The organism is Citrobacter sp. wls711, assembly GCF_005281055.1.
Lineage (GTDB): Bacteria > Pseudomonadota > Gammaproteobacteria > Enterobacterales > Enterobacteriaceae > Citrobacter > Citrobacter gillenii.
Genome location: NZ_SZXC01000060.1, coordinates 115,343 through 173,013, shown reverse-complemented (window position 1 = coordinate 173,013; position 57,671 = coordinate 115,343). Strand labels below are relative to the sequence as shown.

Annotated in this window: 61 protein-coding genes, 1 tRNA gene and 1 pseudogene (2 of these 63 running past the window's edge); 18 read left to right on the top strand and 45 right to left on the bottom strand. The window is 52.0% G+C overall.

All coding sequences use genetic code 11. The features are described from left to right. From FDW98_RS18840 to FDW98_RS18780, 13 genes are all read right to left on the bottom strand, one after another. On the bottom strand, positions 1-66 hold the start of the coding sequence (locus FDW98_RS18840; protein ID WP_137398919.1) for a phage baseplate assembly protein V. It extends 576 nt beyond the left edge of the window; the window shows 66 of its 642 coding nt (coding positions 1-66); its start codon is at positions 64-66; its stop codon lies off the left edge, out of view. A 68-nt stretch (positions 67-134) separates the two neighbouring features. Beyond that, positions 135-584: a phage virion morphogenesis protein gene (locus FDW98_RS18835; RefSeq protein WP_137398918.1), complete on the bottom strand. Its 450-nt coding sequence runs from the start codon at positions 582-584 to the stop codon at positions 135-137. Beyond that, entirely contained in the window at positions 577-1,044 is a 468-nt protein-coding gene (locus FDW98_RS18830) for a phage tail protein (RefSeq protein WP_100194872.1), read from the bottom strand. Before FDW98_RS18830 ends, FDW98_RS18835 begins: the two co-directional genes overlap by 8 nt. Beyond that, the gene (gene lysC / locus FDW98_RS23530) at positions 1,007-1,252 is read right to left on the bottom strand and encodes an Rz1-like lysis system protein LysC (RefSeq protein ID WP_100194873.1); all 246 of its coding nucleotides are present in this window, start codon (positions 1,250-1,252) and stop codon (positions 1,007-1,009) included. The genes FDW98_RS18830 and lysC overlap by 38 nt, the downstream gene beginning before the upstream one ends. Then, positions 1,152-1,574, bottom strand: coding sequence for an Rz-like lysis system protein LysB (gene lysB / locus FDW98_RS23700; protein WP_249935706.1), 423 nt, complete (start codon positions 1,572-1,574; stop codon positions 1,152-1,154). The genes lysC and lysB overlap by 101 nt, the downstream gene beginning before the upstream one ends. Then, positions 1,571-1,987 (bottom strand): DNZ54_00345 family protein, encoded by a 417-nt coding sequence (locus FDW98_RS18815; protein ID WP_137398917.1) that lies wholly within the window; start codon positions 1,985-1,987, stop codon positions 1,571-1,573. The genes lysB and FDW98_RS18815 overlap by 4 nt, the downstream gene beginning before the upstream one ends. Then, positions 1,984-2,496, bottom strand: a complete 513-nt coding sequence (locus tag FDW98_RS18810; RefSeq protein WP_137398923.1) for a lysozyme — start codon at positions 2,494-2,496, stop codon at positions 1,984-1,986. Before FDW98_RS18810 ends, FDW98_RS18815 begins: the two co-directional genes overlap by 4 nt. After that, positions 2,480-2,701 (bottom strand): hypothetical protein, encoded by a 222-nt coding sequence (locus FDW98_RS18805; RefSeq protein WP_000524754.1) that lies wholly within the window; start codon positions 2,699-2,701, stop codon positions 2,480-2,482. Before FDW98_RS18805 ends, FDW98_RS18810 begins: the two co-directional genes overlap by 17 nt. Beyond that, the gene (locus tag FDW98_RS18800) at positions 2,692-2,895 is read right to left on the bottom strand and encodes a tail protein X (protein WP_108629724.1); all 204 of its coding nucleotides are present in this window, start codon (positions 2,893-2,895) and stop codon (positions 2,692-2,694) included. The genes FDW98_RS18805 and FDW98_RS18800 overlap by 10 nt, the downstream gene beginning before the upstream one ends. Further along, entirely contained in the window at positions 2,895-3,395 is a 501-nt protein-coding gene (locus tag FDW98_RS18795) for a head completion/stabilization protein (protein ID WP_137398916.1), read from the bottom strand. The genes FDW98_RS18800 and FDW98_RS18795 overlap by 1 nt, the downstream gene beginning before the upstream one ends. 97 nt (positions 3,396-3,492) lie before the next feature. Next, the gene (locus FDW98_RS18790; RefSeq protein ID WP_137398915.1) at positions 3,493-4,251 is read right to left on the bottom strand and encodes a terminase endonuclease subunit; all 759 of its coding nucleotides are present in this window, start codon (positions 4,249-4,251) and stop codon (positions 3,493-3,495) included. Positions 4,252-4,254: 3 nt separating this feature from the next. Continuing rightward, positions 4,255-5,415 (bottom strand): phage major capsid protein, P2 family, encoded by a 1,161-nt coding sequence (locus FDW98_RS18785; RefSeq protein ID WP_137398914.1) that lies wholly within the window; start codon positions 5,413-5,415, stop codon positions 4,255-4,257. Positions 5,416-5,446: 31 nt separating this feature from the next. Next, on the bottom strand, positions 5,447-6,313 hold the full coding sequence (locus FDW98_RS18780; RefSeq protein WP_137398913.1) for a GPO family capsid scaffolding protein: 867 nt from the start codon (positions 6,311-6,313) through the stop codon (positions 5,447-5,449). Between the two features lie 164 nt (positions 6,314-6,477). Here FDW98_RS18780 and FDW98_RS18775 point away from each other — a divergent pair, with 164 nt between their 5' ends. Continuing rightward, the gene (locus tag FDW98_RS18775; protein WP_137398912.1) at positions 6,478-8,247 is read left to right on the top strand and encodes a terminase ATPase subunit family protein; all 1,770 of its coding nucleotides are present in this window, start codon (positions 6,478-6,480) and stop codon (positions 8,245-8,247) included. Then, positions 8,247-9,284, top strand: a complete 1,038-nt coding sequence (locus FDW98_RS18770; protein ID WP_080201292.1) for a phage portal protein — start codon at positions 8,247-8,249, stop codon at positions 9,282-9,284. The genes FDW98_RS18775 and FDW98_RS18770 overlap by 1 nt, the downstream gene beginning before the upstream one ends. A gap of 327 nt (positions 9,285-9,611) precedes the next feature. Here FDW98_RS18770 and FDW98_RS18765 read toward each other — a convergent pair whose 3' ends face one another. From FDW98_RS18765 to FDW98_RS18730, 8 genes are all read right to left on the bottom strand, one after another. Continuing rightward, positions 9,612-10,676: a serine/threonine-protein kinase gene (locus FDW98_RS18765; protein WP_137398911.1), complete on the bottom strand. Its 1,065-nt coding sequence runs from the start codon at positions 10,674-10,676 to the stop codon at positions 9,612-9,614. Continuing rightward, entirely contained in the window at positions 10,673-11,740 is a 1,068-nt protein-coding gene (locus tag FDW98_RS18760; RefSeq protein ID WP_137398910.1) for a serine/threonine-protein kinase, read from the bottom strand. The genes FDW98_RS18765 and FDW98_RS18760 overlap by 4 nt, the downstream gene beginning before the upstream one ends. After that, positions 11,733-12,902: a PP2C family serine/threonine-protein phosphatase gene (locus tag FDW98_RS18755; RefSeq protein ID WP_137398909.1), complete on the bottom strand. Its 1,170-nt coding sequence runs from the start codon at positions 12,900-12,902 to the stop codon at positions 11,733-11,735. Before FDW98_RS18755 ends, FDW98_RS18760 begins: the two co-directional genes overlap by 8 nt. A gap of 221 nt (positions 12,903-13,123) precedes the next feature. Next, positions 13,124-15,415, bottom strand: coding sequence for a replication endonuclease (locus FDW98_RS18750; RefSeq protein ID WP_137398908.1), 2,292 nt, complete (start codon positions 15,413-15,415; stop codon positions 13,124-13,126). Then, complete coding sequence (locus FDW98_RS18745; RefSeq protein ID WP_137398907.1) at positions 15,405-15,680, bottom strand: DUF5405 family protein; 276 nt, start codon at positions 15,678-15,680, stop codon at positions 15,405-15,407. The genes FDW98_RS18750 and FDW98_RS18745 overlap by 11 nt, the downstream gene beginning before the upstream one ends. Then, positions 15,680-15,871 (bottom strand): hypothetical protein, encoded by a 192-nt coding sequence (locus FDW98_RS18740; RefSeq protein ID WP_137398906.1) that lies wholly within the window; start codon positions 15,869-15,871, stop codon positions 15,680-15,682. The genes FDW98_RS18745 and FDW98_RS18740 overlap by 1 nt, the downstream gene beginning before the upstream one ends. A 32-nt stretch (positions 15,872-15,903) precedes the next feature. After that, the gene (locus tag FDW98_RS18735) at positions 15,904-16,236 is read right to left on the bottom strand and encodes a hypothetical protein (RefSeq protein ID WP_137398905.1); all 333 of its coding nucleotides are present in this window, start codon (positions 16,234-16,236) and stop codon (positions 15,904-15,906) included. A gap of 63 nt (positions 16,237-16,299) precedes the next feature. Next, complete coding sequence (locus FDW98_RS18730; RefSeq protein WP_046493317.1) at positions 16,300-16,800, bottom strand: hypothetical protein; 501 nt, start codon at positions 16,798-16,800, stop codon at positions 16,300-16,302. Positions 16,801-17,067: 267 nt separating this feature from the next. Here FDW98_RS18730 and FDW98_RS18725 point away from each other — a divergent pair, with 267 nt between their 5' ends. Then, the gene (locus FDW98_RS18725) at positions 17,068-17,256 is read left to right on the top strand and encodes a hypothetical protein (RefSeq protein WP_137398904.1); all 189 of its coding nucleotides are present in this window, start codon (positions 17,068-17,070) and stop codon (positions 17,254-17,256) included. Here the strand turns inward: FDW98_RS18725 and FDW98_RS18720 are convergent. Then, complete coding sequence (locus FDW98_RS18720) at positions 17,253-17,663, bottom strand: hypothetical protein (RefSeq protein WP_137398903.1); 411 nt, start codon at positions 17,661-17,663, stop codon at positions 17,253-17,255. The two genes, FDW98_RS18725 and FDW98_RS18720, sit on opposite strands and share 4 nt — an antisense overlap. 44 nt (positions 17,664-17,707) lie before the next feature. Beyond that, on the bottom strand, positions 17,708-18,037 hold the full coding sequence (locus tag FDW98_RS18715) for a Cox family DNA-binding protein (RefSeq protein ID WP_305764146.1): 330 nt from the start codon (positions 18,035-18,037) through the stop codon (positions 17,708-17,710). Positions 18,038-18,172: 135 nt separating this feature from the next. Between FDW98_RS18715 and FDW98_RS18710 the strand changes: the two genes are divergently transcribed. The 4 genes from FDW98_RS18710 (at position 18,173) to FDW98_RS18695 (ending at position 21,340) form a co-directional block, all read left to right on the top strand. Beyond that, the gene (locus FDW98_RS18710) at positions 18,173-18,484 is read left to right on the top strand and encodes a helix-turn-helix transcriptional regulator (RefSeq protein WP_137398901.1); all 312 of its coding nucleotides are present in this window, start codon (positions 18,173-18,175) and stop codon (positions 18,482-18,484) included. 142 nt (positions 18,485-18,626) lie between these two features. After that, positions 18,627-19,622, top strand: coding sequence for a tyrosine-type recombinase/integrase (locus FDW98_RS18705; protein WP_137398900.1), 996 nt, complete (start codon positions 18,627-18,629; stop codon positions 19,620-19,622). Positions 19,623-19,653: 31 nt separating this feature from the next. Further along, positions 19,654-20,451 carry a pyruvate formate lyase 1-activating protein gene (gene pflA, locus FDW98_RS18700; protein WP_137398899.1) on the top strand — a complete coding sequence of 266 codons (798 nt, stop codon included), beginning with the start codon at positions 19,654-19,656 and terminating at the stop codon, positions 20,449-20,451. A 97-nt stretch (positions 20,452-20,548) separates the two neighbouring features. Next, positions 20,549-21,340 carry a hypothetical protein gene (locus FDW98_RS18695; RefSeq protein WP_170975223.1) on the top strand — a complete coding sequence of 264 codons (792 nt, stop codon included), beginning with the start codon at positions 20,549-20,551 and terminating at the stop codon, positions 21,338-21,340. A 48-nt stretch (positions 21,341-21,388) separates the two neighbouring features. On the opposite strand, the gene FDW98_RS18690 is transcribed toward FDW98_RS18695, so the two are convergent. The 10 genes from FDW98_RS18690 to lrp form a co-directional block, all read right to left on the bottom strand. Beyond that, positions 21,389-22,810, bottom strand: coding sequence for an APC family permease (locus FDW98_RS18690; RefSeq protein ID WP_096757687.1), 1,422 nt, complete (start codon positions 22,808-22,810; stop codon positions 21,389-21,391). A 213-nt stretch (positions 22,811-23,023) separates the two neighbouring features. Beyond that, on the bottom strand, positions 23,024-24,172 hold the full coding sequence (locus tag FDW98_RS18685; RefSeq protein WP_096757688.1) for an MFS transporter: 1,149 nt from the start codon (positions 24,170-24,172) through the stop codon (positions 23,024-23,026). Positions 24,173-24,452: 280 nt separating this feature from the next. Beyond that, complete coding sequence (locus FDW98_RS18680) at positions 24,453-25,316, bottom strand: dimethyl sulfoxide reductase anchor subunit family protein (RefSeq protein WP_096757689.1); 864 nt, start codon at positions 25,314-25,316, stop codon at positions 24,453-24,455. Between the two features lies 1 nt (position 25,317). Beyond that, entirely contained in the window at positions 25,318-25,935 is a 618-nt protein-coding gene (dmsB, locus tag FDW98_RS18675) for a dimethylsulfoxide reductase iron-sulfur subunit DmsB (RefSeq protein ID WP_096757690.1), read from the bottom strand. Between the two features lie 10 nt (positions 25,936-25,945). Further along, on the bottom strand, positions 25,946-28,390 hold the full coding sequence (gene dmsA, locus FDW98_RS18670) for a dimethylsulfoxide reductase subunit A (protein WP_096757691.1): 2,445 nt from the start codon (positions 28,388-28,390) through the stop codon (positions 25,946-25,948). 229 nt (positions 28,391-28,619) lie between these two features. Next, a complete protein-coding gene (gene serS / locus FDW98_RS18665; protein WP_096757692.1) occupies positions 28,620-29,912 on the bottom strand; it encodes a serine--tRNA ligase in 1,293 nt (430 codons plus the stop codon). Positions 29,913-30,004: 92 nt separating this feature from the next. Beyond that, positions 30,005-31,348, bottom strand: a complete 1,344-nt coding sequence (gene rarA, locus FDW98_RS18660) for a replication-associated recombination protein RarA (protein ID WP_096757693.1) — start codon at positions 31,346-31,348, stop codon at positions 30,005-30,007. Positions 31,349-31,358: 10 nt separating this feature from the next. Beyond that, complete coding sequence (gene lolA, locus FDW98_RS18655; RefSeq protein ID WP_096757694.1) at positions 31,359-31,970, bottom strand: outer membrane lipoprotein chaperone LolA; 612 nt, start codon at positions 31,968-31,970, stop codon at positions 31,359-31,361. Positions 31,971-32,081: 111 nt separating this feature from the next. After that, positions 32,082-35,951: a DNA translocase FtsK 4TM domain-containing protein gene (locus FDW98_RS18650; protein WP_096757695.1), complete on the bottom strand. Its 3,870-nt coding sequence runs from the start codon at positions 35,949-35,951 to the stop codon at positions 32,082-32,084. 134 nt (positions 35,952-36,085) lie between these two features. Further along, positions 36,086-36,580 carry a leucine-responsive transcriptional regulator Lrp gene (gene lrp, locus FDW98_RS18645; RefSeq protein WP_000228473.1) on the bottom strand — a complete coding sequence of 165 codons (495 nt, stop codon included), beginning with the start codon at positions 36,578-36,580 and terminating at the stop codon, positions 36,086-36,088. A 584-nt stretch (positions 36,581-37,164) separates the two neighbouring features. On the opposite strand from lrp, the gene trxB reads away from it, so the two are divergent. The 6 genes and pseudogenes from trxB to infA all read left to right on the top strand — a co-directional run bounded on the left by trxB (position 37,165) and on the right by infA (position 42,988). Beyond that, a complete protein-coding gene (trxB, locus tag FDW98_RS18640; RefSeq protein ID WP_096757696.1) occupies positions 37,165-38,133 on the top strand; it encodes a thioredoxin-disulfide reductase in 969 nt (322 codons plus the stop codon). Between the two features lie 114 nt (positions 38,134-38,247). Then, entirely contained in the window at positions 38,248-40,014 is a 1,767-nt protein-coding gene (gene cydD / locus FDW98_RS18635; protein WP_096757697.1) for a cysteine/glutathione ABC transporter permease/ATP-binding protein CydD, read from the top strand. Continuing rightward, complete coding sequence (gene cydC / locus FDW98_RS18630) at positions 40,015-41,736, top strand: cysteine/glutathione ABC transporter ATP-binding protein/permease CydC (RefSeq protein WP_096757698.1); 1,722 nt, start codon at positions 40,015-40,017, stop codon at positions 41,734-41,736. Positions 41,737-41,779: 43 nt separating this feature from the next. Further along, positions 41,780-42,484, top strand: coding sequence for a leucyl/phenylalanyl-tRNA--protein transferase (gene aat, locus FDW98_RS18625; RefSeq protein WP_096757699.1), 705 nt, complete (start codon positions 41,780-41,782; stop codon positions 42,482-42,484). Then, positions 42,485-42,842 (top strand): annotated as a pseudogene (locus FDW98_RS18620) (hypothetical protein). Then, positions 42,770-42,988 carry a translation initiation factor IF-1 gene (gene infA, locus FDW98_RS18615; protein ID WP_002211347.1) on the top strand — a complete coding sequence of 73 codons (219 nt, stop codon included), beginning with the start codon at positions 42,770-42,772 and terminating at the stop codon, positions 42,986-42,988. The pseudogene FDW98_RS18620 and the gene infA overlap by 73 nt, the downstream one beginning before the upstream one ends. 78 nt (positions 42,989-43,066) lie before the next feature. On the opposite strand, the gene FDW98_RS18610 is transcribed toward infA, so the two are convergent. Then, complete coding sequence (locus FDW98_RS18610; protein WP_096757700.1) at positions 43,067-43,978, bottom strand: LysR family transcriptional regulator; 912 nt, start codon at positions 43,976-43,978, stop codon at positions 43,067-43,069. A 108-nt stretch (positions 43,979-44,086) separates the two neighbouring features. Here FDW98_RS18610 and FDW98_RS18605 point away from each other — a divergent pair, with 108 nt between their 5' ends. From FDW98_RS18605 to FDW98_RS18595, 3 genes are all read left to right on the top strand, one after another. After that, a complete protein-coding gene (locus FDW98_RS18605) occupies positions 44,087-44,947 on the top strand; it encodes a pirin family protein (protein WP_096757701.1) in 861 nt (286 codons plus the stop codon). A gap of 16 nt (positions 44,948-44,963) precedes the next feature. Further along, entirely contained in the window at positions 44,964-45,641 is a 678-nt protein-coding gene (locus FDW98_RS18600; protein ID WP_096757702.1) for an isochorismatase family protein, read from the top strand. A gap of 149 nt (positions 45,642-45,790) precedes the next feature. Then, positions 45,791-45,878, top strand: a tRNA-Ser gene (locus FDW98_RS18595). 137 nt (positions 45,879-46,015) lie between these two features. Here the strand turns inward: FDW98_RS18595 and rlmC are convergent. The 10 genes from rlmC to FDW98_RS18545 form a co-directional block, all read right to left on the bottom strand. Beyond that, entirely contained in the window at positions 46,016-47,143 is a 1,128-nt protein-coding gene (gene rlmC, locus FDW98_RS18590) for a 23S rRNA (uracil(747)-C(5))-methyltransferase RlmC (RefSeq protein WP_096757703.1), read from the bottom strand. 40 nt (positions 47,144-47,183) lie between these two features. Further along, positions 47,184-47,693: a YbjO family protein gene (locus tag FDW98_RS18585; protein WP_096757704.1), complete on the bottom strand. Its 510-nt coding sequence runs from the start codon at positions 47,691-47,693 to the stop codon at positions 47,184-47,186. 36 nt (positions 47,694-47,729) lie between these two features. Beyond that, positions 47,730-48,575 (bottom strand): putrescine ABC transporter permease PotI, encoded by an 846-nt coding sequence (gene potI, locus FDW98_RS18580; protein ID WP_096757705.1) that lies wholly within the window; start codon positions 48,573-48,575, stop codon positions 47,730-47,732. Then, entirely contained in the window at positions 48,572-49,525 is a 954-nt protein-coding gene (gene potH, locus FDW98_RS18575) for a putrescine ABC transporter permease PotH (RefSeq protein WP_096757706.1), read from the bottom strand. Before potH ends, potI begins: the two co-directional genes overlap by 4 nt. A gap of 9 nt (positions 49,526-49,534) precedes the next feature. After that, positions 49,535-50,668, bottom strand: coding sequence for a putrescine ABC transporter ATP-binding subunit PotG (gene potG, locus FDW98_RS18570; RefSeq protein WP_096757707.1), 1,134 nt, complete (start codon positions 50,666-50,668; stop codon positions 49,535-49,537). Between the two features lie 137 nt (positions 50,669-50,805). Further along, a complete protein-coding gene (gene potF, locus FDW98_RS18565; protein ID WP_096757708.1) occupies positions 50,806-51,918 on the bottom strand; it encodes a spermidine/putrescine ABC transporter substrate-binding protein PotF in 1,113 nt (370 codons plus the stop codon). 431 nt (positions 51,919-52,349) lie between these two features. Next, the gene (locus FDW98_RS18560; RefSeq protein ID WP_096757709.1) at positions 52,350-52,826 is read right to left on the bottom strand and encodes a YbjN domain-containing protein; all 477 of its coding nucleotides are present in this window, start codon (positions 52,824-52,826) and stop codon (positions 52,350-52,352) included. A gap of 90 nt (positions 52,827-52,916) precedes the next feature. After that, positions 52,917-53,819 carry a 30S ribosomal protein S6--L-glutamate ligase gene (rimK, locus tag FDW98_RS18555; protein ID WP_096757710.1) on the bottom strand — a complete coding sequence of 301 codons (903 nt, stop codon included), beginning with the start codon at positions 53,817-53,819 and terminating at the stop codon, positions 52,917-52,919. Positions 53,820-53,878: 59 nt separating this feature from the next. After that, positions 53,879-54,601, bottom strand: coding sequence for a nitroreductase NfsA (nfsA, locus tag FDW98_RS18550; RefSeq protein WP_096757711.1), 723 nt, complete (start codon positions 54,599-54,601; stop codon positions 53,879-53,881). Next, positions 54,585-54,875 (bottom strand): DUF1418 family protein, encoded by a 291-nt coding sequence (locus FDW98_RS18545; RefSeq protein WP_096757712.1) that lies wholly within the window; start codon positions 54,873-54,875, stop codon positions 54,585-54,587. Before FDW98_RS18545 ends, nfsA begins: the two co-directional genes overlap by 17 nt. Before the next feature lie 172 nt (positions 54,876-55,047). On the opposite strand from FDW98_RS18545, the gene FDW98_RS18540 reads away from it, so the two are divergent. After that, positions 55,048-55,311 (top strand): GrxA family glutaredoxin, encoded by a 264-nt coding sequence (locus FDW98_RS18540; protein ID WP_096757713.1) that lies wholly within the window; start codon positions 55,048-55,050, stop codon positions 55,309-55,311. Positions 55,312-55,345: 34 nt separating this feature from the next. Here the strand turns inward: FDW98_RS18540 and FDW98_RS18535 are convergent, their stop codons facing one another. Then, a complete protein-coding gene (locus FDW98_RS18535) occupies positions 55,346-55,726 on the bottom strand; it encodes an inner membrane protein YbjM (protein ID WP_096759440.1) in 381 nt (126 codons plus the stop codon). 267 nt (positions 55,727-55,993) lie between these two features. Between FDW98_RS18535 and FDW98_RS18530 the strand changes: the two genes are divergently transcribed. Then, positions 55,994-57,671, top strand: the 5' portion of a protein-coding gene (locus tag FDW98_RS18530; protein WP_096757714.1) for an aspartate:alanine antiporter. 8 nt of this gene lie beyond the right edge of the window; 1,678 of the gene's 1,686 nt are visible here — the first part of the coding sequence; the start codon lies at positions 55,994-55,996; its stop codon lies off the right edge, out of view.

The following is a 57,671-nucleotide window of genomic DNA, read 5'->3' as shown; positions in this document are numbered from 1 at the left end:
GACGCCGGTGCGTATCAGGTTGCGAAGGAGGCGTAAAGCGTCCTGAAGAGTAGCGCGAGTATTCATACAAGGAAGGATGCCGCCCGGTGCTCTGAGCGGCAATTGATGCGGGTTTTACTGTCGATGACACAACGCTAAACGGACAATTTAGCGATAATTATTTCTTCCACTGCCTGACGGTCTTCGTCATTAAACCCGATGAGCGGTCGGGCATCGTACTGTACCGGCGTACTGTTTCGCCCTGGCTTATCTTTGAGGCCGTACTGATGCACATTCGCCATCCGTTGTACCTTGCCGGTAAATTCCACGACGGCCGCATCATTTCCCGCAGTAGCTTTCATAAAGCGACTGGTGCGCAGCTTCGCGAACATTTCCCGCTTAACCCGGCCTTTTTTGGCTTTTACCGGCTGGCGCTTTCTGGCGGCGTAAGGTGTCCCGTCCGGTGCTTTCTGCGTTTTAATCCGGCGCTGTTGACGGGCTCGCAGGGTCTTCGCGATATCTGCGGCCATTCTGCGACGGGCAGCAGGTGACAGCGCCGCTATCAGCCCCGCAAGCTTTTCGTCAAAGGGTTTAAAGTCATTCATGCAATCGACTCACGAGCTCACCGTTAACATACAGCTCAACCGGTCGGGTAACGGGCTCCGGCGGCTGCGGCTCTTCAGCCTGTTCAACGTGAAGCTTATCCCTCTGCTCTTTAACGATAGTGCGCTCGGTCAGCATCAGGCTGATACTGATATCAGCGCTGTCGTTGTCGTTGATATCGGCAAAATAGGTGAATCCCTTTTTACGCCCTTCATCGGTCGTCATAATGTCAGCCTGATGGATGCGCAGCCACGCCTGAATCGGGACGAGTAACAGCTCGATATCATCCGTGAAATCGGTCACCACCACATTCAGCGTGTACCGGTTCTCAAACGACAGCGACGTCGCCAGCGTCGAGGCCAGATTCCCATTATCGATAAAGACACGCATCATATCGGGGTTTCGTGCCAGTACCGGCACGGCGTCAGTTAAGGCTTTTCGCAGACTCTTCGGCTTGTACATCGATTTTATCCTGACAGTGTTTTATCGTTCTGACCTGAAGCGCACAGCGCTCGAGGGCGCTTTCGAGCTGGCGTATATCCGCGCTCAGGTCGCCATTGGTAGTCGGGTCACTTCCCGGCATCGGACAAAGACTGACCCTCGGGCATGCGTTGTAAACAATCACCGGCGTCGGCACAGGCGGCGCGCTGGTGCAACCGGCGCACAGCATCAGGTAAATCAGCGCTATACCAGCGGCGAAGCTGTTCATTTTCATTGAGTAACCTCGTAATGGTCTGTTCCCGACGTTGGGCCCGCGCTCCGGCCTCGATGAGCTCACCGCGCAGTAAGACCTGAGCGGTCTCATTTTCCCCACGGATACGGGAGGCCGTTTTAAGCTGGCTTTTCAGCATGGTAATCGCCGTTTTTTGTTCACCGGCGACACGGTTCGCTTTTTCCAGCGAGCGGCTCAAACTGGCATTTTCATGCCGTAACCACAGGAGCCCGGTCAGCGCCAGCGCGCTGACCAGTACGATCACAATGAGCCGGGTCACTGGACGACTGCCCTGATGCGCTGGCGAACAACGGAGCGCACCGACGTAAATATCAGGACGCAAATCACATACAGTAGCGCCGTCATAATCCAGCCAGCTCCCACCAGACAGGCGAAGGTTGCCGCGAATAACATCAGCGAGCAGAACCGTCGCAAGGGAGATAATTCACGACAAAAAATCGTGATGACGTTTTTTATGTCTTCAGCATTTTTCCGGGTAATTTCAATGCTTTTACTCCCCGTCATCTCGCAGGTCACGATGCCGTAAACACTGGCCGCAATGCAGATAACACTACCGAACAGCGCCCAGACAACGGCGAAATTTACCGCCACGCTTTGTGGGTCAATAATTCCCCTGAGCAACATCAGCGCCAGCAGGACATAAAAAATCATTGAGCAAATAGCTTTTTTCATTGGGTAATCCCTTTCAGACAGTAAGTACGCTCGCGAAAGCGGCGGTTTTCGAGCCCGGCATTACGCTCACCATTCACAAACACCCAGCGGGTGAGCTGGTCACAGGCCTGCCACCATTGCCGGTGTTTCAGGTGATACACCAGCGTCGAGCGACAGGCCGCGCCGGTGCCGACGTTAAAAGCGAAGCTGACCAGCGCGTCATAGACGGCGGGTGGCATGTCCACCGGCACACAGACCGCGAGTCGTTTCTCGACGTTCAGCACGTCGGCGACCAGATTCGCGGCGGCTTCCTTCTCGGTGATATCCCGTTTCGGTACCACCCCGGCAGTGTGGCCGATGCCTGACGTCCACACGCCCGCGCTGCACTGGTAAGGGCGCAACCGGCAACCCTCGAGGTCGGCAATCATCGCGAGCCCCTCCGGCGAGGTGTGGAGCAAACGAAAATCAGGCACCAGTGCCGCCAGCGCCAGCACGACGGCCACACTGCAACGTTTAACGAATGAGCCCACGAATAACCCCCTTATCAATCCCCATCGAGACGAGATAGCGGTATTTCTTTCGCTGGTACCAGAAGTTAACCAGGGCGGTAAAAATGGCGCAGCTTCCCCCGACATAAAGCGCGAGCCGTTCCGGCGTCTGCGTACCGAAATACGCCAGCACCACTGACAGCCAGTAGGTCAGAAAGGTTGTGATTTTATCCACAGTCAGTCCCATAGGTTCACGGTCTCCGATACTGGCGCGGCGTCAACTTCAGGCAGACTGACCGCCGTGCCATGTGGCAGGACGACGCCCTGTTCGGCGAGCCCCGGATTAGCCAGCAATACCGCCTCGACCACACCTTCAGTGCGCCCGTAATGGCGCTGACATAACGTGTCGAGCGTGTCGCCCTGATGCGCGATGACGTTCATCAGATTTGCCCCACGATGCAGCGCGCTTTGTCCTGGATACGGGCAACCGACCAGCGCATGTCACGCCACATTTCATCGATGGTGTCATCGATGCTGTCGGCCTTTTTGTCACCTTTGGCGCTCGCATCAACGCCCCGGTAACGCTCGTACAGCGTCGCGGTCGTCATCGAGCAAACAGCGTTGAAGTAGTGAAAAACCCGCACACTTTCGCCGTCGAGTTCATCCGTCGGCACATCCTCGAGGCGCGGGTAACCGGCGGCGAGCTGAAGGTCGCGCCAGTCGCTTAATTCGGCGTTGGTCTCGGCCATCGCGGTTTTAATCGCCCGGCGCAGACGCACCGGCGTCACAGTCTGCTCGAGGCGCATTTCTTCGCGCATGCGCTTCGGGTCAACATCCGGGAAAAAGGCCGTGTTTTTAATCACCGGCTCGTCAACCGGCACCGGCGGGATGACCATCGGGTCGCGCTGTTGCGCCGGGTTATTCATCACAATCATGGTCATGAGTACCTCAGTAAATAGGTGGGCGGTGGACGCCGGTCGCAGTTACGGTGAATCACCGACATTGACCAGCGTGCCGCCCGGCGCGGGGCGCGTTCTGTTAACCGGTGACTTTCTTCGGGCGTCCCCGCCCTCGTTTCACCGGTGAATCTTGTTTTTTCGCGGGTGCCTTTTTCGCGGCTTTCGGCGCCGTTTTTTTGACGACGACCGGTTTCGGGTTCAGCTCACGAGAGAGGGTCTCAATGTCCTTTCTTACCCCGGCGTTGGTGTCGAGCTGTAAGGCGCGTTGCAGGTGCGCCAGCGCTTCAGGAAGCTGACCGGCATCACGCAGAGTCAGACCGGTGACCTTATGCAGTCGGGCGCGTACTTCGTCAGGCATATCGGCGGCATCGGTCAGCCCCATGACCTCGAGCAGTTGCGCAGCGTCGACCGGCTCACAGGCGATACGGGCGCGGAGAGCCGCGAGCGCGACCTCTTCGGCCAGCATGTAAGGCGCGGGGCGGGAATGGTTTTCCGGCATCGACAGGCCAAAACGCAGGGCATAGCGCGCAATCTCGACAGCGCCGGTGATATCTCCCGCATCCAGACGCCAGAGCATTACCGTCATCAGAATGTCATCCTGTGCGCCGGTGCCGCTTTCCAGTACGCCAGCGACCCACGGCAGGTACAGCGGGAGTAATTCGCGTTTTTTATCCGCTTTACGTTCTTTAGAACGAATTGCTGATAGCGTCCGGCGGTCTGCGGCCAGCTTGACGAGCATCTGCTCGTAAGGTGAGGCATGACGCAGCGGGGCGTTATCCCGCTGCGATGCCCTGATAGCCGAGACCCGCATCGCATGACGCTGTGCGGGGGTTGCCATCGGTTATGCCTCCGTGCCGTCAGTGGTGCTGGTTTTAGCCGGTGCGTCGCCTGTCAGAGACTGCATCGCTTTGACCATTGCCGCCGCGAAGACTTCCGCGCTCACAGGTTCAGTGGTGGCGGGTTCTTCCGGCTCGAGGATCTCGATATTTTCAATCAGGCAACCGGCCTCGTAGTCCTCGATAACGAAATCGACTTTGACCTGTTCGTAGTTTTCCACCTGGTCGAGTTTCGGATTTTCGACGATGTGGCGGCGGTGGCCGTCCTCGTACAGATAAATCGAAATGTTATCCAGCGTGGTAATGAAAACGCTGTTTGCCGGGAAGAACGGCGCGCGCACCGCCTGAAGCTGACCGATGGTTTTCTGGCTGATAATCAACTCACCGGCGAGCTGTTCGCTGTTCGCCTGGAATTTGTTAATCATCGGGAAGTATTTGTCGGTCAGGATACGGCGACCACAGATGACCACCATTTCCGGGTTCTCGCGGTGAATTTCCGCGACCAGTGACTCAAACGCATCCATAACCAGTGCGTCGAGGTTGGCGTAATGCCCACCTTTACCCACTTTGATGGTGTTCGAAATCACGGTGCCGTCAGCGTCGGTGACGCTGGACATCACACGCTCAGGCGCGTCGTTGCGGTATTTCTGCAACCAGCCGACAGCCACATCCTGAAGTAACGGGTTTTTGCTACGGTCAGACGTCGCCGCCCGACTCACGCCGTTAAAGCCGATGGTGATGTAATCCAGCGCCTGACGCTTGATGATGGCGTTGCGGATTCGGATCTGGAAATCCTGAAAACGCGCCCACAGGTCGAGCTTGCCGTACTTCAGGTGATAGTCGAAGTTCACCGGGTGGCAGAAATAGCGGTACGAATCGAGCTTGCCAAAATCAGCGGTCTTACGCTCGACGCCACCGTCGGTGTCAGCGGTGCTGGCAATGGAGCCGGTCACATCAATGCCGACTTTCTCTTCGGTCAGCTCGCCAACCGTCACCATGTTGATGAGTTTCAGGAAGCTGGACGACTGCTGGATTTTGTCAAACAGGGTCTGCGTCACCGACGGCTCGACGGTGAATTTTTTGTCGAGGTCGCTGGTCGCGATGCCGTTCAGCTCGGCGATACGGCTCAGGTACTGATTGAATTTAAAACGGGTCTCTTTACGCATGAGTTTTGTATTCCTTCGGGTTTATCAGGGGTTAGCAGTCGGTCAGCGTGGAGCCGGACGCATCACCGTCGCCACCGGCGCTTAACTTGCGGCGCGGCTGCGTTTTGTCTTCGGTGTGTTCCAGCGTGGTTTTGATGGTGCTGAATTGCTTCGAGGTGGCTGCGACCTGTTCGGTCATTGCCTTTTTGACGTCAGCAAGTTCGCTTTCAAGCTGGCTGAAACGTACCTCGGCGTTTTCGCCGCCGGTCTGCACCTGCTCGGCGATAGCGGTCACGGCTTCGTGCACGTCACCGAATCGTGCATCGTCGCTGGCCTGTTTACGGCTGAAGATGCTTTTCACGGTGTCGCTCAGGCGGGTGATGATGGTGTCGGGCTGGTCTTCAAATTCCAGCGCGGCGAAGGTCGCCACAGAGAACAGATCTCCAGGCTGGTCTTTCTTCCCGGCCAGTGGGTTTTGGTTGGCGCGGGAGCAGAATTGCAGGTATTCGGTGCCGAGGCTCCCCGGGTCATCGGTGACCGCCAGCCCGATGAGGCCGCATTTGCCGGTGTTGGCAAAGTTCGGGCGAATTTCCATCGAGGTATAAACCTTCTGGCCTCTATCCAGCAGCGCAAGCAGGTTGTCGAGCGGGGCAATTTTGCCGAACAGCGCCAGCTTACCGTTGAGCGCCGAATCGTCGTCGATCACTTCCGCTTTCAGCTCCACCACATCGCCATAACGGCAAAACGGGCTGTCAGGATTTACGCTGCGAATGTGCTCGAGGTTGATGCGACAGCCATAGACGCGCGGGTCAAAGCCGTCGGCCATTTCCTGAATATCAGTCGCACTGATGACGCGACCGTCGCAGGTATCACCCTCGACGCCGATGCGAAACCATTTCGAAACTTTGTTTTTAGCCATGAATCAGGTGTCCTGAGTTGGGTTATCGGGTCGGGTGTAGTTTCCCGACTCCCCCCCTCGCCAGCCACCGGTTACAGAAGTGCAACCCCTGACACAACAGGGGGTTAGCGATTCATCCCCCCTGAATCTTTAGCCTTGCCGTGTACTCATCACAGTGAGGTTTTATGACCACTACCAACGACACATCACTACTCAGCGACCCGCGCCGACAGGCCGCGCTTTTGTTCTGGCAGGGCTATTCCGTGCCACAAATCGCGGAGCAGTTGCAGGTCAAGCGCCCCACGGTGCAGAGCTGGAAGCAGCGCGACAAATGGGAAGAGACCGCCCCGCTAAACCGGGTCGAATTCACGCTCGAGGCGCGGCTGATTCAGCTCTATGCAAAGCCCGACCTGACGGCGCACGACTTCAAAGTCGCGGATTTTTTGGCGCGCCAGATGGAGCGACTCGCAAGGGTTAACCGCTACGGACAGACAGGCAACGAAGCGGATTTAAACCCGAACGTCGCCAACCGCAACAAGGGGGAAAAGAAGAAGCCGAAAAAGAACTTTTTCAGCGAAGAAGCCATCGAGAAACTCGAGGAAATTTTCCGCGACCAGTCTTTCGAGTATCAGCTCGAGTGGTGGCGCGCTGGGCTGGCGCACCGTATCAGGCACATCCTGAAATCTCGCCAGATTGGCGCGACATTCTACTTTGCTCGTGAAGCGCTATTACAGGCGCTGAAGACCGGCCACAACCAGATTTTCTTATCAGCCAGTAAGACACAGGCCTATGTGTTCCGAAAATACATCATCGCCTTTGCCCGACAGGCTGGCGTTGAGCTTACCGGCGACCCGATAGTGCTCGGCAACAATGGCGCGGAGCTGATGTTTCTCGGTACCAATGCCAACACGGCACAGAGTCACAACGGTGACCTGTATGTCGACGAAATTTTCTGGATACCGAATTTCCAGAAGCTGAAGCGCGTCGCCGGTGGCATGTCGTCACAGGAGCATTTGCGCACGACCTATTTTTCGACCCCATCATCGCTGGCGCACGGTGCCTATCCGTTCTGGTCGGGCGAACAGTTCAACAAGGGGCGTAACGATAAAAGCGAGCGCGTCGATATTGATATCAGTCACGCCGCACTCGCGAAGGGCGTCGCTTGCCCTGACGGCCAGTGGCGGCAGATTGTCACCATCGAGGATGCGCTCGCCAAAGGGTGCACCCTGTTTAACATCGATACGCTGAAGCGCGAGAACAGCGTCGAAGAGTTCCGCAACCTGTTTATGTGCGAGTTCGTCGACGACAAAGCGTCGGTATTCCCGTTCGAAGAGCTCCAGCGCTGTATGGTCGACAGTCTCGAAAAATGGGAGGACTACGCGCCATTTGCCGACCGGCCATTCGGTCACCGTCCTGTGTGGATTGGTTATGACCCTTCATTACGGGGCGACAGCGCCGGGTGCGTCGTCATCGCGCCGCCGGTCGTCGCCGGTGGCCGGTTCCGCATCCTTGAGCGTCACCAGTGGAAAGGGATGGACTTTGCCCAACAGGCCGAATCCATTCGCGAGCTCACGCAGAAATATACCGTCGAATACATCGGCATCGATGCGACCGGGCTCGGTCAGGGTGTCTTCCAGCTCGTGCGGTCTTTCTACCCGGCCGCGCGTGAAATCCGCTACACGCCGGAAATGAAAACCGCGATGGTGCTCAAAGCCAAAGACACCATTCGCCGCGGTTGCCTCGAGTACGACGTCAGCGCGACCGATATCACGCAGTCGTTTATGTCTATCCGCAAAACCATGACCAGCAGTGGTCGCAGCTCGACCTATGAGGCCAGCCGCACCGAGGAAGCCAGTCACGCCGACCTCGCGTGGGCAACCATGCACGTATTAATCAATGAGCCGCTGACCGCCGCGACCGGTGAGCAGTCATCCAGTATTATGGAGTGGAACTAATGAGCAAGAAACGCAACAAGCGCCAGCAGCCGCCGCGCACCCAAAACCACACCGCCGCACCGGCACAGAGCATGGAAGCATTCACCTTTGGTGAGCCGACACCGGTACTCGACCGCCGCGATATTCTCGATTATGTCGAGTGTATCGATAACGGCCAGTGGTACGAGCCGCCGGTGAGCTTTTCCGGGCTGGCGAAGAGCATGCGCGCCGCCGTGCATCACAGCTCGCCGATTTACGTGAAGCGTAATATTCTGGTGTCGACCTACATCCCACACCCGCTGTTATCCCGTCAGGACTTCACCCGGTTTGCGCTCGACTATCTGGTGTTTGGCAATGCGTTTATCGAAGAGCGTCGCGGCCTGACCGGCAAGCCGTTAAAACTGGAAACCTCACCGGCAAAATACACCCGCCGTGGCATCGAGGATGACGTTTACTGGTACATTCAGTCCTACACACAGCCGCACCAGTTTGCGCCCGGCTCCGTCTTCCACCTGCTCGAGCCCGATATTAATCAGGAGCTTTACGGGATGCCGGAATACCTGAGCGCACTCAATTCAGCCTGGCTGAATGAATCGGCGACCCTGTTCCGTCGCAAGTATTACCAGAACGGCGCGCATGCGGGTTACATCATGTATGTGACCGACGCCGCGCAAAGCAGCACCGACGTCGAGGCACTGCGAAAGGCGATGCGCGACTCGAAAGGACTCGGCAATTTTAAGAACCTGTTTTTTTACGCGCCGAATGGTAAAGCAGACGGGATTAAAATTGTGCCACTGAGCGAAGTCGCCACGAAGGATGATTTTTTTAATATCAAGAAAGTCAGCGCCGCTGACCTGCTCGACGCGCACCGCATCCCATTCCAGCTTATGGGCGGTAAGCCCGAGAACGTCGGCTCAGTGGGTGACGTTGAGAAGGTGGCAAAGGTCTTTGTGCGTAACGAGCTGACCCCGCTACAGGCGCGGTTTATGGAGTTGAACGAATGGGCGGGTGAAGAAATTATCCGCTTCGAAAAATATAGCCTCGGCGACGACGAGTAACCCCACCCACAGCCGCCCGACGTGGCGGCTTTACCCCCACCGCACACAACGCCCTCAGCGCCACGACACGCCGTCGCCGCTCCGCTTCGCCTCATTACTCACCCACGACCACAACAACGCCACAGGGACGCGCTCAGGCGCTGGAAAAATAAAATAAATACCCGCCTCAGCGCGCAATGCTATCCCCGCCACGCCTGCCCGCTTCATGGGTCGATTTTAATGCAATTGCATTTAATGGAAAAAGCCCACCAGGACTGGAGGGCTGTTCAATTATAGTTCGTAAAATACTCATGCAAATTCACGCGTTATGCTGCAAAAAAACAATCATTACTTTGCTTTCACAACTGGATGTGCGCGATCATGTCCACCGCCACGATGCTTAGAAAATATAACCTTTTCATTAGTAAAAGGTTTTTGACCATAAACACTGTCATAGTGGAAAAAAACCTGCGGAAGATGAGGCACACGGATAAATCCATACTTCATTCTAGTATCACCGATGACCCCAAAAACCCTTGTACTTACTGGGTAGCATAGTTCACCACATCGCATCACCAACTCATCTGCTGTTGGGCGTTTAGAAGGGTCCAATTTTAAACAGTCTTCTATAAGTTTAATTATTTCATTTGCCAATGGCGCATACTGTCTATTTGAAAATATAAAGTCAGGGTAAGGAACATGTGTACCAGAAAGTATATTTGGTATAGCCATATAACCAATACCAAAAGGGTATTTTCCAGTAAGAATCCTGAACATCATCGCACCCAATGCCCAAATATCTGTAGGTTTCGAAACCTTACCTTGACTCTGTATGATTTCCGGTGCCATATATGGTAAAGCCCCGATAGCCGTTTGCGAAGAACTAATTGAATCTTGGCCATTTCTTGCAGCCTCATCAATTTCATCTCCCGCCATCTTTGAGATACCGAAATCCGTAATTTTTATCTCAGTAGCATTGATACCACCGCCTACCATTATATTTGAAGGTTTGAGGTCCCGGTGTATAACGTCAACATGATGCGAAGCAGACAGAGCTTTAGCTAAATTATGAAATATTTTAGCAGTTAAATATGGATCAACGCTTGTATAAGTGTCTAAAATAGCCTTATCCAAATCAACTCCATCAATAAACTCCTCCGTTAGAAATTCTCTACCCTCATCATCAATGAAGTAATCTAAGGTTTTAGCCACATTAGGATGGTTAACCCTTGATGCTAGTATTGCACTTCTATGGAATCTTTTTTCAGCCGATTTATTTTTTGGAGTTTTGAGAGCCACATGCCTTGAAAGAATATTATCCATTGCCAAATAAACTTTTTGCATACCGCCTTCACCAATCTCCCTCAATATTGTATACCTGCTAACTTGAATACCTTGGGTCAGATTTATCATAACACAACCTCCGGATGGGAAAGATCAAATGTAATGAAGACCCGCTCTCTTCTTGGCCTAGAAGATGCACCCAAAATAATAACGCATGAATCAGGCAAAATATTATATTGCTTTGCAGTTATATTATTCACATACACCTCACCGCTTAAACTCGATATATAAAACTCTGAACCAGAATATTTAACCTCAATAGTTCCAACCCCTGAATTATTAAAAGCCGCAGATTTATTTGTTGAAGAAATGATGACGGGAGGAGTGTTATCAGATATTAGCAATGCTCTATGAGAGTTGTAGAGAACGAATTTTTTTAGAGTCTGACACACATCAACCATATCAGGTCTCTCACAAGGATTCGTATTTAAGCATTGGAAAAGCAATTCTTTTAGCTGAGTTGGTAACTGTATATTAGAATTATCAAAAGGGTTAGATAGTAATTTTTTTGGTAAAACACTCATTTCCTGTGGTAGTGGAGTCTTAGCCAAAAACATAGCCGTTACAGCAAAAGCATATGTGTCTATGGATTTCGTAAACGCTACTTGATGATGTAAAAATAATTCAGGTGCGGCATATATGGGGGTTCCTTTAAAACCTATTGTATTAGCTTCTTCAACATTTCTAGATAGTCCAAAGTCATAAATTTTCACTACTCCCTCAGAATCAATTTTCATGTTCCCAGGCTTGATATCCCTATGAATAATATCATGAAAATGTATCTCAGAAATACCCGAAGAAATTTGCCACAAAATTTTAATCAGATCCTCAGAATCTAATATTCGATCCTCTATTTCCAATAATGAAGGTCCGTTAACATACTCTTCGACTATAGCAATACCTTTACCTTGACAATTAATAACATCATAAAGCTCTACTACATGTTTCGATCTTAATTTCATCAATGCCGATAACTCATCCATCATTCGAGGAGAATCATCAGGATTACTTATGGATTTTATAGCGACAAATCTTTCGAGGTGAGTATCCAAACATTTGATCACGCAACCAAATCCTCCTGAAGCCTCTTCTTCAGTCCTCTTATATCTTGCAGGGAGAGTAAAATTAGTCATCTTTATCTCCTTTAGTGGAGTTTTTCTCAGAGAATGAAATATCTAACTGTGATATATTATCTAACTTATCATTATTGTTAGCTTCGATAATATTCCTTCCTTCATCACTTTTTATATTACTGTTTTTTTTCTTTGTACGGGGTTTTCTTTTCGATATATCTTTTTTATTGGTGATTTTATCACTGCATTCTAACTCAGTAACTTTTACATCACTAACATTTTTAATAGCAATAGCGTCAGATATATTTAAAGGTGCAGGTTGCACGCTAATTACTTTCATCTCACCAAAAGGATCCCATAAGTTAATTACATCCCCAGATGATATATCCAAAGAACTTAGGATATTCGAAATCTCAACAACCGCAATCGACGCATTATCAAAACCACCAAACCAACTAGCTAGATCTATAACTCTTTTAGCGAACACCCCCATATTATTGGAGTGAGCATATAATTTTCTTAAATTATTACTATCAATGGTATGAGCACCATCTGAAGTTAATGCAATCACCCCCCCAGGTAAGAGCCGAATATCGTGAAAATGTATCTCAAGAACACCATCAAGACCTATAAACTGTACTAACTCCCCTCCTAACCTAGAATCAATAGCACCTGAATCACTGCCAAGATGCTCATTATATTTCTTTGCCAATACAGCTAATGTATCATCCTCACTAATTTGTTTTATTTGTTCAGCATTAATGGAATATATACGACTATCGCCGACATTTATTGCTGTAATGTTATCAGAGTCATCTACAGCTAAGGCAGATAACGTAGCCCCACCGTTCCCATTATATACTTTCAAAACTGATTCATTTGCTTTTAAAACAGCAATTTCAAGACATTGTCTAATTGGCAAGCCTGAGTGTTTAATTATCTCGGTAAAAAAAGTTGATACGGTCAAGGAAGCAGCATTAGCCCCTCCTTCCATCCCCCCCATGCCATCGGCTAAAGCGATGACAATCATGTCCTTATTCTTACTAAAAGGACGAAATTTTAATACAGCTACCCGGTCTTGGTTCTCTTTCCTAACTAAACCTATGTCTGTAGCAATAGCTGCAGGTAGCATAGATACTCTTCGTACGGATGAAGAGATATTTTTTCTATGCAGCCAAGCGTGTATCTGTTCATGAAGGATCTCGTAAGAGTCTCGACTCACAGCGCCTCCTCAAGCAAGCATTTCTCCGAAGCTATAGATTACAAAACACTAACGGCGATTCCTAGCATTACCCACTCAATTTCATTAGAAAATTAATGTAGTACAGTTAGTTGAATATTATTGGGATGACGAATGCCAATCCTCTGATCACTCTGATTGCAACATCACAGCTCCCCGGTCTACGATTCACAGTATTCAGTGATACATGATCTCACCTCGAACTAAGTACATCGTTGATTTATTGGGAGTCCCGGCCACTCATCAGCAACCGGATATGTGAATTTTTTCTCGCCAAATGTCACCGTCGCACCTCGTGCTAGTACATCCAGCTCCCACCGTTCCGGCGTGATGCCATGCTGTGCGAGGTCAAACCGGATACGAGATATCTGGTCGCGCTGCGATTTGGTCAGACGCGCTGAAGGTGCTAATTCACCCGACTTCAACGGTGATCGGCTTCTTTGCTGCCTGTTTCGAGGTTTAGTCCCCGCCTTTAGCGCGCCCCTGAGAACCCTCACAGCCCCCGGATCATCCCAACCAATAACCCCTGCATCAATGAGATTTAGCACCGCTGCGGCTTGCTCAGACGGTGTGGGCGTCATATCCGTGTTGGCTCCGTTGGTAGGTAACCCACAGTTATTGACAGGACTCCGAGGCGCGGCGATGCCGCTTTTTAAAGTCAAAGGCTCAACGGCAACGGCCTTTGGAACGATTCGCCATTCTGATGTACGGGTGATCCGAATGTGACCAGCCCCAAGATGTGGGGCGTAAATACCGACCACTCTCTCGATATCCTCTTCATATTCGTTAACCTCATCAGTCGTGGTGCGCGCAACTCTGACGGTCTGGTCGCCTCGTTTAACATTCGCGCCACCCTGTGCGGCGATATAGAAATCAAACTCCCCCTCATCAGCAGCCGCGCGAGCCGCTTCGACACGCTCGTCAAAGTCGCTGGCAATGCTGACGCCGCGAGGCAGCTTTCGGAGCTCGCGATATGCGCCCATCGTCGGGATGCCAATCGGTTTAAACTGAGGGATGCGCCATGTTGACGCCCATGCGGTGACCGCTGAGGCGGTATCTTTCAGGGGTTTACCGGTGTCTTTATCGAGCTGGCCGTCGAGCGCATAACCATCGATATTTTTAGCGATATACTTCGCGATATAGCCAGCCGCACCGCCTTTGTTGAGGTGTTTAGCCTCGAAGCGATTACGCGCCGCTCCGCGCTCGTTACCGTCTTCCTTCATCGCATAGCCACGCATAATGTCGATAATCTGCTTACGCTGGCTGCGTTTGCAAAACAGCATCATATGCCAGTGAGGGGTGGCGTCGTGATGGGGCTCAACAACGCGCATCCCGTACACCTGCAAATCATTATCTTTGAATGCCGTGCGCATTTTGCTCCAGATGCCGCATAAATAGCGCTGACCATCTTTCGGCGTGTACGCCTCATCATTCCAGCCGTGATTAAGCTGAACGGTTTTATTCTCACCTTTCCCAACCTGACGGGTCGGGTGATATTTTGACGGCGTGGTGATGGTGATAAACATGCCAACGTCGCCGACTGATGCGGCGTAACGCTCAATACCGGCGATGGTATTCATCAGCTCCATACGACGAATTTCAGGGTTTGAAATACTCGCCATAACCTTGCTAATCAGGTCGATACGCTCGCCGGTCGCTTTATTCTCGAGCTCGCAGGATTTGAGGTATTCCAGATTAGCCAGGCGGCGCGCGTGAACGTCCCGAATTGCTGACTTGCTGGCATACGGAGAACGGTCTTTATTGACCTCACCGGCTGCAATCAGCAGGGACTCACGCCAGCGCATGCGCTGGGCTTTAAGCTGGCTGACCCACCACTCGTTATTCATCATGCGCGCGATGGCCGAGTAGGCCATACGGATGGTCATCTGACCTTTCTGGTATTTCTTCCAGTACATCGGGGTGATGTTAAGCGCGCGCACCGCACCAGCGAGCTGGCCGTAAAGATACGATTGAGCATCATCGGTAAACAGCGCCTCTTTGCTCCCGTATGCCTCGGTGTATTCATCGCTAAACTCTTCATACGCCATGAAAATCTGTGCAGATAATCGGGCGGCGAATTTCTTCAGCACTTTGTCATTCATGTCCGGCAGCGTTTCAAATTCATCGCGTTCGGATAAAAGCCGTATCGATTTACTGGTGTCCATCCCGTACACCTGATTAACACGCTCGAGGCGCGGCCAGAGCCGCTCTTCAAATGTTTTTTTCAGGTAAAACAGGCCATGTACCGGGCTTTTAGTCCGGCGTATGTAGTTATAACGCGAGGTGAAATGCGAGCGCAGAAAGAACGGCAGACGGTCAATCTTGAATAAAACCGCTTGCACCTGACGGAATTCGGCACGTGTAAGAGGTCTGTCGCGACCAATGGCCGCTTTTGGTTTATTCCATGGGAAAGCGCCGGTGAAGGGCTCACCGGCATTTTTGCGAAATGGTGGTGGAGGCGAAGGGGCTACACGCCCCCGGTTCTCAACGGCCATTGTTGCAGAAAGCCGCCTGACATTGTTCGGCCACGCGCTCAACCTGCACGGCCAGCGATTCAAATGCGGTTGCGTCGCCGGTCAGAATTGTATGATGCAGCAAACCAGAAACAAGCTGGCTTAATTTCGGATAATATCCGACAGTATCAAGATATTCTTTATCGGTGTTAATCCCGGTTTTTGCGATTTTCTTCTCGCGTAAAATAAATTGAAACTGGTCACTGGTGACGACATAGCGGTCGCCTATTTCAATACGAACACCCATTAGTTAGACTCCTGATAAGATGCTTCAACAATGTTGATAATTGTGTCGGTCAACTCTTTTACAAATTTCCCGGCATCAGGATTACCCACACCAAAAATGGTTGCCTGAGCCAATGAAATAATGCGCATTTTGTTAATAACTTCTTTTGTTGCTTCACGTCTGATTTGTTCATTACTTTTATTTGCTGACATTTAAACAAGCCCCGTTAATCATGACTGCATCGTTAGAAAGGGAGACCATCATCAAAACCGGATTCGCTACGCTCGGCACGACGTCGCCGCTGCTGTTCGCGCCAGACGTACTTGACGATTTTGTTGATATCACGCGCTGACAAAGAAACTGCTGTAGTACTGGCGGGCACAAAAGAAGGTTTAGAAGCAAGGTAAAACAGATAACCAACTTCGCCTGGTGCAAAAAACTCGTCTAAAACTGCTGAGATAATTTTGTTTATATCAACATTAAAAATAAATGCTTGCTTATGCTTTTTAATAAAGCGCCAGCAATCATACACCTCACAAGTATTGCTTTTATAAATAAGCTCTATTAATTCTTTCATTCCATTCTCCAGATAAAAGAAAGCCCCACGCAGTTAAGCGCGTTAAATTCACTCCCGGCTTAATTAATGCAAATACTGCTCAGGCTTTACCGATGTTAAAATCGTTGGTGCGTTTTCAAATAGCGCAATTAATTCACGCAGTGCGCGTAAGAGCTTCTCACGCCAATAACATGACGCCTCATCGGTGCGCCAGATGGGCTGATTAAATTCTTTTTCTGTTAACCCGGCATGCATGAATAGTGCGCGGCGCTGGCTGACGGTCATTCGCCCGACGAACGTTGAGGCACTCGCCCCCATCTGACGGGATTTAGAGAAGGTATTGCGCAGCTCGTCAATCGCGTTAATCAGACGTTCGCGATCGGCGTCGTTCATTTCCTCGAGGCGCATATTTGCGTGACGCTGTTTTAACTGAGCATGAAAGCAAATTGTCAGGCGCTCGCGCTCCATCATCTGGTTATAGAAATCGCAGGTATCTGACCAGCGAGGCGCGGCCAGATACTTTCCAATCAAGCCGCGAAGGGCAGCAGGTTGTTTGTCCACTATGGCAAAAGTCATAACCGTCATAACGATAACCCTCTTGATTTTATGAAGCGTTTAACCTTGGAAATAAATCCCGGCTTACCAGTGCGAATGATGATTCCCTTACGTCCTTTACCATGAGTAATTTTGAACGACATCGGGCGTGGGCTCTCGCTACTCAGTAACTGAGCAATGCAACGGGGTTCCTGCATAAATCCTCCTCAAACTAAGCCGGTTTTTAACCATGTCCGGCACATGGTCTTGTGGTAGGATTGAATCGCCAAAAACAAAACAACCACGAAGAGGTAAAAAGTGAACGGTCAAAATATTAATGAGTTAATTACCACTCTTGAAAAAGCAGTAAAATTAATTGAGTCTCTGCCAACCCCAATGGGAGATTCAGAGAAATCAAACCAAGTCGATAATTTGACTATTAAGCTGCGAGAGTTAGCGCATAAAAAAAAGCCAAGCCATCTAAAAGGTTTTTTCGAAATTAATTAACAATTATCTAATTCATATGGTGTGGCTTTTTCAGAACGGTGTGGCCGCACCATTACATTAAAAACGTCATCCCAATCATCTTTGCTTATAGCTCTAATTCCTAACTCTTTCGCCTTTTCTCTCATGCAAATTGACAGCGCGAGTCGATGGTCAACACTCAGACCAATAGCTCTTTCTTTCAGGCGGCTGTAGTCATCAGATAGAAGTTGCACCAAGTTAAGGCGAAGTATTTCAACAGAGCTATCAGCACAGCGAAAAACCAAATCATCACCATCAATAAAGACTGGTTCATTTTTTAGTTCTTCATTATTAACCCACTTGCGTTGATTACGTGGAACAACAAGACTATTTGACGGCGTTGCGTTGTTTAACTCGCCACGAAATAAAGCAACTTTTAATGCTTCCATCTTTCTCTCCACTTATTACCCCTTGAACTGTACATGATTATCCCCTAAGCAACCGCGCGACCATGAGCTGATTTGCTGTAGCTAATGCGGTTTTTCCAGTCATGCCACTCGGTCGGAGCATCCTGCACCAACTGCGCGGCGTACTTATCCCACTCACGACGGTTTACCCAAAGCTCAGCGTTACCGCCTGGCTTCAGCGGATCTGTCATGTAGAAAGCGGGTAACTTACCGGCCTTTGCCATTTCAGCAACCGCGCGCGGTGTTTTACCGATGTACAGAGCAAAACCTTCTTTTGAAAGCAAATCGGAAGGCTTATCAGCAATCTTCACGGTTTTGTGAATGGCTTTTTCCGGAACTGATAATTCCTGTCCGATCTCATCATCAATTTCTGATCTAGTATTCAATTTGATATCCTCGGCCTTGGAGTTGTTCAACTGGAGCCACTTAAAGTGACTTACAGCCTGTAACAACACATCACATGAAACACAAATTACGAGATAAGACAATCAATGTCAAATACAACGGAATTAACTCAAGCAGAAAAACTCGCTCTCATCAGAGAGTCTGAGAGGATGACTAGAAAGCAAATAGCTGAATTTACAGGCATTAACTACAACACTTATGCAGGATATGAGCAGGGTAAAGTAAAAATGTCTTTCGAGGCGGGTATGAAACTTTTCAAAACAGCAAGATTTCGAAAATATCGCGATTGGTTCATGTTTGATGAGACTGACCCTGAAGCCGGACAGATAGCTCCGGCGCTCGCACACTTTGGGCAAGATGTAACAACCTCGCAGCACTCAGACCAAAAGACTGGTTAACCATTCACCATGCGCATGTTTATTACAAAATTTGTTTACTTGTTAACAAACATGACAAGCAACGTAATCATAGGAGACTCAAACCGCAAAAAATAGCGTCAAAGGCACAAAAGAAGAATTTATACACCGCATGGAGAATCTTATGAGTATTAAGAAACTCGATGACGGTCGATATGAAGTGGACATAAGGCCGCAGGGTGCAGATGGAAAACGCATCCGGCGCAAATTTAACACAAAGGGCGAGGCGCAAGCCTTTGAACGCCATGTACTGGTTAATTTTCACAATAAAGAGTGGATTGAAAAACCAGCAGACCGAAGAAGAATTACCGAACTTTTAGAACGTTGGTGGATATATCACGGCAAGATGCACCCCCGCGGGGATATCGAAAGGGGTCGACTTACAACAATAGCCGCAAAGTTTGAGGAAATGGGTATAACCAGAGCTGATCAACTTACCAAAAAATCGATAACCGATTACCGGGTGTTGATGATGAATGAGGGGTTGAAACCTGCCAGTGTAAACCGACATATGGCAATGATGAGCGGCGTATTCACAAAACTGATTGATGCTGAGGAATACAATTGCCCTAATCCGTTCAGGGATATCAAGCGGTTGAAAGAGGCTTCTTTCGAAATGGCTTTTTTGTCAGGCGAGGAAATTGAAGCTCTGTTAGCCCGCCTTGATGGCGATGAGCGCAGCGCCGTTCTAGTTTGTTTGTCAACCGGCGGCAGGTGGGGTGAGGTTTCTGACTTAAAAGCCGAGCACATCATAAATCAGATGGTTACATTCATGAAAACCAAAAACGGGAAGCGCAGGACAATCCCCCTTTCGCTTGACCTAATAAAGCGAATCAAGAAGAAAAACTCAGGCAAGCTCTTTAACGCCAGTTACTACAAAGTACGTACCGCCTTAAAAGAGGTTAAACCCGATTTACCCGATGGACAGGCCGTACATGTTTTGAGGCACACATTTGCCACACATTTTATAATGAATGGAGGTAACATAATCACATTGCAGCGCATATTGGGTCATTCAAACATACAGCAAACTATGACCTACGCACATTTCGCGCCGGATTTCCTGCAAGATGCAGTGACACTAAATCCGGTGTCTGGAATGTCCATAATGCGTCCATAAACCAGAGCTACTTAGAGCGAATTAGAGCGATATGAGTAATTTAAATCACTGTAATACAACAGAAAACCCCGCTGCATCGGGGGCTACCAAGTCAGTTATTGGTCGCATTCACTCCTTTGAATCCTGTGGCACCGTAGACGGCCCGGGCATCCGCTTTATTACCTTCTTCCAGGGCTGCCTGATGCGCTGCCTGTATTGCCATAACCGTGATACGTGGGATACGCACGGTGGTAAAGAAGTCACAGTCGAAGAATTGATGAAAGAAGTGGTAACCTATCGCCACTTTATGAACGCCTCCGGTGGCGGCGTAACGGCATCCGGTGGTGAGGCTATCCTGCAGGCCGAATTCGTTCGTGACTGGTTCCGCGCCTGTAGAAAAGAAGGTATTCATACCTGTCTCGACACCAACGGTTTTGTCCGCCGCTACGATCCGGTGATTGATGAACTGCTGGAAGTCACCGATCTGGTGATGCTCGACCTCAAACAGATGAACGACGAAATTCACCAGAACCTGGTCGGTGTGTCTAACCATCGTACGCTGGAGTTCGCACGCTATCTGTCTAACAAAGACATCAAGGTGTGGATCCGCTACGTCGTCGTACCAGGCTGGTCTGACGATGACGACTCAGCACACCGTCTGGGCGAGTTTACCCGTGATATGGGCAACGTCGAAAAAATCGAATTACTGCCTTACCATGAGTTGGGTAAACACAAATGGGTGGCGATGGGCGAAGAATATAAGCTGGATGGCGTTAAGCCCCCGAAGAAAGAAACCATGGATCGCGTGAAAGGTATCCTGGAACAGTATGGTCATAAAGTGATGTATTGAGTTTACATCCTTGTAAAACGGCTGCCTGACATGGTGGCCGTTTTGTTATCTGCACTTACCTCTTCGGCAAACGGGTCACAACACAGGAAAGGACGTCATGCGGTTATTCATCTCAGGAGTGTTACTGTTGTCTGCTCAGGCCGCGAATGCCGCCAGCAACTGCGATATTAATGCCATCATCCAGCGCGCCTGGCCGGATGCCAGGACAACGTCGCAAGGCACCATCACTCAAGATAACCGGGTCATTACCACCCACAGTGATTCACCCAAAATCGCGATTTGCCGCATCTGGCCAGCGCACCCTGAGCTGACGCTGGCCGCTGTACCATTAATGACACAGCAGTATAGCGATTACGATAACGTCGGCGATATGGAGCTTCTGGTGCTCGATTCCACCACGCTCGACGTAAAACAACGATTACGCCTGCCAGAGAGAATGAGCGACGATGCCATTCGTATCACCGGCCTGGCACTTGATACCGCTCGCTGGAAGGTTACGCCTGAACAGACCGCATTCGGCTTGCGTATCTCCCGCACCGGCAGTTCTCGGGTAAATCCATTTAGTGAAACGGCACTTTCGCTGTATGTCATCGACAATAATCAGCTCCGGCCAATACTAAACGGTATCGTGCTGGAAAATAGCAGCGGAGAATGGGATGGCAACTGCGAGGGAACCTTCAGCGACAGTAAACGCAGCCTGGCGCTCGATGCCGGTACGCAGAATGGGTATGTTGATATTCGGGTAACCGAGAAAAGCGTGACATCCACGAGCTATGTTGATGCCAATGAGCAATGCGCAGCGAAAGATAAACCGGGTAAAGCCAACTGGTTACTGCGCTATGACGGTCACCAGTATACCATTCCCGACGAACTTGCCCCGCTGTCCTGAGCCGCCAGAAGGAGATAGCCTGGCTATCTCCTTCTTATTATCGCTCGTTTAACTCTTTCTTCTCGCCAGCAGCGGGAAAATTAAGCCCAATCCGACCAGTACAAACGGCGTCACAATGTTCAGCGTCAGCTGGAAAGTCCACTCCGGGGTAAAGGCTTCCATTTTTGGAAAAATCCCGGTGACGCAAGCAAATGCAGTGAAGGCAAAACACCATCCTCCGACGGTTAATGCCAGCGTTTTGTTGCGAATAAAGACATATTCTGACTTATATTTCTGCGCCAGCCGAATAACGGCAATAAATGCCACGAACACCCATAAATAACGCAATGGCATAACAACTGAGTTGAGATTCAGCAACCATTTATACAAATTATTCATGTCACCAATACCCAGCGTCGGCAACATAATCAGAATCGCGACTAATACTAACGTCAATATATAACCGTTCACCGGTGTACCGGACGCATTCGTACGGCACAAACGCGCAGGGATATATCGACTGTCCGCATCACCCAGCAGGACTTTAAGCGGCGCATCGATAGAAAAGACCAACGCAGCAATCTGCCCCAGCGTGTTGGCAACCGCATAAATGACCATCAGCGTGTTACCCATCCCGTAATACTCGCCCAGTTTCTGGAAAGCATAATATTGACCATTGGTCATTAAATCATCGGGAATATGCCGGGAGTCAAACATCATCCCCATTGCCAGCGAGCCGAGAATTGCACATACCGCCACCATAATCGCCAGAATCAACATCCCTTTCGGGAATTCTTTGCCTGGATTGCGGGTCTGGTTAACGTAAGGTGAAATTTTTTCCGCGCCACCCACCGCGAAGACCAGCATCGAAATCGTCGTGATATAGGTAAAATCAATATGCGGAATGAACGATTCCCAGGTGATGTTGGTGGTAGCGATCTCAACATCCGTAATTGCCGGCGCGGTTACCGCCATCACGACATACAGAATCGACATCACAAACATCGCAATTCCCGCCACGGAACCCACAATTTTCAGTGACTTCATCCCACGGGATGCAACCCACATGAAGAAGACAAACAGCGCCAGCGTCAGCCCCTGTAACGCCACGACGGTGTATTCTTTAATGAGTGACCCATCCCCCTTCAGCGCCCAGCCCAGGGCAATCAGGATAGCTTGCGGTTTCTGCGCCAGGTAAGGAATATGCACGACCCAGTAAGTCCATGCGGCAAGGTAAGCCAGCCCCGGACCCATGGTGTGTTTAATCCAGGTACTGACGCCACCTTTCCCCTCTTTAAACGTGGAGCCAAGCTGCCCGACGATCAGTGCGTAAGGGATAAAATAGAGCGCAAAAATAAAAATCCAGGAGGAGACAACGACTAATCCCTGATTAGCATAGTTGTTTACAACGTTGCCAAACCCCCAAACGGTAATAAACGACATCAAGGCGATGTTGTACCATCGCAACTGTTTTTCCTGTGCACCGGCCATACGCGATCCTTCGTGGGGTTATTTTAAATATCAATAAATGAGGCGAGGGATTATGCGCGGTAAAATGAACGGCCGGAAATGGCAGAATGTAAAACTATAACCTTCTGCACAGTTTATTTTTCAGTAAAGATGAGGGGGAATTAAATACGGTGGATTCTCACCAAACATACATAATTTATATGAATGGAAACCCACCGTAATCGTTAAATAGCCTCAGATATGTGCCACGGAATTGGGCTTGTGTCCTGTTTTACGCAGCAGCATCAGTAAATAAATAAACGACACGCTGGCGATCATGATAAACAACAGGCTATCTGAGAAGTTCTGCATCAGCATCGCGGTAAATGACGGCCCCAGCAGGCTCCCCACGGTATAGCTTAATAACAATGCCTGGTTCATGGCAACCAGTTGATGATGTTCCACTTTTTCGCAGGCCCAGGCCATTGCCACTGGATAGAGCGTAAAACCGGCCGCACCTAACATGAACAACGCCGGGGCCATTGCCGCCTGATTCAGCATCGCAATGCTACCGAGGATCACCACAAAGACCTGAACGCGTAAAACCAGCAGGCGACCTAATTTATCCGCCAGACGACCAATCGGCCATTGTCCCAGAATACCAGCGCTGACCATCACCGCCATCCAGAAACCAATGCTGGCGTTACTGGCCCCCTGATGATTAAGGTACAGCGGCATCAAGCCATACAACGAGCCCAGCACAATACCGGAGATAATGCAGCCATTCACGCCCAGTCGCGCCTGACGAAGTCTCAACATCGATGCTATCGGCGTCGAATGTTGTTCCTCGCTTTGCTGATTCATAATGCGGGTAAAGAGCAGTGGTAATACGCCTGCCAGAATCGTGCCAGTAACCCACGGCAAAACGCTCATGAGATCTGTCGAGACTTTACTGACTAACAGCTGCCCTAAAAACGTTCCCACGTAATAGACCATCATATAGGCAGCCAGTAAGCGTCCGCGGTTGCGAGAGGTCCCGCTGCACATCAGCGCGCTTTCCACCACCACCCAAATCATGGCACAGCCGACACCGGCGATAAAACGCCAGGTCATCCAGCTCCAGAATCCCACCATCACACCCAGCCCAATACACCCCACGGCGAAGATAAACGAGGCAATGTAATAGCTGCGGTTGAAGCCAAGATGTCTGATTAAATACCCGGTCAGCAACGTCCCCACCAGATTACCGGTGAAATAAGACGAACTGACCACACCCACCTGCCAGGTCGGGAGATTTTCATGGGCGAGCCAAAGCGGGACGAGCGTGTTTAACACGGCGATCGCCAGGGTCAGCAGCAGTAGCCCGCACAGCAATAGCATAACGGGTCGGGTATAGGTAGACATGAATAAAAACCGTGAGGAAGTTCAAATTTCATGCGCATCATGCCACTGCCAAAAACATTGTCAATCGGCGCAATCAGGGGCCTGAGGCGCTTTCATGACGATCGATTCGTATTACTGATTCTTAATATGAATGGATAAAAAAGAGGAAAACACATCTGTTTGTTTTAATTGATCTAAAACAAAATTATCGCGTTTCGTTCAGTCGAAATATTTCATGGATGTATCGCATTTTTTATTTGCCGAATGGCGCCGTTAGCTGCGCCATTCGGCATTCTTTAGGTCAGCTGGCAACCGCCATGCCCACGGTCATATGCAGACCGTAGAACACACCGCGCCCGATCAGTTCACCGACAAGCAGCAAAATAAACGCCACTGACAGTAACGGTACGGCCGGTTGGTAGCCTTTAACCTGCGGCACAACCCAGCAGCACAGCGCCAAAGCCAGTGCCGCAATACGCCACGCCATCAGCGAGCCGTAGTCCGGTACCAATGCAGATGCCTGCTGAACAGAACTGTGAATAGTCGCCAGTTCAGCGCCCTGCATCACCGCCATGATAGCACTCACCACCAGCGCAAATATGGAAATCGCCGGCAGCAGGCGCATTGCCCAGCCGTCTACTCCAGCCACGCGCAGCAGCAGATAGCCTAACAGCGGCCCACCCAAAAACAGCGTCAGGAAGAAGCCCAGCGGCGTCCAGAGGCTGTACCAGGTTGGGATCGTATCAATGGTGTTATACACCCGCACCATCATCCAGACGAAAACCACGCCCAGTACCATAGTGACGATTAGCCACAGAGTACGTAACGCAGACGGCATTTTTTTCAATGTCGCCATCAGCCAGCCGATACCGCCCACCGCGAAGAACAGCGAACCGCTGGCAATTTCGTTACTCAGTGCAGAGGCACCGATGCGGTTAAGGGAGTTAAAAGCACGCATCGGCGATCCCAGGTGCAGCATGGAGGCAATAAAGCCGATGCCCATTAACACCCACAGGCCCAACATACAGGCAACGACGCGCTGCTGTGCGTCGGGACGTAAGCCCCCTTTCATCAATGCCAGCGCCAGAACAATAAAGCCGCCAACCACGCACTGCCCGAAGACCGTGAAGATCATCAGCGGCCACTCATGCCATCCACTTCCCATCTTACACCTCCTTCGGATTAGCCAGATAACCCGTGGTATCCCCGGTCGGGCGGCTATTGGCATTAGGTTTGATTACAATACTGGGTTTGGTGAAATGTGCGCCCGGTAGTGGCGCAACCGCCGCCAGCTCACCGTGTTTTTTGCGCAGTTCATCAATCGGACCAAAATCCAGCGCGCGCAATGGACAAGATTCGACGCAAATCGGCTTTTTGCCCTCGGCCACACGGTCGTGGCAGCCATCACACTTGGTCATATGCCCTTTGGCCGCATTGTACTGTGGCGCGCCGTAAGGACAGGCCATATGGCAATAACGACAGCCAATGCACACATCCTCATCGACGACCACAAAACCGTCTTCACGCTTGTGCATCGCGCCACTCGGACACACCTTGGTACACGCTGGGTCTTCACAATGGTTACACGCAATGGACAGGTAATAGGCAAAGACGTTCTGGTGCCAAACGCCGTTGTCTTCTTGCCAGTCGCCACCGGCGTATTCGTAAATACGACGGAAGCTGACATCCGGGGTTAAATCTTTGTAGTCTTTGCAGGCCAGTTCGCAGGTTTTGCAACCGGTGCAACGGCTGGAATCAATAAAAAATCCATACTGGGTTGTCATCGGTTACTCCTTACACCTTTTCAACCTGAACAAGGTTCGTATGTGACGGGTTCCCCTTCGCGAGCGGAGAAGGACGCTGGGTCGTCAGCACGTTGATGCAGCCGCCCTGATCCACACGTTTCATATCCGGGTCATACCAGGCTCCCTCACCTAGCGCTACCACGCCCGGCATCATACGCGGCGTCACTTTTGCCTCGATATGCACCTCGCCACGCTCGTTAAAGATGCGTACCTTGTCGCCGTTGCTAATACCGCGTCGTTGCGCGTCCAGTGGGTTGATCCACATTTCCTGGCGGCAGGACGCTTTCAGTACATCCACGTTGCCATAGGTCGAGTGAACGCGAGATTTGTAGTGGAAGCCCGTCAACTGCAGCGGGAATTTATCCGCCAGCGGATCGCTTAAACTTTCAAAGCCCGGGGCGTAAACTGGCAATGGGTCGATCACATCGTCTTCAGGCAATTCCCATGTAGCCGCAATGTCTGCCAGCGCCTGAGAATAAATTTCAATTTTGCCCGATGGCGTTGTGAGCGGGTTGGCTTGAGGATCCTCACGGAACGCTTTGTACGCCACATGATGTCCTTCTGGATCGCGCTGTTTAAAGATCCCCTGCTTGCGGAACTCTTCAAACGTAGGCAGTTCAGGTATCGCTTTGCGCGACTGTTCATACAAATGACGCATCCACTCTTCCTGAGTACGGCCTTCCGTAAACTGCTGCTCAACGCCAAGGCGCTTCGCCAGTTCGCTGGTCATTTGATAGATGGTCTTGCATTCAAAGCGCGGTTTGATGGCCTGATCGGTGAAAATCACATACGACATATTCCCGCAGGAGGCATCCAGCGCGAAGTCCATTTGTTCAGACGCTGTGCAGTCTGGCAGCAAAATATCCGCGTATTTCGCCGAGGACGTCATGTGGCAATCAATGACGACAATCATCTCGCACTTCTTATCATCCTGCAGGATTTCATGCGTGCGGTTGATATCAGAGTGCTGGTTAATCAGACAGTTACCAGCATAGTTCCAGATCATCTTAATGGGCACATCAAGCTTATCTTTACCGCGAACACCGTCACGCAGTGCCGTCATTTCCGGACCGCGCTCAATGGCGTCCGTCCACATAAACATCGAGATACTGGTTTCAACCGGGTTTTCCAGCGTCGGCATACGTTCAAACGGCAGATCGTAAGAGCCTTCACGCGCACCGCTGTTGCCACCATTAATACCGACGTTACCGGTCAGGATAGCCAGCATAGAAATAGCACGGGTGGCAATTTCACCGTTGGCGTGACGCTGTGGTCCCCAACCCTGACTGATGTAGGCAGGTTTGGCGCTGCCAATTTCACGTGCCAGCTTAACAATGCGTTCCACAGGAATACCGGTTATCTGCGCGGCCCATTCCGGGGTCTTCGCGATACCGTCTTTACCCTGACCTAAAATGTAAGCCTTATAATGGCCATTCTTTGGTGCGCTCGCCGGGAGAGTTTTCTCGTCATACCCCACGCAGTATTTATCGAGGAACGGTTGATCAACCATATTTTCGGTAATCAACACGTACGCCAGGCCATTGACCAGTGCCGCATCGGTGCCCGGACGAATCGGGATCCATTCATCTTCACGACCCGCACCGGTGTCCGTGTAGCGCGGATCGATAATAATCATTCGCGCATTGGATTTCTGCCGTGCCTGTTCAAGGTAATACGTCACCCCGCCACCACTCATGCGGGTTTCACCAGGGTTATTACCAAACAGAACAACCAGTTTACTGTTTTCGATATCAGACGGACTGTTACCGTCCGCCCAGCCGCCGTAGGTATAGTTCAAACCAGCCGCGATTTGTGCAGAAGAGTAATCCCCGTAGTGGTTCAGATAACCACCACAGCAGTTCATCAGACGAGCGACCAGCGTTTTACCCGGTGGCCATGAGCGTGTCATGGTTCCACCCAGCGTACCGGTGCCGTAGTTCAGGTAGATAGACTCGTTGCCGTAGTCTTTGATCAGGCGCTGCATGTTGGTGGCGATGATGTCATAGGCCTCATCCCAACTGATGCGCTCAAACTTACCTTCACCGCGCTTACCCACGCGCTTCATTGGGTATTTCAGCCGATCCGGATTATAGACACGACGGCGCATAGAGCGGCCGCGCAGGCAGGCTCTAACCTGGTGCAGGCCGTCATAATTGTCATCGCCGGTGTTGTCGGTTTCAACATATTTGATTTCACCGTCCACCACGTGCATACGCAGCGGACAGCGGCTACCGCAGTTCACCGTACAGGCGCTCCAGATCACTTTCTCATTGATCTGCGCCGGATTAATGGCTTCTGCAGCATTGGCAATACGGGTAAATGGCAGGGTAAACGCGCTGCTGGCCATCGCCAGCCCGCCTATCGCCGTCGTTTTGACCAAACCGCGACGACTCACCTCAGCTGCCAGCACGGCATCGGGGATCTTAGTTTTCATAGTGGCTCACTCTGCTGCTCACAATAAATAAACAAACGCTGTATAGATACTTATATATCGATATTATCGTTATACAGACTGATAAATAGTGAATTTGCGTAAAGACAGAGATAAATACTGACTTTCATTCGAAGGTAGTATTACCACTAATGGGGTAAGGGTTATTGTTCGACGTCAAGCAGGCATAAAAAAAGCGCCCGCAGGCGCTTTTTTAGCAGGGAAAGCTAACTTATCCGATGTATTCCAGGCCATTCATATACGGACGGAGTACTTCCGGAACCTGAATGCGGCCATCGGCCTGCTGGTAGTTTTCCATTACGGCAACCAGCGTACGACCAACCGCCAGACCAGAGCCGTTCAGCGTATGCACCAAACGAGTCTTCTTGTCGGACTTGCTGCGGCAACGTGCCTGCATGCGACGCGCCTGGAAATCCCACACGTTGGAGCAGGAAGAGATTTCACGGTAGGTATTTTGCGCCGGGATCCACACTTCCAGATCGTAGGTCTTGCATGCGCCGAAGCCCATGTCACCGGTACACAGAATGATCTTACGGTACGGCAGACCCAGTAACTGAAGGACTTTCTCGGCATGACCGGTCATTTCTTCCAGCGCATCCATCGAATCTTCAGGACGAACGATCTGCACCATCTCAACTTTATCGAACTGGTGCATACGGATCAGACCACGGGTGTCACGACCATAAGAGCCCGCTTCTGAACGGAAGCATGGGGTATGCGCAGTCATTTTGATTGGCAGCGCATCTTCGTCAATGATCTCATCGCGCACCAGGTTGGTCAGCGGAACTTCTGCCGTTGGGATCAGCGCATAGTTGCTGCTGTCGGCTTCTTCGTCCAGCGGACGGGTATGGAACAGATCGCCGGCAAATTTCGGCAACTGACCCGTACCGTACAGCGTGTCATGGTTAACCAGATACGGAACGTAGTTTTCACTGTAGCCATGCTGTTCAGTATGCAGATCCAGCATGAACTGGGACAGCGCACGGTGCATACGCGCAATCTGCCCTTTCATGACCACGAAACGCGAGCCGGTCAGCTTAACAGCGGCGGCAAAATCGAGCCCCGCGTGCATTTCGCCCAACGTAACGTGATCGCGAACGTCAAAATCAAACTCACGCGGCGTGCCCCAGCGGCTGACTTCGATGTTGTCATTTTCATCTTTACCGACCGGGACTTCGTCCGCTGGCAGGTTAGGAATGGTCAGCGCAATATCGCGAATCTCAGCCTGCAAGGTATCAAGTTCAGCTTTCGCGGCATCCAGCTCTTCGCCCAGTTTGTTCACTTCCAGACGTAAAGACTCGATATCTTCCCCGCGCGCTTTTGCCTGGCCAATGGATTTCGATCGAGAGTTACGCTCTGCCTGCAGATTTTCAGTTTGTACCTGCAGAACTTTACGACGCTCTTCAAGAGCGCGCAGCTTATCTACGTCCAGCTTAAAGCCCCGGCTTGCCAGTTTTTCAGCGACTGCGTCTGGCTCATTACGCAGCAGATTGGGATCGAGCATGCTTATCCTGTGCTTATCGAATTAAAATGGGAGAAAGTGACCACAGCCTGCAGTCACAGGGATACATTGCCAACATTACCGCAACGATCGCGCTAACGGTAGCGTTTTATAGGGCTATTTTGATCCTGTCCGGCAAGCCAGGCGAGCTTTTCGCCAATCTTACCCTCAAGACCTCTGTTTGTCGGGCGATAATAGCGTGTTTGTGCCAGTTCCTGCGGGAAGTACTCTTCACCGGCAGCATACGCATTCGGCTCGTCGTGCGCGTAGCGATATTCCTGGCCGTAGCCCATTTCTTTCATTAACTTCGTCGGTGCATTACGCAAATGCACGGGTACGTCGTAATCCGGACGATCGCGTGCATCTGCCAACGCCGCTTTATAGGCGGTATACACCGCGTTACTCTTCGGCGCGCAGGCCAAATAAACAATCGCCTGGGCAATCGCCCGCTCACCTTCCGCAGGTCCAACGCGGGTGAAACAATCCCATGCCGAAATCGCCACCTGCATGGCTCGGGGATCGGCATTACCCACGTCTTCAGAAGCGATCGCCAGACAGCGGCGTGCAACATACAGCGGATCGCCCCCAGCCGTAATGATGCGTGCGTACCAGTAGAGGGCCGCATCCGGCGCGCTTCCGCGTACTGATTTATGTAATGCCGAGATAAGATCGTAAAAACGATCGCCTTTATTATCAAAGCGTGCGCTACGCTCTCCGGCAATCTCTGTCAGCAATGTGGGTTGTAAAACGCGTTTTCCGCTGGCGTCGACTTCCGCCATATCGGCCATCATTTCCAGCGTATTTAGTGCCCGACGCGCATCGCCATTCACCAGCTCGGCAATGGCCCGACGGGTTTCATTCGGCAGAACAATATCCTGGCCGCCGTAGCCTCGCGCTTTGTCCGCCATCGCCTGATCAAGCACCTGCTCGATATCGTCGGTAGTGAGCGATTTAAGCAGATAGACGCGCGCACGCGACAGTAATGCCGAGTTCAGTTCAAACGAGGGGTTTTCAGTCGTGGCGCCTATAAACGTAATGGTGCCATCTTCAATATGCGGGAGAAAGGCGTCCTGCTGACTTTTATTAAAGCGGTGGACTTCATCCACAAACAATATAGTGCGCCGACCGGCGTTACGATTCTGACGCGCACGTTCAATCGCTTCACGAATTTCTTTCACACCCGAGGTGACGGCCGAAATGCGTTCAACATCTGCGTTCGCGTAGCGGGCGATCACCTCAGCAAGAGTCGTTTTACCCGTGCCAGGAGGGCCCCATAAGATCATGGAGTGCAGGTGCCCGGCCTCGATGGCGCGTGGCAAGGGCTTACCTGCAGCCAGCAAATGCTGCTGGCCGATATACTGCGCTAAATTTTCTGGCCGCATACGCGCGGCCAGCGGCTGAAAGGTATTATCAGAAAAATCGAGCGACAGATTACCCACTCACACGCCTCTACTTACGTTGATCGTCTACCGTGACACCCTGCGGAGGGGTAAAGGTGAATTTGGATGGTTCGATTGCGCCATTCTGCTGAGATTTCAGCTGATAGCTACTGCGCTGATCGTCCTGCTCGACGGCGCTAAACTGATGGATAGTGCCGTCGCGTCCCACATTGATGGTGAACTGCTTCAGATTGCCGCTGCTGGTTTTCGGAGTCAACACGAAGTCATCACCGTTTTGCTTGATGTTGTACTGCTGCCAGTCGCTGGACTGGTTGCGCGCAATCAGCATAAACGGCGTATTACCCGTGGCATCTTTCAGCCAGGTTGCCGTGGCCTGTTCGACAAACGGATTAAAGAACCACAGCGTTTTACCGTCGGAGACCAGAATGCTTTCATCAGGCTGTGTCATATGCCAGTTAAACAGGTTCGGACGTTTAACCCACAGATCACCCTGACCTTCCTGTACCGCTGCGCCGCTACCATCGGTCACCTTCTGAGTAAAGCTGGCATGGAAGCTACTGACTTTATCCAGACGGCTTTTCAGGTCACTGGCGGCGTCAGCCCAGACGCTGCTCACCACAAAGCTCGACAGTAATGCACAGGTGATTGCGATCTTTTTCATCGTTATTCCTCAAAATTCGTCACTCCCGACGGGGAGATCCCTCTGCTATCCATTCCAGGCCAAAAATCAGCATGAGGAAAGTAGAAAATACTGAATTACTTAACTTTGCAATCAATCGAAGGGCGGCGGCGCCAGCACTTCACGATTACCATTATGCCCTTGCTCACTGACAATCCCCTGCGCTTCCATCTGCTCGATGATACGTGCCGCGCGGTTGTAACCGATGCGGAACTGACGCTGGACGCCGGAGATGGAGGCTTTGCGTTTTTGGGTAACAAAATTCACCGCCTGATCAAACAGCGGATCCAGTTCTTCCCCATTGTCAAAACCACCGCCGCCGCCTTCGCTTTCGCTATCAGAAGTGATGCCCTCAACGTATTGCGGACGGCCGCGCGCTTTCCAGTCTTGAACAACGGCATGAACTTCTTCATCACGCACAAAGGCACCGTGTACACGCACCGGAATTGTCGAGTTTGGTGCGGAATAAAGCATATCCCCCATCCCTAACAGTGATTCAGCACCTGACTGATCAAGGATGGTACGCGAATCAATTTTACTCGACACGGTAAAGGCAATACGGGTCGGGATGTTGGCTTTGATAAGCCCGGTAATCACATCAACCGACGGACGCTGGGTCGCCAGCACCAGGTGGATCCCCGCCGCACGCGCTTTTTGCGCCAAACGAGCGATCAGTTCTTCCACCTTTTTACCGACGGTCATCATCAGGTCAGCAAATTCATCGACCAGGACAACGATATAAGGCTCTTTTTTCAGCACCGGATGGGTAACATCCATGCTATCGCCCGGTTTCCAGTACGGGTCCGGGATCGGGCGTCCCATACGATCCGCCTCTGCGATCTTCTCGTTGTAACCCGCCAGATTACGCACGCCCAGCGCTGACATCAGTTTGTAGCGGCGTTCCATTTCATTGACGCTCCAGCGCAACGCGTTGGCAGCATCCTTCATATCTGTAACCACTTCCGTCAACAGATGCGGAATGCCCTCATAAACCGACAACTCGAGCATTTTTGGGTCGATCATAATGAATCGCACATCTTCCGGCTGTGCCTTATACAGCATGCTGAGGATCATAGCATTGACCCCAACAGACTTACCGGAACCCGTGGTACCCGCCACCAGCAGATGCGGCATCTTCGCCAAATCAGCCGTAACCGGTTCGCCGGCAATATCTTTACCGAGCACTACAGTCAGCGGAGAAGGATTATCACGGAATTTCGCGTTATCCAGCACTTCGCGCAGGTAGACGGTCTGCCGTTTTTTGTTCGGTAATTCCAACCCAACATACGGTTTACCTGGGATAACCTCCACCACACGAACCGCAGCGGTTGACAGTGAACGCGCCAGGTCTCGGGAGAGGTTAGAAATCCGTGCAGCCTTAACACCCGGAGCCAAATTCAGCTCAAAACGGGTTATCACCGGGCCCGGTGAATAGTTCACCACATCAGCCTTAATACGGAAGTCTGCTAAGCGCGCTTCCACCAGTCGCGCCATTTGCTCCAGCGCGAAGGTGTCCACCGGCTCAACTTCACTCGGTGGCGGGGTGAGCAGATCCAGCGATGGCAGCAGCGTGGTTGGACGCTGAACAGGACGGCTGTCGCCATTGCGCATCAATAATGGATGGATCAGGCTATCCTGCGGCTGCGGTGTAACAGGCTGTGACGGTTGCTGATAATGCTGCTGCGGTGCAACAGGCTGTGGCGGCTGCTGATAATGCTGCTGCGGCACAGGCTGTGACGGTTGCTGATAATGCTGCTGCGGCGCAACAGGTTGTGGCGACTGCTGATAATGCTGCTGCGGCACAGGCTCCGGTTCAGGCATAACGCTTGGGGTAAACAGCGGCTCATGCGGGCCATCATCCACCAGTGCTTTCATCGGCGAGAAGGCAAAGTCATCTAACGAGAACGGATTAGCGCCCGCAGGCTGTTCGCCGGAATAGCGCTGCTGCTGGGAAGAGGCAAACTGACGGGCCAACTCCGCTTCTGCTGCAGACTCTTCGTCCTCAATCTGATGCGTATTGTCCTGATACTCTTCACCATAACGATGCTGCTGCGACTGGGCGAACTGACGCGCCAGCTCATCCTGTTGCATCGCTTCAATTTCATCGTCGGTATAATCCGTATCAAGCTGCTCTTCTCGCGCTTTCTCTTCGGCCATACGTTGCGACGGTAGTTTGATACCATATGAAGCCAGCTCACGACGCGTTGGCACACGGACGCGATTTGGACGCGGCAACTGCGGACCAATGCCTTCTTTCACCTGTGGACGCGGCGCACCGCTACCCGCCAGGCTAAACACAGGTGCAGCAACAGCGGCGGCCCCAGCGCCCATTGCGGCGTTTTTCACTCCGGCAGCCAGCGGCGCGACGGATTCAACCGGCGGTATAGATGCGGCAGTTGGCATTGATGGCATTGACGGTTTAATTCGCTCAGGTTCCTGCAGTGGTTCAGGAATGGGCTGATACCAGGCCGCGAGCTGTTCACGCTCACGCGCGCGCTTTTCTTCCACCTCTTCAAAGTAATAGAGTGGCGGACGCGCCGGTTTCGTCTCTTCCACAACCGGTTCAGGCTCGACAACCGGCGGTTGCTCAACAACAGGCTCCTGCACGAAAGCAGGCGGCTGCTGAGACGCAGGCTGCTGGAATGTGGATTCCTGCTGGTAAGCCGGCTGCGGGTGATAAACAGGATCCGGTGAAGGAACCGGCTGCTGTACCGGCTGTTGCTGCCAGCTTTGTTCTGGAACAGGCGACTGCCACTGCGGCTGCATTTGCGGCTGCGGAGCTACCGGCTGTTGGTATTGAGGTTCGACAACGGGCGGCACAGCATATTGCGGCTGAGGCTCAACCGGTGCGGGCTGCTGCCACGGCTCATAAGGCTGTGCCGTCGGTTGAGTATATTGTGCAGGCTGAACAGGAACGCCACCGGAAACCAGCGGAGCTTGCATTAAAGGATCGGCTGGCGCACTCCAGGCCTGCGCGGTCGCCGTGGCTGCGGCGGCGGCTGTCACAGGCTCAGTCACCGAGTGACCACTTAGCAGCGGGTCGAACTCATCATATTCAGGCAGCGTCGCGCGATTACCCGAGAACAGAACATCATTCGGATCGGCGGCAACACCACGGGCGCTGTATTCAATTTCATCTTCGTCATCCATCCGTTTACCGGAGAACAGCGCAGCATCGGTATGACGACCAAGCGGATTGGTAAACTTCTCGGCCAGCCGCTTACGACGTGCTAATGCCCCACGAAGAATACGCGCCCGGCGTGATTCATGCGGTTTTCCTTCGGCGATGTCGACGGACTCTTCATCGTCTTCATATTCTTCGTCATCGACCCAGGTATCGTCACGGCGAGTGCGGTTACTGGCAAAGGTCAGGATATTGAGTAACCAGCCGCCCAGTTTTTCCGCAATGCTCACCCATGACCAACCGGTAAACAACGTCAGACCTGCCGCCCAGATGCACAATAGTGTGAGTGTTCCCCCGCTGCTATGCAGCAGAGGTTGTAGCGTGGTACTGAGCAGACTGCCAATCACGCCGCCAGACGCGAAATACCAGATATCATCGGCATTGATTGCCGCCAGTCCGCAAGAGGTGAGAATGAGCGCCAGAACGCCAATGATGCGCAGCGATACGGCGAAATAGTCAACGTACTCGTCACTGGCCTGATGTCGCCAGGTAAACCAACAGCCCCCAACGATGATCACAGGTAGGGTGTAGGCCATGATGCCAAAAATAAAGAACAGCGTGTCCGCCAACCATGCTCCGGGTATTCCCCCAAGATTGTGGATTGGCTCGTGCCACGCGGTTTGCGACCAGCTGGGATCCGAAGGGTTAAAGCTGAGTAAGGCAGCCATCAACCAGACGGCAAAAAGGGCAATAAGGATCAGTAGCGCTTCCAGAAGTCGGCGCCCGCTGCTTAACTTCGTCAATGTGACGTCTTTGTCTTCAGTGTATTCCTGGCTCAAAAACGGCTCTCCAGGTTTCAGGCTTTTCCTGCCCGATGCTAAAACGGACAACAGCACCGGGTTGCCCCGGCACTGTTGCTGTATGGATTAACAGGAGTGTAATCAAACTACGTCGATTTTGCACCTGTTCCGTGTTAGCGCGTCTTAATTACCAGACGATTGCTCTGTTTAACTTCTTCCATTACCACGTAAGTACGTGTGTCATTCACGCCAGGCAGACGCAGCAGGGTTTCCCCCAATAGCTTGCGGTATGCTGACATATCCGGTACGCGTGTTTTCAGCAGGTAGTCGAAATCACCGGAAACCAAATGACACTCTTGAATTTCTTCAAGTTTTTGCACTGCAGTGTTGAACTGCTCAAAGACATCCGGTGCGCCACGATTCAGAGTAATCTCAACAAAAACCAGAAGTGATGCATCCAGATAATGCGGGTTTAACAGCGCCGTATAGCCCTGAATAAATCCCTGTCTTTCTAACCGACGCACACGCTCAAGGCAGGGCGTTGGTGAAAGTCCCACTCGTTTAGAAAGCTCGACGTTAGAAATACGCCCATCCTTTTGCAGCTCATTAAGAATGTTACGATCGATACGGTCGAGATCTTTGCCAGGGCGCTTCTTACTATCTACCATTATTATTGTCTCTCTGTATTCCTTCCCTACTCCTGCCTGACCCTTCTAACATCACTGTTCAGAGTCGCTACCCATCACAATACCCGAAACCCAGAGGGATTTACGGTGTGAAATGTCTGGGTTTATGGTGAGAAGACCGTTGCCTGTCGGCGGCTATCGACATCACGAATGGCATCTGTCCACACCATGCGTAGATTTCGCTAACTCGGTAAACATGGTATCTGGATGCATGATTATGCAGCACACACACGACACTGTTTTTTTCTTCCTTGAATGTTTTCGCAAAACAGCAGGGGATTGTCAAAGCAAAACATCGATTTTTAGTACAACATGCCAGTTATTCATTGGGAGTGATGGAAAATCGTCATTTTATCGCCTTATAACTGGCCGATTTTAAGTAGAAATCTTTATGTCCCGTCATACTTCATGTTACCTGTGCGTTGGTTGACGTCCGTGCCGCCTGTCTGGCCGATCATCGGCTCCCGCTATTGCACAAATTGTTAACAAAATTGCCATACTCTTTTTTTACGCCTGCAAATTCCCTACAATCCAGTTCATTGCCTGCCAACAACTATGGGGATCTCATGGGCACGACCAAACACAGTAAACTTCTTATTCTGGGTTCAGGCCCTGCCGGGTATACCGCTGCGGTCTATGCTGCACGCGCAAACCTGCAACCGGTACTGATTACCGGTATGGAAAAAGGGGGTCAGTTGACCACGACGACGGAAGTCGAAAACTGGCCTGGCGACCCGCACGATCTTACGGGCCCACTGCTGATGGAACGTATGCATGAGCATGCGACAAAATTTGAGACGGAAATCATTTTTGATCACATCAGCAAGGTTGATCTGCAGAACCGTCCATTCCGTCTGACCGGCGACAGCGGCGAGTACACCTGCGATGCGTTGATTATCGCCACCGGCGCTTCCGCTCGCTACCTTGGCTTACCGTCTGAAGAAGCATTTAAAGGTCGCGGTGTTTCTGCCTGTGCGACCTGTGACGGTTTCTTCTATCGCAACCAGAAGGTAGCGGTTATCGGCGGTGGCAACACGGCTGTAGAAGAAGCGTTGTATCTGGCGAATATCGCCTCTGAAGTGCATTTGATTCACCGTCGCGACAGCTTCCGTGCAGAAAAAATCCTTATCAAGCGCCTGATGGATAAAGTCGAAAACGGCAACATCGTGCTGCACACGCACCGCACGCTGGAAGAAGTGACCGGCGATCAAATGGGCGTCACCGGACTGCGTCTGCGTGATACCCAAAACACCGATAACGTCGAGTCTCTGGACGTTGCAGGACTGTTTGTCGCCATTGGTCACAGCCCGAACACTGCGATTTTTGAAGGCCAGCTTGAGCTGGAAAACGGCTACATCAAAGTTCAGTCCGGCATTCACGGTAATGCGACGCAAACCAGCATTCCAGGCGTGTTCGCGGCCGGTGACGTGATGGACCATATTTATCGCCAGGCGATTACCTCTGCAGGTACGGGTTGTATGGCAGCCCTTGATGCAGAGCGTTATCTCGACGGTCTGGCTGACGCCTGCAAATAAGCTTTACAAATCAGTAATAAAAGTAAAAAAGGCGACTATCAGTCGCCTTTATTTTTGCCCCGTTGTAACATTGTCCTGCCTAAAAATTCCTATAACTCACCTGCTAAGCGAGCAATGAATAAAACCCGTCAAAAAGAGCTAACACGCTGGTTAAAACAGCAAAGTGTCATTTCCCAGCGTTGGCTGAATATTTCACGCCTGTTAGGCTTCGTCAGCGGCCTGTTAATTGTCGCTCAGGCCTGGCTCCTGGCACGCATTCTTGATCACATGATCATGGATAATATTCCCCGCGAAGCCCTTCTGCTCCCTTTCATCGTATTAGTGCTGATTTTCATCCTGCGTGCATGGGTGGTCTGGCTACGTGAGCGGGTCGGTTTTCACGCGGGACAGCACATTCGTTTTGAAATTCGCCGTCAGGTTCTGGACCGTCTGCAACAGGCAGGCCCCGCGTGGATCCAGGGTAAACCAGCCGGAAGTTGGGCCACGTTGGTGCTTGAGCAGATTGACGATATGCATGATTACTACGCGCGTTATCTGCCGCAAATGGCGCTTGCCGTCTGCGTCCCCATTTTGATTGTCGCGGCCATTTTCCCGTCTAACTGGATAGCCGCCCTTATTCTGCTTGGCACTGCACCGCTAATCCCCATGTTTATGGCAATGGTCGGTATGGGCGCTGCTGATGCTAACCGACGTAACTTTCAGGCGCTAGCCCGACTCAGCGGTCATTTCCTCGACCGCTTGCGTGGTATGGAAACGTTAAGAATATTTGGTCGCGGCGAAGCGGAAACAGAAAGCATTCGTGCGGCATCACAAGATTTTCGCCAGCGCACCATGGAAGTTCTGCGCCTCGCGTTCCTCTCCTCCGGCGTACTGGAATTTTTCACCTCGCTGTCCATCGCGCTGGTGGCAGTTTACTTTGGCTTCTCGTACCTCGGCGAACTCAACTTCGGCCACTATGGCGTTGGTGTTACCTTAGCCTCTGGATTCCTGGCACTGATTCTTGCGCCTGAGTTTTTCCAGCCCTTACGCGATCTGGGCACGTTTTATCATGCCAAAGCCCAGGCCGTCGGTGCCGCAGACAGCCTGAAAACGTTCATGGAAACGCCGCTGGCGCATCCTGAACGTGGCGACATTGAGCTGGCCGTAAAAGAGCCGGTTTCGATTACCGCAGAAGATCTGGTTATCACCTCCCCGGAAGGAAAAGTACTTGCTGGTCCACTTAACTTCTCGCTGCCAGCCGGTCAGCGCGCGGTATTGGTGGGACGTAGCGGCTCCGGTAAGAGCTCGCTGCTGAATGCCCTTTCTGGTTTTCTCTCGTATCAGGGTTCGCTGCGAATTAATGGTTTTGAGCTTCGCTCCCTGGCCCCTGACTCCTGGCGAAAACAGCTGTCGTGGGTAGGACAGAACCCACAGCTTCCTGCCCCAACGTTGCGCGATAATGTGCTGCTGGCACGTCCAGATGCCAGCGAGCAACAGCTTCAGGCCGCGCTCGACAGCGCCTGGGTAAGTGAGTTTTTACCTCTGCTGCCTCAGGGCGTGGATACCCCGGTCGGCGATCAGGCCGCCCGGCTTTCCGTCGGGCAAGCGCAGCGCGTTGCCGTCGCCCGCGCCTTGCTCAATCCGTGTCAGCTAATGCTACTGGACGAACCCGCCGCTAGCCTCGATGCGCACAGCGAGCAGCGCGTCATGCAGGCGCTGAATGCGGCATCACGCCGCCAGACCACGCTGATGGTCACGCACCAGCTTGAAGACCTTGCCGAGTGGGATGCCATTTGGGTCATGCAGGACGGACAGATCGTCGAGCAAGGCACTTATGCTCAACTGAGCGCAGCCAACGGGGCTTTTGCAACACTGCTGGCTCACCGTCAGGAGGACATCTAAATGCGCGCTTTGCTACCTTATCTGACGCTGTATAAACGTCATAAATGGATGTTAACGCTGGGAATTATTCTGGCGATCATCACGCTATTAGCCAGTATCGGCTTGCTGACACTTTCCGGTTGGTTCCTCTCCGCTTCCGCGGTGGTTGGCGTCACCGGGATTTACAGTTTTAACTATATGCTCCCCGCTGCCGGCGTGCGCGGTGCGGCGATCACCCGTACCGCAGGTCGTTATTTCGAGCGACTGGTCAGTCACGACGCGACATTCCGCGTGTTGCAGCACCTGCGTATTTATACATTTAGTAAGCTGCTGCCACTCTCTCCGGCGGGTCTGGCCCGTTATGGCCAGGGTGAACTGCTTAACCGCATCGTTGCGGATGTCGATACGCTTGATCACCTTTATCTGCGCGTCATCTCTCCGCTGGTTGGGGCATTTGTCGTGATTATGGTGGTGACGCTGGGTCTGAGCGTGCTCGATCTCACGCTGGCCATCACCCTCGGTGGCATCATGCTGCTGACCTTGTTTATTTTGCCTCCGCTGTTTTATCAGGCCGGAAAACGCACCGGGCAAAACCTGACGCACCTGCGCGGGCAATATCGCCAACAGCTGACCTCCTGGCTGCAGGGCCAGGCCGAGCTGACCATTTTTGGCGCAAGTGTTCGCTATCGAGCACAAATGGAAGCCACAGAGTTACAGTGGCACGAAGCTCAGCGTCGCCAGTCCGAATTAACGGCGCTGTCTCAGGCCCTAATGCTGCTGATTGGCGCGCTGGCCGTCATCGTGATGCTCTGGATGGCCTCGGGCGGCGTGGGAGGCAATACCCAGCCAGGTGCGCTGATTGCGCTGTTTGTGTTCTGCGCACTGGCCGCATTTGAAGCCCTGGCCCCGGTAACGGGTGCATTTCAGCACCTCGGTCAGGTGATCGCCTCTGCCCTGCGCATTACAGAACTGACGGAACAAAAACCGGAAGTCACTTTCCCCGACGCAGGATCGACAGTTTCTGAGCCGATTACCCTCACGCTGCGCGACGTTTGTTTCAGCTACCCGGGCCAGGCGCAAAATGCGCTGGATACCCTCTCCCTGCAAGCAAAACCCGGCGAGCATGTTGCGATTCTCGGCCGCACCGGCTGTGGAAAGTCCACCCTGCTACAACTGCTGACCCGCGCCTGGAACCCGCAACACGGTGAAATTTTGTTTAACGACCGCCCGATTTCAACCCTGAGTGAGTCAACGCTGCGTCAAAGCATCAGCGTCGTGCCGCAACGTGTGCACCTGTTTAGCGCCACATTACGCGACAACCTGCTGCTGGCCGCGCCGCAGGCCAGTGATGACGCATTATCCGAAATACTGTGCCGCGTTGGTCTGGAAAAACTGCTGGAAGATGATGGCCTCAACGCCTGGTTAGGTGAAGGTGGTCGTCAGCTTTCCGGCGGCGAACTCCGCCGTCTGGCAATCGCTCGCGCGGTACTCCACGATGCCCCGCTGATGCTGCTGGATGAACCTACCGAAGGACTGGACGCTACCACCGAAAGCCAAATGCTTGAATTGATTAGTGATGTCATGCGAGATAAAACGGTATTGATGGTGACGCATCGCCTGCGCGGGCTATCGCGTTTTAATCAAATAATAGTGATGGACAACGGACACATTATTGAGCAAGGTAATCACGCAGATCTGTTAGCCAGGCAGGGGCGTTATTACCAGTTTAAGCAACGTCTGTAAGCTATTATTGAACGATCGACTCGCGTAGTGGAGTTTCGCTGTCATGCGCCTGGTGCAACTGTCCCGCAATTCTATCGCCTTCCCGTCACCGGAAGGCGCGTTACGCGAACCTAACGGTTTGTTAGCGCTGGGTGGCGATCTCAGCCCTGCCCGTCTGCTTATGGCGTACCAGCGCGGTATTTTTCCATGGTTTTCTCCTGGCGACCCCATTCTTTGGTGGTCGCCCGATCCGCGCGCCATTTTGTGGCCTGAGACATTTCATCTTAGCCGTAGCATGAAGCGTTTTCATAAACACTCACCTTATCGTGTCACGTTAAATTACGCCTTTGGTCAGGTGATTGAAGGTTGTGCCAATGACCGCGAAGAAGGGACCTGGATAACGCGTGATATTGTTGACGCTTACCACCGCCTGCATGAATTGGGGCATGCGCATTCCATTGAAGTGTGGCGGCACAATGAATTAGTCGGCGGTATGTACGGCGTTTCGCAAGGCACGCTCTTCTGCGGTGAATCAATGTTCAGTCGTCAGGAAAATGCCTCAAAAACCGCGTTGCTTGTTTTTTGCGCTGAATTTAGCCAGCAGGGTGGGAAGTTAATTGACTGTCAGGTGTTAAATGGACATACAGCGTCGCTGGGCGCCGTCGAAACGCCGCGTCGGGAGTACCTTGAACACTTGAGCAGACTGCGCCAGCAGCGGTTACCCAGCCATTTTTGGGTACCGCGGACGTTATTTTTACCTCAGGAGTGAATGTTTTCGGCACATTTTTTGTCGGGGTGTTATAATTGCGTCGCAGAGTTGGTTTAGCCCATTACCCCGCCGCCGTTAAGGAACAGTTCGCGTCAGGCAACGCCTATCGTTTATCTCATCGTTCCCTTACACGTTGCGCTTTAAGTGCGGCTTTGCCGTGTGTGGATAGAGTAATGCGCCAAACTTGATTTGCTGTATTTTAATCGCGCAAATCTTTACTTATTAAAAGAACTTCGGCATTATCTTGCCGGTTCAAATTACGGTAGTGATACCCCAGAGGATTAGATGGCCAAAGAAGACAATATTGAAATGCAGGGTACCGTTCTCGATACGTTACCTAATACCATGTTCCGCGTAGAGTTAGAAAACGGTCACGTGGTTACTGCACACATCTCCGGTAAAATGCGTAAAAACTATATCCGCATCCTGACGGGAGACAAAGTGACTGTTGAACTGACCCCGTACGACCTGAGCAAAGGCCGCATTGTCTTCCGTAGTCGCTGATTTTTTTCACGCCAGACTGGCGTCCAAATAATAAAAGGTCGGTATATCCGGCCTTTTTTGTGGGCCAAATTTGAGGCTTTAGTCCTCAATCATGCGTGCATATTCTTCCGTCAGGAAATCCACTAATGCGCGCACCGAGGGCAATAACCCCCTACGCGATGGAAAGACCGCGTGAATAATCTCCCGCCTCGGTTCCCAGCCATCCAGCAATGCCACCAGCTCCCCTGCGGCTAATTGATCCTTGACCATTAACTGCGGGAGTTGCACCACGCCTACCCCGGCAACCGCGGCCTCGCGCAGCGCCAGCATATCTGTGGTGATCATACGCGGCGTAAAATGCACTTCCGCGCGGGCCCCCTGTGGGCCAAACAACTCCCAACGATGAACATGTTTCCCCGCCGCCAGACTCAGCCCTGGCCAACGGGTCAGCTCTGCCGGGGCGTGTAATGTCCCCATCTGCTCAACCAATCGCGGACTGGCATACAGCCGGTGCCCCCTGTCAGCAAGCACCCGCATGACCAAATCACTGTCTTCAAGAGGACGAGGTCGGACGCGAATCGCCACATCCAGACCTTCTCCGACGACGTCGACGCGGCGATTCGTGGCTTCAAGCTGTACTGCGACATCCGGATAACGCGCCATGAACCGGGCCAGCATGGGGCCGATATGGACATGCAACAGCGTCACCGGGCACGTCAGTTTAACAATGCCACGTGGCTCAACCTGCAACGCCGCAATGGCATCCTGTGCCGCCTGCGCCTCCACCAACATCGCCTTACAGTGTTCGTAAAAGGTCTGTCCGACTTCCGTGACATTAAACTGTCGGGTTGTTCGCTGAATCAAACGCACCCCCAGTCTCTCCTCCAGTTGCGCAATACGCCGACTGAGTTTGGATTTGGGCTCATCAAGCGCACGGCCTGCCGCTGCGAATCCTCCCTCTTCGACAACATGCACAAACCATGCGAAATCATTGAGATCCAGCTTCGTCATCTTATTGTCCTATTAATGAGACGGTGAGGACTATTTTAGCCACTACTCAGCTCATTGTCATGGATATAAGCTTATTCACATCAAGATAACGCCACTGAGGAGATACATATGAAACACGTAACAGGCGTCTATACCGCACCTCGCCCACACTGGGTTGGCGATGGATTTCCAGTTCGCTCGATGTTCTCTTACCAGTCTCATGCTGAGCAGCTCAGTCCGTTCCTGCTGCTGGATTACGCGGGTCCGCATACCTTTACACCGGGTAATGAAAAGCGCGGCGTCGGTGAGCACCCGCACCGTGGTTTTGAAACAGTGACCATTGTTTACAGCGGTGAAGTTGAACATCGCGACTCAACCGGGCGCGGCGGCATTATCGGTCCAGGCGATGTGCAGTGGATGACAGCAGGGGCCGGGATTTTACACGAAGAATTTCATTCGCCGGAATTTACCCGTAAGGGCGGCGAGCTGGAAATGGTCCAGCTGTGGGTCAACCTGCCAGCCAAAGACAAAATGACCGTGCCGGGTTATCAGGGCATCAGCAGCGACGTTATTCCCACCGTCGACCTGCCAGATGAAGCAGGTACCGTGCGCGTGATTGCGGGCAGCTATCAGGATACGAAAGGCCCCGCGCATACCTTCTCACCGTTAAATGTGTGGGACATGCGCCTGCAAAGTAATCGCCCGGTCACGCTGTCCCAGCCGGAAGGATGGAGCACTGCGCTGGTGGTGCTGAAAGGCACGATCACCATCAACGGTGCCACCTCCGCAAGTGAGGCGCAGCTGGTGGTATTAAGCCAGCAGGGTAAAACCCTACATATCGAGGCCAGTAGCGACGCCAGCGTGCTGCTGCTGTCAGGCGAACCGTTAAATGAACCCATTGTCGGTTACGGTCCGTTTGTGATGAACACAAAACAAGAGATCGCTGAAGCCGTACGCGATTTCAACTCCGGCCGTTTTGGCCAAATCTAAAGCGAAGGAGAATACGATGTCCAGTCCTGCAAATTTTAATGGTTCACGCCCGGTTATCGACGTAGATGATGCCGTGATGCTGCTTATCGATCACCAGAGCGGTCTTTTTCAGACCGTCGGTGATATGCCAATGCCCGAACTGCGTGCCCGTGCCGCTGCGCTGGCAAAAATAGCCACCCTGGCGAAGATGCCGGTGATCACCACCGCCTCCGTTCCACAGGGACCCAACGGCCCGTTGATTCCGGAAATCCACGCCAATGCGCCCCATGCTCAGTACGTGGCGCGCAAAGGCGAGATCAACGCCTGGGATAACGAAGACTTTGTTAAAGCCGTCAAAGCAACAGGTCGTAAAACGCTGATTATCGCCGGTACCATTACCAGCGTTTGCATGGCTTTCCCGGCCATCAGCGCGGTAGCGGAAGGGTATAAAGTGTTTGCCGTCATTGACGCTTCCGGCACTTACAGCAAGATGGCGCAGGAAATCACGTTGGCGCGAGTGGTACAGGCAGGCGTGGTGCCAATGGATACCGCAGCCGTTGCGTCTGAAATACAGCGGACCTGGAACCGGGAAGATGCCGCTGAATGGGCGGAAGTGTATACCAAAATTTTCCCGGCCTATCAGCTGCTGATCGAAAGCTACAGCAAGGCTCAGGAAGTCGTCACCAACGGTGAAAAACTGGACTCTCAGCGCTAATCATGTTCTCTGCGCCTGTCCGGGCGCAGAATATGTCTATTGCGTAACCAAACGAGAGTGAAGACGTAAATTCTGCTTGACCGTTTTAGCGCAACTCCCTATAGTAGCGCCCCGTTGCCCCCCCAAGCGGTCAGGCAGCAATACAATACGGTGAGGTGTCCGAGTGGCTGAAGGAGCACGCCTGGAAAGTGTGTATACGGCAACGTATCGAGGGTTCGAACCCCTCTCTCACCGCCACATTTGAGAAAGAGCTCGTACGCAAGTACGGGCTTTTTTTTCGTCTATTGCATTTGCCGAATGCGGCCAACAACCCGCATCCATCCTTAGACCTGACAAGCGAAGCGTCATCAGGCATTCCCTGCGAAGAAAAGAAACTATTGTCGGCTGAGCAGCGTCAATACTTCATAGTGCGCGGTGTGCGGGAACATATCGAAAAGTTGAACCCGTTCTATGCGATAGCCTGGCAGCTCGCCAATATCCTTCGCCATGCTTTGCGCATTACAGCTGGAGTAGATGATAAACGGCGGTGCCATGTTGGAAAGATAATCACACAGGGGTTTACCAATGCCCCGACGCGGCGGGTTCACCAGCACCAGATCCGGAACGTCTTCCTGTGCCGTCGCGAATTGGGTCGAATCGAGCGCTTGAAAGTGCAGATTCTGTAACCCCAACGTCTGCGCAGATTGTTTCGCACAGGCGATCGCCTCTGGTGCGATCTCGATACCCGTCAGTTTCATCTGCGGCGTAGCGCAATGCAGGCCAAAACCGCCAACACCACAAAACAGATCCCACATATGGTTGACCGAAAGCTGACGCACCCAATCGCGAGCCGTGGCATACAAACGCTCAGCCACTACCGGGTTGGTTTGAAAGAAACTCTGCGGGCGGATCCACAGCGGTACATCATTAAAACGTTCAGCCAGCGCCTGCTGCTCCGTCAGGAAGATTTCTGTCTCCCCTTCCATAATCGCCATATGCACCGGCTGGATATTGACCGTTATCACCTTTAACTGCGGTAACTGCGCCTGCAGCCACGGCAACGCCGCGCGCAGTTGGCTCAGCTTGGCCTCTGAGCGTAAGACAAAACGCAGCATCATACCGCCGTCAAACTGGCTTTCCGTTAACAGCACATATTTCAGTTCGCCCCGCTTACGCGCTACGTTGTAAGGCGTCAACCCGGCACGGGCGATAAAGGGTTTTAGTGCGGCAAATACCGGCGCAAATGAGGCAGGATAAAGCGGACAGTCGCACAAATCTTCAGGTGTACCGTCACGATGCAGCATGCCCAACAGCGGTTTTTCCACGCTACCGCTCACCACCATTTTGGCTTTATTACGAAAAGCGCTCTCCGGGCCAACGACGGGCGCGCACCACTCCCCGACCGAATAGTCGGCAAGAAGAGTCTGGAGATCGGCCATTTTTGCACGGAGTTGATCGCCAACGGGCTGTGTTATCCACTGACAGGAACGACAGCGATCGGCGTCATAAAGAGCGCACTGCATAAGAAAACCTTCAAATTAACCGGGGCGAAGATTATACACATTATTGCAGACGGAAGAACCGTCGACTGGACGCCGGAACAAACAGCAACAACAGCACCAGCATATCCGGTAATTTCTGCATCACCAGCGTGCGAAAAATTTCACGCTTCGATTCACCCGCAATACTGAACAGCTCGGGATAACCATAACCTAACGATGCCGCCCACAAATAACCGGAGGCCACCACCTGGGTAAATAGATAAATCCAGCGCGCCCAGTTACGTCCTTTGACCAATGAAAAGGCACAGTAAATTTCGATAAACACCAGTATCAGACTGCTTAAAAACACCAGCGTTAAATTCCAGGTCTGCACGCTACGCTGGATAAATGCCATTGTCCCGCTCACACCCAACGTATTGAAAATCATCAACAGATCGAGGCCGCGGATCATAATAATAGCGAGCGCCGCCACCTGCACTAAAGCAGGAACGTTTAAGCGAGCATGTGATGTGGATGATTTCTTAAAAAATCCCAACGCGTCGTCTTCCGTGAAAACGGTGCAGCGCCACATGCTGCACCGAGTAGAGGTTGGCAGATTTTAGTTTTTTCAGCCGCGTCTTGCACGCTGGATATCGCGCAACCGCTGCTTTTCTGTCCGGGCCATCAGGTACCACGCGATAAATCCGATAATTCCTACCACGCCAAGAATCAGCGTCGCCAGCGCGTTAATTTCTGGATTAACCCCCATACGTACGCTGGAGAACACCAGCATCGGCAACGTCGTCGCCCCAGGACCGGAAACAAAGCTGGCGATAACCAGATCGTCAAGCGACAGGGTGAAAGCCAACAACCAGCCGGAAATCACCGCCGGCATAATCATCGGCAGCGTGATGACAAAGAAGACCTTCAGCGGCGTGGCGCCAAGATCCATCGCAGCTTCTTCGATGGAGTGATCCAGTTCGCGCAAACGCGAGGAGATAACAACCGCCACATACGCCGTACAGAAAGTGACGTGCGCCAGCCAGATGGTTAACATCCCGCGATCTGCCGGCCAGCCAATAGCATGCGCCATGGCGACAAACAGCAACAACAGCGACAGGCCGGTGATGACATCCGGCATAACCAGCGGCGCTGTTATCATAAAGGCAAAGCCATTCGAACCCCGGAAACGACCAAAGCGCACCAGCACCACCGCAGCAATCGTGCCGAGGATCGACGCCATCGTCGCCGCACAGGCAGCGATGGTCAAACTCATCCCGACAGCACTTATCATGGCAGTATCGTGGAGCAATTCACCGTACCAGCGCGTCGACCACCCTGCCCAGACCGTCACCAGTTTGGAGCTGTTAAACGAATAGATAACCAGCATCAGCATCGGTGCGTACAGGAAAGTGAACCCTATGACCAGGATAAAAATACGCCACGGTGAGCGAACGACGGGTAAATTATTCATCCGTGTTCCCCCACACTTTTTTGCTGATATTTATGGAACCACATGATCGGCACAATCAATAACAGCAACATAATAATGGCCACAGCCGACGCCACCGGCCAGTCACGGTTATTGAAAAACTCCTGCCACAACACACGGCCAATCATAATGCTGTCCGGCCCGCCCAGCAGTTCAGGGATCACAAACTCTCCGACCGCCGGGATAAACACCAGCATTGAGCCTGCGATGATCCCACCTTTGGTCAACGGCACGATCACGCTAAAGAACGTTTTCAGCGGTCGGGCCCCAAGATCCAGCGCCGCTTCCACCAGCGAATAGTCGATACGTGTCAACGCGGTGTAGATCGGCAGTACCATAAACGGCAAATATGCATAAACAATCCCGATATAGACCGCCAGATTGGTGTGCAGGATCGTCAGCGGCTGATCGATAACTCCCAGCCACATCAGAAAATTATTCAGGATCCCGTTATTTTTCAGGATCCCCATCCAGGCATACACGCGAATCAAAAACGAGGTCCAGGAAGGCAGGATCACCAGCAACAGTAGAATATTCCGCGTTGATGGTTTGCTGTGTGCCACAGCCCATGCCAGTGGATATCCCAGTAGCAAACAGCAGATCGTCGAAATCCCCGCCACCTGCAACGACTGCAAGTAAGCATCAACATACAGCGGGTCAGCCGTCAGTTGCAGGAAGTTGCCAACATTGAGCGTGATGGAGAGCTGGTCGTCTGCCCATGATATAAGGTCAGAATACGGGGGTATCGCCCGCGCCATCTCAGAAAAAGAGATCTTAAAAACGATTAAAAATGGCAGCAAAAACAGCAGAATCAGCCAGATATACGGCAGCGCAATCACCACCTTGCGCCCATGCCTCATCTGCATCCGCGACATAAACAGCGTGAAACGGCTCGCGTTGTCCACGCGCGCCGGAGGTTCAAGTGTACGCATTTTCACTCCTTAAACCGTCAACACTACGCAACTGTCCGCATCCCAACACAAACGCACCTCATCGCCCCAGGTCGGTAGCCCCTTACGGTAGCGATGTTCGTTTTGTAGCTGAGCACTCAACATCTGGCCGCTTTTTAAACGTACGTGGTACACCGACAAATCACCGAGATAGGCAATGTGCACCACTTCCCCCACCGCAAAGTTATAGCCATCTGCCGGTGGAGTCTCACAGAGCATAATTTTTTCCGGACGCAGCGCGACGTACACCGGGACGTTATCAACGATGGAGGCATCAGCATCGACTTTCAGCGGATGGACCAGCCCCGGAGAGTCAATGATCAGGCCGTCTTCCTGACGCGCTTTCAGTAGCCCCTCGAACACGTTTACCGAGCCAATAAATTCCGCGCTATAGCGGGTGGTCGGGTGCTCGTAAATCTCTTCAGGTTCGCCGATTTGCACGAACTTGCCGCGATTCATGATCGCAATACGCCCCGCCATCGTCATGGCCTCTTCCTGATCGTGCGTTACCATCACACAGGTCGCGCCTACACGTTCGAGGATATCGACCACTTCCAGTTGCATGCGGTCACGTAGCTTTTTATCCAGCGCCCCCATCGGTTCGTCCAGCAGCAGCAGTTTAGGACGTTTTGCCAGGCTGCGCGCCAGCGCCACACGCTGTCGCTGACCGCCGGAAAGCTGATGCGGTTTGCGTTTGGCAAATTCCTGCATATGCACCAGGCCCAGCATCTCGTTGACCCGGCTGGTAATTTCAGCTTTCGGCAACTTGTCCTGCTTCAGGCCAAAGGCAATGTTCTGCTCCACCGTCATATGTGGGAACAGCGCGTAGGACTGAAACATCATATTAATCGGGCGCAGATACGGCGGGACGTGTGCTAAATCGACACCATCGAGCATAATTTGCCCGGTGGTCGGCAGTTCAAAGCCCGCCAGCATGCGCAGCAGGGTTGATTTGCCGCAGCCGGAGGCCCCTAGCAGGGCAAATATTTCGCCTTTGTAGATAGTCAGGCTGACGTCATCGACGGCGTGCTGGCCATCGAAAGACTTGGTCAGATTACGAATTTCAAGCAGCGGGGTTAGCGCTTTACGGGTCTTCGCCTGTGGGCGGGGGGTCGCATCATTCACGTGAGTGCTCTCCGGCATAAAACAAAGAAACAGTGCAAATAACGCACCAGCATGGTGCGTATTGCCGGGTTATGAGTGTTCAGGGTTCGGGTGTCCCGGCGGACTTACGCGCCGCCGGGTCATCTCCCTGACGCGGGTTATTTCCCGCTTTTCACCTTGGTCCAGGCACGAGTACGGACACGATCGATCTTCGGATCCTGTACTTTCAGAGTGAACAACTTAGCTCGCACATCGGCCGGCGGGTAAATCCCCGGATTGTCACGAACTTCAGGGCTGACCAACGCCGTCGCTTCTTTGTTCGCGTTGGCGTAGAACACGTGGTCGGAAATATGGGCAATCACATCCGGACGCAGCAGATAGTTGAGGAACTGATACGCTTCGTCTTTATTTTTAGCATCCGCAGGCATGGCGAAAACATCGAAGAACGCCATCGCCCCTTCTTTTGGAATTGAGAAGGAAATATTGACGCCATTTTTCGCTTCTTTCGCGCGATTAGCGGCCTGCCATACGTCCCCTGCCCAACCAATTGCCACGCAGCTATCACCGTTTGCCAGATCGTTAATATATTGAGAAGAGTGGAAATAACGAATATTCGGACGCAGCTTCAACAGCAGATCGGTTGCCGGTCCGGTGTAATCGTCCGCTTTGGTACTGTTGGGGTCTTTACCCAAGTAATTCAGCACGGTGGCAAACACTTCTTCGGGGGCATCAAGGAACGAGACGCCACAGCTTTTGAGTTTTTCCAAATTTTCCGGCTTCAGGATCAGATCCCAACTGTCGACCGGCGCATCCGCGCCCAGCACCGCCTTCACTTTATCCACGTTGTAACCAATACCGGTGGTTGCCCACATATACGGCATCGCAAACTTGTTGTCCGGATCGTGTTTCGCCACCAGCTTCAGCAATTCGGGATCGAGGTTTTTCCAGTCTGGCAGTTTACTTTTGTCCAGCGGTTGGAAAACACCCGCAGTAAGCTGACGCTCAAGAAAGCTGGCGGAAGGAACGACAAGGTCAAAGCCGGTGCTACCCGCCATGAGCTTACCTTCCAGTACTTCATTGGAGTCGAACACATCATAAACCACTTTAATGCCGGTCTCTTTTTCAAAATTAGCCACCGTATCGGGGGCGATATAATCAGACCAGTTATAAATATGCAGCGTTTTTTGTTCCGCAGCGAGCGTGCCGGCAGAGAGGGATATCAGAGCACCCGCAACCAGGCCTGATAACCATTTTTTATTTAAGGCGGTCATAATCTCTTTCCTTCTGAAAGTTCGTTAACAAACGAACAAAAAATTCACACTCTACGATATGCAAGAAACGTGCATATTTTTTCGTTCAGCACAAATAAGAAAAGAGGCTTCCCCTGTGCCGCTATGGCTCGCTGATAATCGCGAAATCATTCAACATGCATTGCGGGCGTATGCAGCCCACAAAGGGTTCATTGAAGGATGACGTTTATAAGCCTCGCCAGAATAACTTTAGCCAGGATTCGAGGATATAGCCCAGTTAAAAAAACGTCTTTTATCAATTTTTTATGCAGGATTTATCTATGACATAAGGCAGAAGGCGTGGAAGCGAGGTGAATAATTCTTTAATAAAAGGTTAAATGCAGAATAAAAATAGGGTAATACGCAACCGCTCTGGCAGCGGCTGCGCTTTTGGCATCATTGCTCAGGAAATATTAATGGAGGAAATGGGTCTCAGTACCGCTGTTTTGCACATCTTCTTCAGCGTTAAATAACAGCTGATGCGCCCCGGCTTCAAGGATCACCATGGATATCTGCTCTTCGCTCTGGCGAACAAAACATTCAAACTGCTCAAACGTGACGCCCGGCACAACGTATAAAGACTGGCAAACCACCAGCTTTGGCAGATTATCATCCTGCATGTCCAGAAAAGCTTTCACCGTCAGCGAACTGGCATTAATGGATGACAGATCGGCAGCCAACGGCAGCAACGCCGATGGCCTGACTTCCGCCATCGCAGAGAACAGAATGACGTTATCCACCAAATCAATTTTCGCATCAAAGATGCCGTCAAAGTTTTGCATATGAGGTAAATGCAGCGCCTGACAGGTATCGCATTCAAAAAAACTCATGCCCAGGTCGTCGAGCCATTGACGCAACGTATCCAGAGTGGGAACGACCAGTGATGTCATAATAATGTGCGACCTCTTTCGATGAAAAAATTACCGGCACAGCTTACGCAAAAAGACCGCGTCATACCACGATCGCCATCGATATTGCGCTCAGCCGCCGATTTTAAGACAAAATTCCGGAGTTGCATGACGTTCGATCCACTGGATCATCCGTCCGGCAATATCAACCCCCGTGGTTTTCTCCACGCCTTCAAGCCCCGGAGAAGCGTTAACTTCCATGACCAGCGGCCCGCGGTCTGCGCGCAAAATATCAACGCCAGCCACATCCAGGCCCATGGTTCGGGCGGCTTTTATCGCGATGTCCCTTTCACGCGTCGTAATATTGGCAATACTGGCCACGCCACCGCGATGGAGATTAGAACGAAAATCGCCCTCTTTAGCCCGACGCTCAATAGCAGCCACTACCTCGTCCCCTACGACAAAACAGCGAATATCCCGCCCTTTGGCCTCTTTAATATATTCCTGCACCAGAATATGTGCGTTCAGTCCTCGAAATGCATCCACGACGCTCTCCGCGGCCTGACGCGTTTCGGCCAGCACCACACCGATACCCTGCGTGCCTTCTACCAGCTTCACCACCAACGGTGCGCCGCCGACCATATCAATCATGTCGCTGGTATCGTCCGGTGAGTGCGCGATTCCGGTAATCGGGAGATCGATTCCCTGACGTGCCAGCAGTTGCAATGAGCGCAGCTTATCGCGCGCACGGGTGATCGCCACCGACTCATTCAACGGATAACTCCCTAACATCTCGAACTGGCGCAACGCCGCCGTACCGTAAAAGGTAATCGCCGAGCCGATTCGTGGGATGACCGCATCAAAATGAGGGAGCTGGCGGCCCTTGTAATGAATCGAAGACGCCGCCGGACTAATGTTCATATAACAGGAAAGGGGATCGATAATTTCAACCAGGTGACCGCGCTGCATCGCCGCTTCACGCAGGCGCTTACAAGAATAGAGCGTTCCGTCCCGGGACAAAATGGCAATTTTCACCCTGCACCTCTCTGAAAGACCTGCTGAAAGCCGGCGTATCATACACCGGGTTAAAATCTTTAGCGCGTAGCCCATCCCTGTTTGTGCAAATATTCCAGAATAAAGGGGCGATTTTCTTTGATGATGGTGCGGCGAATATGATCGCTCCAGGTATCACGACGCGTGTTGCTGCCACGGGTCAGATAATACTGCGCAAGCTGTTCATCATAGTGAGCCAGGGCGTCCTTATCGAGCGGCTGGTACTGATTTTCATGCACCACAATGCTCGCAGGCAGTCGTGGCTTGATATCGGGATTATCTGCAGGCCAACCGAGACACAGACCAAACAGCGGCAGAACATGCTGCGGCAGTTTCAGTAACTCAGTTACCGACGCAATATTGTTGCGCAGTCCGCCAATATATACACCGCCAAGCCCCAGCGACTCTGCAGCCGTCAGCGCATTTTGCGCCATCATCGCCGTATCAACCACGCCCAGCAGCAGTTGTTCTGCCAGTCCCAGCTGTGCGTCAGGGCAAATCTGTAAATGACGGTTAAAATCGGCGCAGAACACCCAGAATTCGGCAGCCTTCGCCACGTGCGGCTGCCCACCCGACAGCGTCACCAGCGACTCTCGCAGGGCCTTATCCGTCACCCGAATAATCGTGCTGCACTGTAAAAAACTGGAGCTCGAGGTGCCTTGCGCGGCAGCTATAATCGCCTCGCGCTGCGCATCCGAAATCGACGCCTCGGTGAAATGGCGAATAGAACGGTGGCTGCGAAGTAAATCAATGGTTGGAGTCATCTCTTTTTTCTCTGGCTGAACGGGAAGATACGCTGGATGTTCGCGACATCAGCTGCGGCGCCAACAGTTGCGCAATGCGCCACATTAAAAACACAGCGGCGGGAAGCATCAACAAAACCCCCAGAAAAATCATCACCACACAGGCCAATGGACTGTTAAGCGGCGCGGGTAAGGTGAGGTAATCGTTAAGCGACAATAGCGCCAGCGCTAACGACACCATACCGATCGTTTCCAGAATCAATATGCTTTTAGGTAACACACCCACAGTGCGCATACGTGGCCTCCCGGCGAAGTGGCTCGTAGTATAAAACGTTCCGCGTTCTCATGTTTAACAGATATAGCGTAGATGTATCAAAGCAACAGGCCGAACCTACTTTCCATCCGACATAAATCGCGGCATCATACAGGTATTCGCCATCTGGCCTGATAAGTTCGAGGAGAGTAAGATGTTTGCTGTTATTTTTGGTCGCCCAGGGTGCCCGTATTGCGTGCGCGCAAAAGAATTGGCAGAAAAATTAAGCAATGAGCATGAAGATTTTAACTTCCGCTACATTGATATTCATGCCGAAGGGATCTCAAAAGCCGATCTGGAAAAGACGGTTGGTAAGCCGGTAGAGACCGTACCGCAGATTTTTGTCGATCAGAAACACATCGGCGGCTGCACGGATTTCGAAGCATGGGCAAAAGAGAATGTGAATCTGTTCGCCTGATTGCCGTCTCTACGCCCTCCACTGGAGGGCGTAATCAGTGTTTTTTCCGCTGCTGATGCTGATTAAATAGGCTACTGATAAACAGAAAACACAATGCGCCAAGCGCGCACCAAAACACCGCACTAAACAACCATGCAAGCTCTTGCCACAGCGAACGCGTAGGCATAAACACAAATCGCATCAATAACAAACAACACGGTGCCGCCAGCATTGCACCGAGAAGAGGTCTAAGCACCTCACGACGATGGGAAAAAAAGCTGGCCGCTGCTCCTGGCAATATAAAAAACAACAACCCAACCTCAGGATGCCCAGCCGCCTTAAATGCTCCTTTCACGTTCAGCGTCAATGAAAGACACACCACAATAAAAAGCACAAAGCAGCAGATCGCACCCGCCCAACCTTGCCTATGTTTCAATCGTTCCTCCTGACACTCTCTATCGAACACTCTTTTCGCCCAAAGGCGTCCAGTCAGATAAAGTCGTTCGGCATTCCATGCCAAAAACACACTCACACGATTCTTATAGCCGTTGAAACGTAATGAGATTAAACTAGCCGCATATATCGTCATGCTGCTTTATTTGGGGCTGTGTACGATGCTGTCGCCCCTTAATTTCTGGCAAAAACATTAGCGTAAATTGCCATTTCTTTCAATAGCTTACTAGTAAACAAGAAGTTAGTCTCCGTGAATATAAACGTCGCAGATTTGTTAAATGGGAATTACATCCTGTTATTATTTGTGGTCCTGGCGCTGGGGCTGTGTCTGGGGAAATTACGCCTGGGTACAGTCCAACTCGGTAATTCCATTGGCGTTTTAGTGGTCTCCCTATTATTAGGCCAGCAGCACTTTAGTATTAACACTGATGCTTTAAATCTCGGCTTTATGCTGTTTATTTTTTGCGTCGGCGTCGAAGCTGGTCCCAACTTTTTTTCGATTTTTTTTCGCGATGGGAAAAATTACCTAATGCTTGCTCTGGTCATGGTCGGCAGCGCAATGCTGATCGCCCTGGGACTGGGTAGGCTATTTGGCTGGGACATCGGCCTGACAGCTGGCATGCTGGCAGGTTCAATGACCTCCACGCCGGTGCTGGTCGGCGCGGGTGACACATTGCGCCATTCAGGGATGACAGGAACACAGCTGTCAACGGCTCTTGATAACCTGAGCCTCGGTTACGCACTGACTTATCTGATCGGACTGGTCAGCCTGATTGTCGGCGCACGCTACCTGCCAAAACTGCAGCATCAGGATTTGCAAACCAGCGCCCAACAAATCGCCCGTGAACGTGGCCTCGACACCGACGCCAATCGTAAGGTCTATCTGCCTGTGATCCGCGCCTATCGTGTCGGTCCGGAACTGGTTGCCTGGGCTGATGGTAAAAATCTGCGCGAGCTGGGTATCTATCGCCAGACCGGTTGTTATATCGAGCGTATCCGTCGCAACGGCATTCTGGCTAACCCGGACGGCGACGCCGTACTGCAGATGGGCGATGAAATTGCCTTAGTGGGCTACCCGGATGCACATGCCCGCCTCGACCCTAGCTTCCGTAACGGCAAAGAAGTGTTCGATCGCGACCTGCTCGATATGCGCATCGTTACCGAAGAGATCGTGGTGAAAAACCACAATGCCGTCGGTCGTCGTCTGGCGCAGTTAAAACTGACCGATCACGGCTGCTTCCTTAACCGCGTGATCCGCAGCCAGATTGAAATGCCGATTGATGACAACGTCGTGCTCAATAAAGGTGATGTGTTGCAGGTCAGCGGCGATGCCCGCCGCGTAAAAACCATTGCAGACCGTATCGGCTTTATTTCAATACACAGCCAGGTCACCGACCTGCTGGCCTTCTGCGCTTTCTTTATCATCGGCCTGATGATCGGGATGATCACCTTCCAGTTCAGTAATTTCAGCTTTGGCATCGGAAACGCAGCTGGCCTGCTGTTTGCCGGTATTATGCTTGGCTTCCTGCGCGCCAACCACCCGACGTTTGGCTATATCCCACAGGGTGCGCTGAACATGGTGAAAGAGTTTGGCCTGATGGTCTTTATGGCGGGCGTCGGCTTAAGCGCAGGCAGCGGTATTGGCAACGGCCTCGGCGCAGTCGGCGGACAAATGCTGATAGCGGGCCTGATTGTCAGCCTGGTGCCGGTGGTTATCTGTTTCCTGTTCGGCGCTTACGTATTGCGCATGAACCGCGCCCTGCTGTTTGGCGCCATGATGGGCGCACGAACCTGTGCACCGGCGATGGAAATCATCAGCGACACCGCGCGCAGCAACATCCCTGCTTTAGGGTATGCAGGCACCTATGCTATTGCCAACGTCTTACTGACGCTAGCGGGGACACTGATCGTCATCGTCTGGCCCGGCC

Coding starts and splice junctions, on each gene's coding strand:
- FDW98_RS18835 (WP_137398918.1), bottom strand. CDS start 584: ATGAATGACTTTAAACCCTTTGACGAAAAGCTTGCGGGGCTGATAGCG.
- FDW98_RS18830 (WP_100194872.1), bottom strand. CDS start 1,044: ATGTACAAGCCGAAGAGTCTGCGAAAAGCCTTAACTGACGCCGTGCCG.
- lysC (WP_100194873.1), bottom strand. CDS start 1,252: ATGCTGTGCGCCGGTTGCACCAGCGCGCCGCCTGTGCCGACGCCGGTG.
- FDW98_RS18815 (WP_137398917.1), bottom strand. CDS start 1,987: ATGAAAAAAGCTATTTGCTCAATGATTTTTTATGTCCTGCTGGCGCTG.
- FDW98_RS18805 (WP_000524754.1), bottom strand. CDS start 2,701: ATGGGACTGACTGTGGATAAAATCACAACCTTTCTGACCTACTGGCTG.
- FDW98_RS18800 (WP_108629724.1), bottom strand. CDS start 2,895: ATGAACGTCATCGCGCATCAGGGCGACACGCTCGACACGTTATGTCAG.
- FDW98_RS18795 (WP_137398916.1), bottom strand. CDS start 3,395: ATGACCATGATTGTGATGAATAACCCGGCGCAACAGCGCGACCCGATG.
- FDW98_RS18790 (WP_137398915.1), bottom strand. CDS start 4,251: ATGGCAACCCCCGCACAGCGTCATGCGATGCGGGTCTCGGCTATCAGG.
- FDW98_RS18785 (WP_137398914.1), bottom strand. CDS start 5,415: ATGCGTAAAGAGACCCGTTTTAAATTCAATCAGTACCTGAGCCGTATC.
- FDW98_RS18780 (WP_137398913.1), bottom strand. CDS start 6,313: ATGGCTAAAAACAAAGTTTCGAAATGGTTTCGCATCGGCGTCGAGGGT.
- FDW98_RS18775 (WP_137398912.1), top strand. CDS start 6,478: ATGACCACTACCAACGACACATCACTACTCAGCGACCCGCGCCGACAG.
- FDW98_RS18770 (WP_080201292.1), top strand. CDS start 8,247: ATGAGCAAGAAACGCAACAAGCGCCAGCAGCCGCCGCGCACCCAAAAC.
- FDW98_RS18765 (WP_137398911.1), bottom strand. CDS start 10,676: ATGATAAATCTGACCCAAGGTATTCAAGTTAGCAGGTATACAATATTG.
- FDW98_RS18760 (WP_137398910.1), bottom strand. CDS start 11,740: ATGACTAATTTTACTCTCCCTGCAAGATATAAGAGGACTGAAGAAGAG.
- FDW98_RS18750 (WP_137398908.1), bottom strand. CDS start 15,415: ATGGCCGTTGAGAACCGGGGGCGTGTAGCCCCTTCGCCTCCACCACCA.
- FDW98_RS18745 (WP_137398907.1), bottom strand. CDS start 15,680: ATGGGTGTTCGTATTGAAATAGGCGACCGCTATGTCGTCACCAGTGAC.
- FDW98_RS18740 (WP_137398906.1), bottom strand. CDS start 15,871: ATGTCAGCAAATAAAAGTAATGAACAAATCAGACGTGAAGCAACAAAA.
- FDW98_RS18735 (WP_137398905.1), bottom strand. CDS start 16,236: ATGAAAGAATTAATAGAGCTTATTTATAAAAGCAATACTTGTGAGGTG.
- FDW98_RS18730 (WP_046493317.1), bottom strand. CDS start 16,800: ATGACGGTTATGACTTTTGCCATAGTGGACAAACAACCTGCTGCCCTT.
- FDW98_RS18720 (WP_137398903.1), bottom strand. CDS start 17,663: ATGGAAGCATTAAAAGTTGCTTTATTTCGTGGCGAGTTAAACAACGCA.
- FDW98_RS18710 (WP_137398901.1), top strand. CDS start 18,173: ATGTCAAATACAACGGAATTAACTCAAGCAGAAAAACTCGCTCTCATC.
- FDW98_RS18705 (WP_137398900.1), top strand. CDS start 18,627: ATGAGTATTAAGAAACTCGATGACGGTCGATATGAAGTGGACATAAGG.
- pflA (WP_137398899.1), top strand. CDS start 19,654: ATGAGTAATTTAAATCACTGTAATACAACAGAAAACCCCGCTGCATCG.
- FDW98_RS18695 (WP_170975223.1), top strand. CDS start 20,549: ATGCGGTTATTCATCTCAGGAGTGTTACTGTTGTCTGCTCAGGCCGCG.
- FDW98_RS18690 (WP_096757687.1), bottom strand. CDS start 22,810: ATGGCCGGTGCACAGGAAAAACAGTTGCGATGGTACAACATCGCCTTG.
- FDW98_RS18685 (WP_096757688.1), bottom strand. CDS start 24,172: ATGTCTACCTATACCCGACCCGTTATGCTATTGCTGTGCGGGCTACTG.
- FDW98_RS18680 (WP_096757689.1), bottom strand. CDS start 25,316: ATGGGAAGTGGATGGCATGAGTGGCCGCTGATGATCTTCACGGTCTTC.
- dmsB (WP_096757690.1), bottom strand. CDS start 25,935: ATGACAACCCAGTATGGATTTTTTATTGATTCCAGCCGTTGCACCGGT.
- dmsA (WP_096757691.1), bottom strand. CDS start 28,390: ATGAAAACTAAGATCCCCGATGCCGTGCTGGCAGCTGAGGTGAGTCGT.
- serS (WP_096757692.1), bottom strand. CDS start 29,912: ATGCTCGATCCCAATCTGCTGCGTAATGAGCCAGACGCAGTCGCTGAA.
- lolA (WP_096757694.1), bottom strand. CDS start 31,970: ATGAAAAAGATCGCAATCACCTGTGCATTACTGTCGAGCTTTGTGGTG.
- lrp (WP_000228473.1), bottom strand. CDS start 36,580: ATGGTAGATAGTAAGAAGCGCCCTGGCAAAGATCTCGACCGTATCGAT.
- trxB (WP_096757696.1), top strand. CDS start 37,165: ATGGGCACGACCAAACACAGTAAACTTCTTATTCTGGGTTCAGGCCCT.
- cydD (WP_096757697.1), top strand. CDS start 38,248: ATGAATAAAACCCGTCAAAAAGAGCTAACACGCTGGTTAAAACAGCAA.
- cydC (WP_096757698.1), top strand. CDS start 40,015: ATGCGCGCTTTGCTACCTTATCTGACGCTGTATAAACGTCATAAATGG.
- aat (WP_096757699.1), top strand. CDS start 41,780: ATGCGCCTGGTGCAACTGTCCCGCAATTCTATCGCCTTCCCGTCACCG.
- infA (WP_002211347.1), top strand. CDS start 42,770: ATGGCCAAAGAAGACAATATTGAAATGCAGGGTACCGTTCTCGATACG.
- FDW98_RS18610 (WP_096757700.1), bottom strand. CDS start 43,978: ATGACGAAGCTGGATCTCAATGATTTCGCATGGTTTGTGCATGTTGTC.
- FDW98_RS18605 (WP_096757701.1), top strand. CDS start 44,087: ATGAAACACGTAACAGGCGTCTATACCGCACCTCGCCCACACTGGGTT.
- FDW98_RS18600 (WP_096757702.1), top strand. CDS start 44,964: ATGTCCAGTCCTGCAAATTTTAATGGTTCACGCCCGGTTATCGACGTA.
- rlmC (WP_096757703.1), bottom strand. CDS start 47,143: ATGCAGTGCGCTCTTTATGACGCCGATCGCTGTCGTTCCTGTCAGTGG.
- FDW98_RS18585 (WP_096757704.1), bottom strand. CDS start 47,693: ATGTGGCGCTGCACCGTTTTCACGGAAGACGACGCGTTGGGATTTTTT.
- potI (WP_096757705.1), bottom strand. CDS start 48,575: ATGAATAATTTACCCGTCGTTCGCTCACCGTGGCGTATTTTTATCCTG.
- potH (WP_096757706.1), bottom strand. CDS start 49,525: ATGCGTACACTTGAACCTCCGGCGCGCGTGGACAACGCGAGCCGTTTC.
- potF (WP_096757708.1), bottom strand. CDS start 51,918: ATGACCGCCTTAAATAAAAAATGGTTATCAGGCCTGGTTGCGGGTGCT.
- FDW98_RS18560 (WP_096757709.1), bottom strand. CDS start 52,826: ATGACATCACTGGTCGTTCCCACTCTGGATACGTTGCGTCAATGGCTC.
- nfsA (WP_096757711.1), bottom strand. CDS start 54,601: ATGACTCCAACCATTGATTTACTTCGCAGCCACCGTTCTATTCGCCAT.
- FDW98_RS18545 (WP_096757712.1), bottom strand. CDS start 54,875: ATGCGCACTGTGGGTGTGTTACCTAAAAGCATATTGATTCTGGAAACG.
- FDW98_RS18540 (WP_096757713.1), top strand. CDS start 55,048: ATGTTTGCTGTTATTTTTGGTCGCCCAGGGTGCCCGTATTGCGTGCGC.